Origin of the sequence: Tsukamurella sp. PLM1 (assembly GCF_023168325.1) — a bacterium.
In the GTDB taxonomy this organism is placed as follows: domain Bacteria; phylum Actinomycetota; class Actinomycetes; order Mycobacteriales; family Mycobacteriaceae; genus Tsukamurella.
Genome location: NZ_AP025688.1, coordinates 3,471,979 through 3,527,346, shown reverse-complemented (window position 1 = coordinate 3,527,346; position 55,368 = coordinate 3,471,979). Strand labels below are relative to the sequence as shown.

Sequence of the window (55,368 nt, the reverse complement as noted above, 5' to 3'; positions counted from 1 at the left end):
GGGCGAGGAGCCCGACGGTGCCGCACCGGACCTCGCGGACGGGGGTGCGGACCCGGCCGCGGCGTACGTCGGCGCCGGAGCCGGTGGCGGTTCCGGCGCGGGCGGCGCGATCGGAGGCGGCTCGGGCGGCATCGCCGTCACCGGGGCGGGGCTCGGTGCCGCCGCACTGTCCCAGCCGAATCCGGGGACGCCCGCCGCGCGGACGCCGGTGGTCGAGGGCGGGGCACGCACGATCCCGGCCTCGGAGGTGCTCGCGCGGAGCGGGATGGGCGGCATGATGCCGATGGGTGCGGCGGGAGCCGCCGGCGCCCGCGCCACCGCGGCCGCCGATCACGCGGTGCCCGACTACCTCGTCACCAGTGACAACGGCGAGCAGGTGCTCGGCGACCTACCGCTGGTGGGGCCACAGGTCGTCGGCGATGCGACGCCGGCCGCCGACGAGCGTGGGCCAGATGTGGAACTGCGCCTGTAACAGACGGAACCGCACCGGCTTCCGGTGCGTCTAATGAGTAGGGACCTACTTCGGGGGGAGTACGAATGACGAACACCAGGCTCAGCATGGATCCGCAGCAGGCGCGGGAGATCGCGCGCGGGGTGGAGCGGCTCGTGGAGGACCTGCGCGGCGCCCAGCGGCGGTTCGAAACGCACGCGGCACCGGCGGCCACGGGGCGCGACGAGGTCTCGCTCGCGGTCGAGCGGACCACGCGGGCGATGGGCGAGGCGCAGCGCCGGTCCGGTGAGGTCGCCGTCGCCGACCTGAGCCGCCTCGGTGCGGCCGTGTCGGCGCACGTGAAGGCCGTGCAGCGCAGCGATTCCGAGCTGGCGCACACCGTCCTGCTGGCGGTCTGAGCGTGCCCCGCGATCCCGGGTTCACCGGCGTCGACTGGTACGCGCGCACCACGGAACGCCTCGCGGGCGACCTGCTCGGCGGTGCCGGTGCGCGCCCGCTCACCGCGGCCGCCCAGGAGACCGCCCGGCTGGCGTCCGCGTACGGTGCCGCGGCGGTCCAGCTGGACCGCCTCGTGGCGCGGCTCGACGGTGCGGTGGACACGGGACGCGCGGACGACGCCGCGCGGCGGACGGGGCCGCTGCCCGAGTACGCCCGCTGGCTGGCTCGGCACGCGGCGGACCTGGCGGAGTACGCGGCGAAGCTGTCGGGGCAGGCCGCGGCGTACGAGACGGCGGCGCGTGCGATGCCGTCCGTGGCGGACGCCGCGCGCCTGCGCACCGACCGGGAGACCGCGCAGGCCGCGGCCGCCGCGGGCGGCCCGGATCCGGCGCTCGCCGCCCTCGCCGGCGCCGCAGCCGATTCCGAACGGGCCGAGCAGCAGGCGCACGGCACCGCGGCCGCGGTGATGACGGGCTTCGAACGCGCGGCGGAGCCGCTGCGGGCGCCTTGGGAGTTCGCGCCGCCACCGAAGCTCGAGGCCGGCCGCGGCGCACAGGCCAAGCCGAAGGGCGCGGCGGGCGCGGGCGGTGGGCGCGGCGCCGGCGGCGGTGCCGGCGCACCCGGGGTGCCGCTGTCGGCGTTTCCGGTGAGCGCGGTGCAGCGCGAACAGGGCGGCGGGGCCACCCGGCTCGCCTCGACCGCGGGCGCCTCGGGCGCCGGTGGCCGCGGCTTCCCGATGATGCCGGCGGGCATGCTCGGCGCGGCCGGCGCGGGCGCGGTGCGGGGCACCGCGACCCACACGCCCGGGGCCACGCCGTCCGTGTCCGCGGGCGACGACGTGGGGGCGGAGGCCTTCGTCGTGCATGCCGCCCCCGCGGTCCTCGGCGACCTCGGCGACGCGGTGGTGGAGGAGCTGTGACCATGCACGCGGTCGCGGCCCTGCGGGCCCGGTTCGGCACGGAGGTGCCGGCGGTGCTGTGGACACCGCCGGACCCGCGGCGCACCGTCGAACCCGAGCCGTCGGCCGAGCTGGATGACGACGAGACGACGGCCCTGCGGGTCCTCGGCGCGCCGCAGGTGCGGATCGAGGGCCGGTCGACCGACGCGCTCGGTTCGCGGCTGTGCCTCGCGCGTCGCGGGCACCTGACGGCGCGGATCGTGCGCACCGCGGGGACGGCCACCGTCGACCTGCCGCACTGCGACGGTTCCGCGGACCGCCTCGCCGCGTTGGTCGCACCGATCCTCGGCGCGGCCCGGCCGGCGGATCCGGAGGTGGCGGCGTCGTTCCCGGCGGCGACGGGCCGGGCGGCTCTTGCCGCCGGCGATGCGGGTGCGATCGCGGCCGGGCTGCGCGCCGCCGGGGTCGACGGTGACGCGGCGCGGCTCATCGCGCGGGTGTTCGCACGCTCGCACCGCAGCGTGGAGTTCACGGTGCACGGCGCTGACGCACGGATCGAATCCGTGGTGGCGGTGATCGATTCCCCACACGGACGCGTCGTCGCACACACCACGACCGATCCGGGCGGTGGATGGATCTGCGTCGCCGAAGGTACCGCGCATCGGATCGGCAGGCGCTGCGGCGCGCCTGCGAAGAGCTTCCGGGGCGGCTGGATGCCGTGACCGGGGACGGGCCGCGCCACCGGGGCGCGGGTCGTGACGTGCCGGCAGGTCCGGCGGGGAGGAGTACGACATGGGAACGAAGGCCGAACTCGCGGCGATGAAGACCGGCGCCACGACGCTGGACGACCTCGGCGTGCAGATGAACGCCACGCTCGCGCAGCTACGGGGCGACGTCGAAGCCACGCAGGGCGTCTGGGCGGGGGCGGCGCAGGTGGCGTTCCTCGGCGTGATGGCGCGGTGGGATGAGAGCGCCGCGAAGATCAACACGTCGCTGACCGACATCAGCACGATGCTCTCGCAGAACACCACGAGCTACGGCTCGCAGGAGGAGCAGAACGTGGCCGACCTCAACACCGTCGGCGGCGGTGGCGGCGGCCCGCTCGACATCTGACCGATCGACCGACGGCCAGAACCGACAGTCACGACCGACAGTCAAGGGGAGAACACCATGAGTGACTACATCCGGTACGACTACACCACCATCCGCACGGCGCTCGACGACATCGCCAGGCGGTACACCGTGCTGATCCAGCAGGCGGATTCGATCCGCGCCGAGCAGCGCAAGTTCGAGAACGCCTGGGAGGACGAGGAGTCCGCGACGGCCTACCAGGCGGTGCAGACGCGGTGGAACTCGAGCTTCGAGGACATCAACTCGCTGCTCAACCGGGTCAAGGTGGCCGCGGAGAACGCGGTCGCCTCGATGCAGCAGACCAATCAGCAGGCGGCCGCCGGCTGGCAGGCCTGATCGCAGCGGAATCCATCCGGCGAGGGTCCGGCGGCCACGGCCGCCGGACCCTTCTCGCGTGCGCTCAGGCGACCAGGCGCAGGGTGGCGGCGGCGCCGTCGGTGCGAACGGTGAGCATCCCGGGCAGCGGCTGGCTCAGCACGACGTCGGCCTCCGACACGGGGGAGGTGCCCGGCGCCTCGATCCGCCAGACGGTGCCGGACGGCTCGACCGCGCCCGGTGAGAGGCCGGACGAGGTCCCGTCGAGCACGATCACCGTATAGTCGCCCGGCCCTAGCCCGGCCAGTGCGTCCGGGTAGCGCCACCCCGAGATCCACAGGCACTGCGGGGATCCCACCCATGACGCCAGCGGTTCCCACGTCGCGGGACGGCCCGTGATCAGCAGGACGCGGGCGCCGGTCGCCACCGCCCGCTCCACGAGTTGCCGCGCCGGATCGTCCGCGACCGCCGCCCACACCGTCCGCACGCCGGGCCCGTGCAACCGTGTCCCCACCGGGCCGCCGGCCGCGTCGGCGCCGAGGATCTGTCCGTAGCCCGAGCGTGGAACGTGCAGCGCCGCCAGCGCTCCGGCGTCGCCCGTGACGTCCTGCTCGCCGCGGCACCGCGGCGCACCGGCGGGACCGGACCGCCACGCCCCCAGCCGGATTCCGTGCGCACCATCGGCGCGCAGCACGAGGCCGGCTCGCCCGGTTCCCGTGCCCGGCCCCAGGACCTGGTCCAGCTCGCCGCGCGCGAGAGCGTCGGCGTCGACCGCGACGGAGCCGGGCGGCGGCGCGGTATCCAGGAGCGCGGCGTCCGCGGGCCGCACCGGTGCGGCGGGGATATCCTCCGCCTGTAGCAGGTCGACGGTGCGCCGGGCGGCGAGGGCCGCGACCCGGGCCTGCCCGGCCGGTCCGGATCCGCGGCGTGCGCACGCGGCCGCACAGGCCTCGGGATCGACGGTGACCGCGACGAGCACCTCGGCCGCGGACCACCGCGCGAGCGGTCCGAGCAGCTGCTGGTATCGGATGCGCGGCGCCGCAGGGATACCCGGTACTCGACCGCCCCGCAGCAGCACCTCGAGCGCGGCGACGGGAGTGTCGGCGTGGCGCAGGAGTCCCGCGAGCAGTTCGAGCGGAACCGCCGGATCCTCGCGGCGCAGCAGCGCCACCAACTGCGGAGCCGAAGGCGTGAGACGGACCATCGCGGTCAGCCCACCGGGGCCGCGGCGGACGGCGATCTCGCCGCCGCCCGGATAGGGCGCGGCCTCGATCCTCGTGGCCGCCGCGGTCCGCAGGGCCAGACGGTCCGCGGCGCGCTCGGCGCCCGACGCACCACGGATCCGGGTCAGCGCACCCCCGCCCACCGCGAGCGCGGCGGCGCCCGCCGCCCAGTGCGGCCCGCCCGCGCCGGCGATCCCCAGCGCGGCCGCGCCGGCGGCGGCCTCCGCGAGGAGCACCGCGCCGGTCGCGGGCCACGCCGCGCGGTGCCAGCGGCCGGGCGCGACTAGTCCCGTCGACGATGTGGACCGATCCATGCGTGCTCCCCCTCGAGCTCCGGCCGTCTCCCCCGAAACGTGCTGCCGTGCGCCGAAAGTACCGTAGTCTCGGCGGCACCACGGTGGCTTCGGGGAAGTCGCCGGCACGCACCTTGGGGAGGGCGAGCATGCGGAAACAGCTGACCACGCGCGCGCAGGTGAGCGGGTACCGATTCGTATTGCGGCGCATGGACCACGCGCTGCTGCGCCGGGACCCGCGGATGATCTCGGACCCGATGGCGTCGCAATCGCGCTCGCTCGTCGTGGGCCTCATCCTGGCCCTGGTGATCACGGGCGGCTGCGGGATTCTCGCGCTGATCCGGCCGCAGGGCGCCGTCGGCGATTCGAAGATCGTGCTGGCCAAGGAATCCGGCGCGCTGTACGTGCGGGTCGAGGACGTGCTGCATCCCGTGTCCGGCCTGGCCTCGGCGCGGCTCGTCGTCGGTGAGGCCGCGGCGCCCACGTCGGTCAAGGACAAGCGCCTGAGCGGATTCCGGCGCGGCCCCGAGGTGGGCATCGTCGGGGCGCCGGCCCAGATCCTGGGGCCGGCAGCGGCATGGACCGAGGGGGCGACGCCGTGGCTCGTGTGCGACCGGACCACGCCGGCACCGGCGGACGAGCCGACGGCGCGGGACGCGCTCGAGACGATGGTGGGATCGGTCGCCGCGGGCGCGGCGGACGGCGGCGCGGTGCTGGTGCGGCGCGACGACGACTACTTCCTGCTCTTCGAGGGACTGCGGGCGCCGGTCGACCCGGCGGACCCCGTGGTGCGCAGGATCTCCGGGCTCGACGGTGCGCGTGCCCGCGCGATCAGCGCCCCGCTGCTCGACGTGTTCGAACTCACCGACCCCGTCGCCGTGCCCCAGGTCCCGGGCCGCGGGCAGCGTTCAGCGGCCCTCGCGGGATCGACGGTGGGCGAGGTGGTCCGGGTGTCGGACGCCGACCGCGACCGCCTCTACGTGGTTCTGGCGGACGGCGTGCAGCCGGTGGGCGAATGGGCGGCGGACCTGATCCGCGCGGGCGATCCGGCGGCGACGCCGATCGCGACCGCCCCCGCCGCGGCGGTCGCCGCTGCACCCGTCGTGCGGCGGCTGCCCCTCGCGGAACTGGCGGATCACCGCCCGCAGCTGCGCACGCTCAGCGATGCGCCGGTGCTCTGCGCGGCGGCCTCCGCCGACGGGAAGGGCGGGGGCACCGTCGAATTGCGGACCTTCGAGGGGACGCCCGGGCCCGCCGCACCGGTCGCGCTCGCGGGCGCCGACGGTGCCGGAGACGCCCTGGACGCGGCGTACATCCCGCCGGGGACCGGCGAGTACGTCGTCGCCGCGCAGCCGGGCGGGGAGCGCCGCGACGGACTGTTCTACATCTCGGACTCGGGTGTGCGGTACGGGATTCCGAACGAGGAGACGGCCCGGATCCTGGGCCTGCTGCACCGTCCGAGGCCGGTGCCGTGGTCGGTCCTCTCGGCGATCCCCGCGGGGCCGGACCTGACCCGTGCCGCTGCCGCGGTGACCCGCGACGGTACGCCGATGATGCTGTCGCCCTGAGGATCGTCGCGCCGGGCGGCGCCGGGGCTCAGCGGCGCGCGAGGCAGGCCGCGACAGCGGTCACGGTGAGCAGCGCCAGCCCGCCGAGCGCGATGTTCCGCGGGCGGTGGTCGGGCGCGGGCGGAATCGCGGCGTCCAGTCGGCCCGGCCCGGCGGCACCGTCGGGCAGCTCGGCCGTCACGGCGGCGACCGGATCGACGACCCCGGCCCCGCCCACCGCAGCGGATCTCCGCGCGGTCGCCAGGATCCGCGCGCGCACCTGCGCGGCACTGAGCTGTGGGAAGCGTGCGCGGACCAGTGCCGCCACCCCGGCCACGTACGGCGCGGCGAAGCTCGTCCCGGCGAGCGGGACGAGGCCGTCCCGGGTGACCTGGGCGTTCGCGAGCCCCGCGCCGCGGGGCTCGAGCGTCGTGACATCGGTGCCCGGCGCGGCCACCGTGACCCACGGACCGGCCAGCGAGAAGGAGGCGGCCCGGCCGGCCGGTTCGGTCGCGCCCACAGCGAGGACGTGCTCGGCGAACCGGGCCGGCGAGACCAGTGTCGCGGGCGCCGTGGGGTTCTCGTTCTGGGCGGCGCACGGCGTGCCCGACGTGACGTTGCCCGCGGCCGCCACGACCACCACGTTCCGCTCGGCGGCGTAGCGCACGGCGCGCCCCAGCGCGTCGTCGCCGAGGGCGGACGCGGAGGCGGCGCACGCCACCTCGGAGATGTTGATGACGGTGGCCCCCAGGTCCACCGCGCGGACCACGGCGAACGCCATCGTGATGACGTTGCCGTGGCTGTTGACCCCGCGCTGCTGCGGCTCGAACGCCTGGCTGGCCTGCCGGATCGCGATGATCGACGCGGCCGGCGCGACGCCCGCGAAGGCGTCGCCGGCCGCGGGCCGGGCGGCGATGATACCCGCCACGGCGGTGCCGTGCGCGTCGCAGTCGTCGCGGCCGTCGCCCGTGGACACGTAGTCGCCGCCAGCGATCACCTCGCCCAGGCGCGGATGCGGGGTGACGCCGGTGTCGATGACCGCCACCTTCTGGTCCTCGCCTCGGCTGAACCGCCACGCCTGGGACAGCCGCAGCGCGCGGGCGGCGTGGTCCGGCCGCGCGTAGTCGGTGCCGGGCTGGGTGCGCAGGGTGTTGCACTGGGTCCGCTGCACGGTGGGCGCCAGCGGGCCGACGGGGCCGCGCGGCGCACCGTCGGGAGGCGGGTCCGCCGCCGCGGGGACGACGGGGACGGAGAGCAGGCCGACCACGAGCGCGGCGGCGGCGCGGGTGCCGCGCCGCATCACAGGTTCCGGACGGTCGCGTACACGTCCCAGACCCACCCCAGCAGCGGTCCGGCGGCGGCGATGGTGAGGTACTCGCCGATCTCCGCGACCCGGCGCTGGATCGGGCTGAACGTGATCCGGGGCGCGGCGACCCCGCACGCCAACGCGAGCACCGCGATGGCGGCGAGGGAGGTCAGACCGAGGGCGGGCCACGCCCCGTATCCCCACGCGAGGCTCGTCGCCGTTCCGATCGCGATGACCGCGCCGGCCACGACGGTGGCCCCGGCTTGGAGCGGCTGGGCGTGGGTGCGACCGCGCAGGCAGAAGGCGACGGCCAGCACGGCGGCGAAGGCGAGGTGGTGGCCCGGGATCTCCCGGGCCGCGGCGCCGACCGCCAGCGTCGCCACCGCGCCGGCCGCCGCCGCCCCGATCGTGACACCGGTGCAGACGAGTTGGGCGAATCCCGTGCGCGGCGCAGGGCCCTGCTCCTCGGCGAGGCCGCCCGCCACCGCGCCGACGCCCGCCACGGTGGGCGGCGGATCGTCATCGATGGGGTCTATCCGTTCCCCGGCCGCCGGCACCCGCGGCAGCGGCAGCCGCGCGGCCAGGGCGCCGATCCGCGCCGCGAACACGAGCGCCACGTACGCCGCGATGGCGACGGTGGCTGCCAGGGCCGCGCGGCTGCCGGGCAGCCACAGGGCCGCGAAGGCGGCCGCACCGGCCAGCGTGCAGGCGGTGAGGACCGCGGCGTGCACCACGGCGCCGCGACCCGTGAAACGCAGCACCACAAGGGAACCGACGGCGGCCGCGGCGACGGCGAGCAGGGCGTGTGCCGGGCCGTACCGGCCATCCGGACCGAGCGGTACCGTCAGCGCGCCGGCGGCCGCGAGGAGCCCGGACGCGGCGAGCCCGAGCGCGGTGGACACCGGCCCGGCGTCGCGCATGCGGCGAGCGGTGAGCAGCGATCCCGCTAGTAGAGCGAGCGCGGCAGCGCCGCACCACAGCTGCGCGAGAACGGGATCCGCGCCCGGAACCGATCCGTCGGCACTCCTCGGTGCCAGGCCGAGCCGCAGCGAGACTGCCGCCGTCGCCGTCGTCGCGAGCCCCATCACTACGAGGCCCACGACGAGCGCGGCGCGTTCGTCCCACCGCCGCCCGGCGCGCAGGTCCGCCGCCGTCCGGTCGAAGACGTCGTCGAACACGGGCGGTGGCGGCGGCGCGTCGGCCACGAACAGGACCAGGAGCGCACCGTCGGCGATCCCGGCGTCGGCCGGCGTCTGCGGGCCGGGCAGCGGGTCCCCGCCGACGGGGCGAGCCGCCAGGGCCGCGACCACGCCGATTCCGCCGAGGCGGCGATCCGATCGCCGAAGAGCCGCACCAGTTCCGGGATCAGCACCTCGGTGGGCGTGAGCAGCGGCAGCGAGACATCCACCTGCGCGCCGCCGCACAGCACAGACACCCGGCTCAGCCGCGCGACCTCGGTGTTCAGTTCCTCCGCAACGTCGGTCATCGCGCCCCCTCGCATGCCGTGCGCGGGCCGCGAGTGCTCGGGCCCGACATCAATTGGACGCATCAGCCCGACGATCGGTTCCCACCTGGCGCGAACTTCGCCGAATCGCCACGGGCGGAACGCGCGGAGTGCACACTCGTGCCACGACGGTGCGTGGGGGCGCGCCGCATCTCGGGGGAGGTGAGTCGTGGCCGACACGGCTGATGTGGTGTTCGAGCCGGTCACTGAGGGATTCGCGCGCAAGCAGCGGTTGGCGCCGCCGCGTACTCCCGGCGGTGAGGTGGCTCTGCAAGCGCCGCCGGAGATTCCGCGCGCGGTGCCGGGCGGCCTGCTCGGCAAGCTGCTGCCGGTCGTGATGGTGGTGGCGGTGGTCGGGATGATCGCGCTCATGTTCACCTCGGGCAGCGCGATGATGAACAGCCCGTACATGATGATGTTCCCGATGATGATGCTGATGTCGATGTTCGGCATGTACGGCATGAACAACCGCGGCGGCGGCGCGTCGGCCGCCGAGCTCAACGAGGACCGCAAGGACTACCTGCGCTATCTGGGGCAGGTTCGCGGTCAGGTCGAGAAGACCCGCACCGAGCAGCGCACCGCGCTCGAGTGGATCCACCCGGACCCGGCCGCGCTGCCGGGATGCGTGGGCACCCGGCGGATGTGGGAGCGGCGGCCCACCGATCCGGACTTCCTGCACGTGCGGGTCGGCGTCGGCGGACAGCGCCTCGCGACCCGCCTCGTGCCGCCGGAGACCGGCCCGCTGGAGGACCTCGAGCCGGTCTCGACGGTGGCCCTGCGCGCGTTCGTCCGGCACGGCGCGTCGGTGCCCGGGCTGCCGGTCGCGGTCGCGCTGCGGGGTTTCCCCGCCGTCGGGCTCGACGGTCCGCGGGCCGCCACCTTCGACGCCGCCCGCGCTGTCCTGCTGAGCCTGGCCGCGCTGCACGGGCCGGACCACGTCCGGATCGCGATCGCCACCCCGGACGTCGACGCCGCCGAGTGGAGCTGGCTCAAATGGCTTCCGCACGTCGCGCATCCGACCGACTTCGACGCGCTCGGTCCGGTCCGCACCGTCTACGGGTCGGCCGCCGAGCTCGAGGACGCGATCGCGCCCGAGATCGCCGACCGCGGCGCGTTCGCCCGGTCGACGCCGGTGGATCCCGGCCGCCCGCACCACGTGATCGTCCTCGACCGGGGGATCGCCGTGACGCCGGGCGGGCTTCTGGACGCGGCGGTCGGCATCGAGGGCGTCACGCTGCTCGACCTGGCGCCGGAACCCGCGTCGCTCGCCGCGCGCGGCGGCCTGCAGCTGGTGATCGACGACGCGGGCAGGCTCGGCGCCCGGAGCGCCGCCGGCGTCGAGTACTTCGCGCGCCCCGACGCCGTGACCGCGGGCGCCGCGCAGGTCACCGCGCGGCGGATCGGCAGGTTCCGCCCGGCCTCGATGGCGGAGCTCCTCGACTTCGACGGTGACTCCGGCCCCGCCGATCCCGGCCTGCCAGCGCTGATCGGCCTCGCCGACGCCGCGGCGATCACGCCCGACACCGCGTGGCGGGAACGGACGGCCCGCGAGCGCCTGCGGGTGCCGATCGGGGTGGGGCCGCGTGGCGAGCCCGTGGAACTGGACCTGAAAGAGGCCGCGGAGAACGGCATGGGGCCGCACGGGTTGTGCATCGGCGCTACCGGATCCGGCAAGTCGGAATTCCTGCGCACCCTGGTGCTGTCGATGGTGGCGACGCACCCGCCTGAGGCGCTGAACCTGGTCCTCGTCGACTTCAAGGGCGGCGCCACCTTCCTCGGCCTCGAGTCGCTCAACCACGTCGCCGCGGTCATCACGAACCTCGAGGAGGAGATCGCGATGGTCGACCGCATGCGGGACGCGCTCTCCGGCGAGATGAACCGGCGCCAGGAACTGCTCCGCCGGGCGGGCAACTTCGCGAACGTCGGCGAGTACGAGAAGGCCCGCAGGGCGGGCGCGGCGCTGGATCCGCTGCCCGCGCTCGTGGTGATCGTCGACGAGTTCTCCGAGTTGCTCGCCCAGAAGCCGGATTTCGCCGAGCTCTTCGTCGCGATCGGCCGGCTGGGAAGGTCGTTGCACATCCATTTGCTGCTGGCTTCACAGCGGCTCGAGGAGGGCAAGCTGCGGGGGCTCGACTCGCACCTGTCCTACCGCATCGGCCTGAAGACCTTCTCCGCCAGCGAGTCCCGCGCGGTACTCGGCGTTCCCGACGCGTACCACCTCCCGTCCACGCCGGGCGCCGGATACCTGAAGTTCGACGCCGACCCGCCGCGCCGGTTCCACGCCAGCTACGTCTCGGGGGAGTACGTTCCGCCGGACGTACGGGCGCCGTCGGCCCGGCGCGGCGGCGTCGGCAGCGCGACGGTGCGCGAGTACCGCAACACGCCGGCGCCGATCGAGCGTCGGCGGACCGGGTTGCCCGAGGGGCTGCAGCGGATCCCGGCGCAGCCGGGCGATCCGTCGCCGGAACGGAGCGGCACCAGTGGGGCGCTGGGGGCACCGTCGGTGCTGCAGACGATGGTTGTGCGCCTGGCCGGGCACGGACTTGAGGCGCACGAGGTGTGGCTGCCGCCGCTGGACGAGTCGGCGGCCGTGGGCGAGCTCGCATCCCACCTGCGCCGCACCGACGCGACGCCGCTGCGGGTCGCGATCGGCGTGGTCGACCGGCCCTACGACCAGCGGCGCGATCTGCTGCTGGTGGATCTCAACGGCGCGCAGGGCAACGTCGCGGTGGTCGGCGGCCCGCAGTCCGGCAAGTCGACGGCGCTGCGGACTTTCGTCGTCTCGGCAGCGCTCACGCACACGCCCCGGCAGGTGCAGTTCTACGTGCTGGACTTCGGTGGCGGCTCGCTGGCCGGCCTCGCGGGCGTGCCGCATGTGGGGTCCGTCGCGGGACGGCTGGACCCCGACCGGGTGCGGCGCACCGTCGCCGAGGTGGCGGGACTGATCCGCCGCCGGGAGGCGGCGTTCCGCGAACTGGGCGTGGCCTCGATGGAGCAGTACCGCGCGCATCCGGCGGCGGCCGCGGACCCGTTCGGAGACGTGTTCCTGGTGATCGACGGGTGGCAGGTGCTGCGCACCGAGTTCGAGCCGCTGGAGCCGCAGGTGAACGCGATCGCGGCGCAGGGCCTGTCGTACGGTGTGCACCTCGCGGTGGCCGCGGGCCGCTGGGGCGAGATCCGGCCGGCCGTGAAGGATCAGTTGGGCACCCGGATCGAGCTCCGTCTCGGCGATCCCATGGATTCCGAGATGGGCCGCCGCGTGGCCGGTCTCGTCCCGCTGGGCCGGCCGGGGCGGGGCATCACGGTAGAGCAGTTGCACATGCTCGTCGCGCTGCCGTGCGGCGCGCCGGGGCCGGACCTGCCCGCGGCGCAGGCGGCCGTCGTCGCCGACCTCGCGGCGCGGTACCCCGACGGTGCGCCGCAGGTGCGGATGCTGCCCGACCGGGTCGCACTCGACCGCATCCCGGCCCGCCGCGACGCCCCATCCACGCACGCGGTGTTCGGCGTCGGCGAGGCCGAACTCGCCGCCGCAACACTGCAGTTCGAGTCGCAGCCGTTCTTCCTGATCCTGGGTGACTCCGAGTGCGGTAAGACCGAGACGCTGCGCACGCTGATGGCGTCGCTGGTCGCGTCCGGGACGCCACAGCAGACGAAGATCGTGCTCGTCGACTACCGCCGGACGCTGCTCGGCGCCGTCGAGGGCGGTCACCTGGCCGGCTACGCGACGTCCTCGGACGCGTTGACCCCCATGGTGACCCAGCTCGTCGAGGTGCTCACCGCGCGGCGCCCGGGGCAGGACGTCACGCCGCAGCAGCTCAAGGAGCGTTCCTGGTGGAGCGGCCCGGACATCTACCTCGTGGTGGACGACTACGACCTCGTGGCCGGAGCCACCGGCAACCCGCTGGCGCCGCTGATGGAACTGCTGCCGCAGGCCCGCGACATCGGTCTCAAGGTGGTCGTCGCCCGGCGCAGCGGCGGGCTCGCCCGGGGTTTGTACGAGTCGTTCCTCGCCCGTATCCGCGACCTGGCCGCCGACGGACTGGTGATGAGCGGGTCGCGCGAGGAGGGCACCGTCCTCGGCGCGGTCCGGATGTCGCCGATGCCGCCCGGACGGGGGACCTGGGTGTCCCGCGCTCGTGGCGTCGAGCTGGTGCAGGTGGCGCTCGCCGCGGAGCCGGACGAACCTACCGGTCCCGGATCGCCGTGATCGTCCCGGTCATCGCCGGCCACGGCGGCTGCCGGAGCACGGCGAGGGTAGCGAGCGTCGCGGCCACGAAGCCCGTCGCCACCCCGATGAGCGCGATGCGGTCCGCGTCGACGGCCGGCGACCACACCGCCTGCCCGTCGCGGACGGTGTAGACGCCGATCGCTGAGACGCGGTCCCCGCCGCTGCGGCGGCGCCGGGTCCGGGAGACGGTGATCACCGTGGTGCCGTCGGGCGTGACGTGCGGATCGCCGAACACCACTCCCCGCGGGGCGGCACCGGGCACGGACCTCAACTCTGGGCGCATGCCCCCCATCATGCTCCCACCCGGCGGTGGGCGGGAGGAGTCGGCGGGTCAGGCCCCGGCGAGGCGTTCGACCACTGGGCGCATCGCCGCCACGGTGTGCCCGGCCAGCGCGATCAGGGAGAATCCGTACTCCTCGCGGCGACGGATCAGGGTCTCGCAGATCTCGTCCACCGAACCGTCCAGCAGTGCGGGACAGTCCACGGCGCGCAGGGCGTCCAGGTCGGTGCCGATGAACTGCCGCACGTAGTCAGGGGCGAGGCCGTTCACCGCGAACACCGAGCAGGCCAGTTCCACCCGGTCGCGCAGCGGCGCGGTGAGCGCGGCCAGCCGCTCGTCCGTCGTGTCCGGCGGCGTCGCCAGCGCCACGGTGTCCGCCCGCTCGCGGGCCAGCGCCAGCGCCTTCGGGCCGCCCGCGGCGATGAGCACCGGGGTGTGCCCGGCACCGTCGAGCGCGGTCAGGGCGTCGAGGGTCTCGGCCACCCGGGCCAGGCGCTCGGGGCCGGTGCCGAAGGGCACGCCGAGGGCCGCGGTGTCGCCGGCCACGTCGGGACGCCCGGTCCCGATGCCGAACCGGAACCTGCCCCCGCTGGTGATTCCGAGTGAATGCGCCTGCCACGCCACGTGCCTCGGGTCGTGCAGCGGCGAGGCGAGCACGAACGTGGCCACCTCGATCCGCGACGTGGCGCCGAGCGCGAGCGCCGCGGAGGTCATGCCGTCGGGCATCGGGTAGTTCTCCGGCAGCAGCAGCGCATCGAACCCGTCGTCCTCCACCGAGCGGGCGTAGGCGGCCCAGTCGCCCAGCTGCGGAACGGGCAGCGCGGTCACCGCGAAGCGGAACGGTCTGGTCATGTCAGGAACCTCCTGTGGGCGTGGCGGCCTCGTCGGGGCCGTCGGGTTGGAACAGCCGGAAGTGGGAACGATCCCGCTCCATGAACCGGCGCTCGTACACGCCGTCGATGCGTTTGCCGTCGAGCATCGCCGAGAGGTGCAGCCGGTCGCCGTCGAGCCGAGCGGTCACGGTGAGCGGCGCGTCGTTCTTCTTCTTGCGCAGTTCGAGTACGTCGTCGCCCTTGGGCTCGAGCAGCCACGCGGTGGTCGACCCGGTGGGCGTCTGTGTCACCACACTGTCGAATCCCTTGCTGATCTCCTCGAATCCGGCCTGGTTCGAGCCGCGCAACGTGATGGCGACGTTCGCCCACGGAGCCGGACGGGTCTGCGTGAGCGGCACGGGGGCGCCGTCGACCGTGAACGAGGTCGCGCGCCACACGCCGTCGAGCGGCGAGCGGGGTGTGATTGATGTAGGTCATGAGGGCACCCTGCGCCACTCCGAACAGGATCATGATGCAGGTCGCGGCGTACTTCACGACCAGACCTGTGATTGCGAGCCAGCGCGGACCGGGCGTCGGCAGCGGTGGAACCGGCTCCATACCGCCCCGATTGAGCCCGACCCGCAGCAGGTTCGGCAGGTACGGGACGGTGAGGGCCACAGCGATGACGAACAGTTCGCCGGAGACGATCTTCACGGGCACGTCGTAGAACAGGTTCATCATGAACACCTGCGTGGTCGCCACCAGCGCGAACAACAGGCCCAGCACCTTCGTGCGCCGGAACAGGAGCAGCAGGCCGGCGATCAGCTCCACCAGGCCGGTCGCGACGGAGTACGGGATCGACGCGCCCATGAAGCCCCAGAGCACGTGGAACATGCTGGTGTCGCCCACGAGCTGGAGCTGGTGGGACGGGAGGCTCATGTAGCCCATTTGGCTGGGGATCACCTTCGCCAGGCCGTAGAACACCATCGACAGCGCGAGGCCGTAGCGGGCGAAGACCTCGAGCAGGCCCGCGAGGGAACGGTAGTTCGGACGCTTCCCGTCGAGGAGCGTCCAGACGGCCACGATCACGAGGCCGACCACGATCCAGCCGAGGTGCCAGCACCAGCTCCAGAGGGCGTCGCCGCTGCCGCTCTGGAACAGCTCCACGCCCTCGCCGCGGGTGATGAAACTGCCGATCTGCGCGAGCGTCCACCAGACCCCGCCGTAGTACCAGATGGCGCCCAGCCCCACGTTGCCGAACACCGACAGCAGCACGATGCCGCCGCCGATCACGAACAACAGCCGGAAGGCGAGCTTCTGCGCCGAGCTCCAGCGCGCGGGTTCGCCGGCCTCGGGAGCGGGCGGCGCCGGCGGCCCGGGCGGCGCCGGCTGGACGGCATGCGCCGGTGGGAACGGGGCGGGAGAGGGCGGGGGCACGGGCGTCTGCGATGTGCTCATGCCCGAATCGTATGTGTTACTCACGATCACTCCTAGTGACAGATGTAACTCCCATCACGGGAAGTCGAGCACCGGCGCTCCCGGGTCCGGCTGGGGGTGGGTGAAGCGCAGGTCCTCCGCGGCGCGCTGCATCGGCCGCCGCTCGTAGTCGCCGGTGATCGACCGTCCGCCGACGCGACCGGCGAGAACCAGCCGGTCGGGGTCGGGCTGGGAGTACGAGAGCACGGTCTCCGGGCCGTCCTTGCGCTCGCGGAGGGTGAGCGAGGCACCGTCGACCTCGAGGAACCAGGGCGTGACGCTCGCGTCGGGCTCCTGCGAGACGAAGTTGGTCCAGCCGTCGCCGATCCGCTCCCAGAAGCCGGTGCCGCGGTAGGTGATCGCCACGTTGGTCCACGGCCGGTCGGCGAGCGTCGCCTCGCGGCCGTCCACGCGGAACGAGGTGGCGTGCCAGGTCCCGTCGAGCGAGGTGCGCGCCTGCTTCAGCGAGAGCTGCGAGGCGACGCCCATGAACGTGCCGAGCACGGTCACCGCGAGCACGGCGACCGCGGCGAGGGTGACGCCGGTGCGGCGCAGCCAGGTCCGGTCCGCGCCGGCGGCGCGCCAGATCGCGGGGCGGGCCCCGCCGCACGGCCGAACACGACCCGCACCAGGTTGATCCACTGCGGGGCGAGCATCGCCACCGCGATCACCAGGAACTCGAACGCGAGGAACTTCACGGGCACGTTGTAGAAGGTGTCCATGAGCACGACCTGCGTCATCGAGACGATCGCACCGAGGGCGCCGAGGATCCAGGTGCGGCGCGAGAGCAGCAGCAGGCCCGAGATCAGTTCGACGAGGCCGGTGACCACGCTGTAGCCGTCGGAGGCGCCCATGAAACCCCACAGCATGTTCATCCGGCTGATGTCGCCGGCGGGCTGCAGCGCGTAGGTGGGCAGCTGCATGAACACGAACTGCGAGGGGATCGCCTTGCCGAGGCCGTAGTAGATCATCCCCACCGCCAGCGCGATCCGGCCCGCCTGCCAGAGCAGGCCGCCGAGCGCGCGGTAGTCGCCGCGCCGTCGGTCCAGCAAGGACCACACCACGGTGATCACGAGCGCGGTCACCGCCCAGCCGAAGTGGTACTGCCAGATGGAGACGGTGTCGCCGGTGGCGGTGCTGGTGATCACCTCGTAGGTCGAACCGGTCAGCAGTGCGCCGAGCCGGCCGAACAGGGTCTGCACCGGCGCCAGCACGGGCGCCAGCAGCAGGCTGCCCCACACGGACAGCACCAGCAGGCCTCCGCCGAGGCTGACGAGCAGGCGGAAGCCGATGAGCTGCGCGGTGGTCCACGGTGCGGGGGTCGGCGCGGGGGTGGCGAGATCGTCGGCAGGTCGCTCCACCGGCGCGGTCGTCGAAGTCATGCCCCCGAACGTATTTTCCGACGGTGCGCCGCACATCCGGGATCGCCCCCTGTCGCACCCTGATCCGGGGCCCGGGTGGCGCACCGTCGGGGAGGGCCCGACGTTTTGACCTGCGCCGGGGCACCCGCGTACTCTGGTCCGCTGGTGTGTGGCGCCGCGCCGCCCGGTCCCGAGCGGATCCGGAGGGCGTGGAGCCAGAGTCCCGGGTCTCCGTTGGTCGCCGGGGTCGCTCTCGTCGCGCATGGACCGGCACCGAACCATCGAGCAGAGGATCTCCTGTGCCTACTTACACCCCGAAGGCGGGTGACGTGACCCGGCAGTGGCACGTCATCGACGCATCCGACGTGGTGCTCGGCCGCCTCGCCGTCGCGGCTGCCAACCTGCTGCGCGGCAAGCACAAGCCGACCTACGCCCCCAACGTGGACAGCGGCGACTACGTCATCATCATCAACGCTGAGAAGGTCGCCCTCTCGGGCGCCAAGCTCACCGACAAGCGGCACTACCGTCACTCGGGCTTCCCGGGCGGTCTGAGCTCGCGCTCGGTCGGCGAGGTCCTCGGCTCCAAGAATCCGGAGCGCGTGGTGCAGAAGGCCGTTCTCGGCATGATTCCGAAGAACAAGCTGGGCAACGCCATCGGCGGCAAGCTGAAGGTCTACGCCGGCCCGAACCACCCCCACACCGCGCAGCAGCCGGTTCCCTACGAGATCAAGCAGGTGGCGCAGCAGTGAGCGACACGATCGAGAACTTCGAGGGCGACGCCGAGGTCGTTCCCAACGAGTACACCTCCGAGACCCCTGAGGCCGCTGCCGAGACCCGCGCCCCCCGCGGCCCGGTGGTCGTCGAGCGCCCCGTCCAGACCGTCGGCCGCCGCAAGGAGGCCGTGGTCCGCGTGCGCCTGACCGCCGGCACAGGCAACTTCGTGCTGAACGGCCGCACCATCGAGGACTACTTCCCCAACAAGCTGCACCAGCAGCTGGTGAAGTCGCCGCTGGTCACCGTCGAGCGCCTCGATTCGTTCGACATCGCCGCGAACCTCAGCGGCGGCGGCCCGTCGGGCCAGGCCGGCGCGCTGCGCCTGGCCATCGCCCGCGCGCTGATCGAGGTCTCGCCCGAGGATCGCCCCGCGCTCAAGCGCGCCGGCTTCCTCACGCGTGACCCGCGTGCCGTCGAGCGCAAGAAGTACGGCCTGAAGAAGGCCCGCAAGGCTTCGCAGTACAGCAAGCGCTGATTGCAGCCGAACACGCCAGGGCAGGTATCCGCACTCGTGCGGGTGCCTGCCCTGGCGCGTTTCTCCACCACTTCTCATCAGTGAGGTTTTCTTTCCATGGGGCGTCTGTTCGGGACCGACGGTGTGCGCGGCCTGGCCAACAAGGATCTGACCGCCGATCTGGCGCTGCGACTGTCCGCCGCCGCGGCCGCGGTACTGGGTGCGCATGATCTCGAGGGCCGTGACCGGCCGTTCGCGGTGGTCGGCTGGGATCCGAGGGCATCGTCGGAGATGCTCTCCGCCGCGGTTTCCGCGGGTCTGACCAGCGCCGGGGTCGACGTGCTGCTCGTGGGCGTCATGCCCACGCCCGCGGTCGCGCACCTGGTGGCCGAGTACGACGCCGCGCTGGGCGTGATGATCTCCGCCTCGCACAACCCCATGCCGGACAACGGCATCAAGTTCTTCGCCCGCGGCGGGCACAAGCTGGAGGACGCGCAGGAGGACGCCATCGAGGCGGCCCTCGACGATCCCGCCCCGCCCCGCCCGACGGGCGCCGCGATCGGTCGGGTCAAGCGCGCGTTCGACGCTGTCGACCGGTACGTCGCGCATCTGGAGGCGGCGATCCATCAGCCGCTCACCGGCATCAAGGTCGTCGTCGACGCCGCCAACGGCGCCGCCTCGACGGTGGCCGCGAAGGCGTACCGGGACGCGGGCGCCGAGGTGATCGCGATCCACGACGCCCCCGACGGCCTCAACATCAACCGCGACTGCGGCTCGACGCACCTCGAGGGCCTGCGCGCGGCCGTCCTCGCGCACGAGGCCGACCTGGGGCTGGGCCACGACGGCGACGCCGACCGCTGCCTCGCCATCGACGCGCGCGGCCGCACCGTCGACGGGGACGCGATCATGGCGATCCTCGCCGTCGCGATGGACGAGGCGGGCGAGCTCACCGACCACACCCTGGTCGCCACGGTGATGAGCAACCTGGGGCTGCACCTCGCGATGAAGGCCGCCGGGATCACGCTGCGGACCACCGCGGTGGGCGACCGGTACGTGCTCGAGGAGCTGCGCACCGGCGGCTACGCCCTGGGCGGCGAGCAGTCGGGGCACGTCGTGCTGCCCGGGCTCGGCACGACGGGCGACGGGGTGCTCACCGGTCTCAAGCTCATGGAGCGGATGGCGCAGACGGGGTCGTCGTTGGCCGAGCTCGCGTCGGTGCTCACCGTGCTGCCGCAGGTGCTGGTGAACGTGCGAGTGATCGACAAGGCCGCCGCGATGGCGGACGCCGCGCTGACCGCCGCGCTGGCCGCGGAGGAGGCCGCGCTGGGCGAGGCGGGCCGGATCCTGCTGCGCCCGTCCGGCACGGAGCCGCTGGTGCGCGTGATGGTGGAGGCTCCGACCGAGGAGGTCGCCCGCGGCACGGCGGAGCGGCTCGCGGGTCTCATTTCCTGATCGGCTCTGTCGAAACGTTTTCATCACCGGTAGCGTGTGGGTATGACCGGTTACGAGGGTGTGCTGTTCGACTTCTCGGGGACGCTGTTCCGGCTGGAGCCGGACCCGGCGTGGTTCGCGGGCCTGACCGACGCGCAGGGCCGCGCGCTCGACGATGCGGCGCAGCAGGAACTGCTGCACCGGATGACGGTCCCCGTCGGGGAGCCGGTGCCGATGGACGACGAGGCGCGCCGCGCGTGGCACGCCCGCGACCTGAGCTCGGCGGACCACCGAAGCACGTACCTGCACGTGCTGGAGTACTCCGGAGTCACGGATCGCGGCGAGCGCGAGCGGCTCTACGGCGAGTTCTCGAACCCGCTGAACTGGTCGATCTACCCCGACACCGCCGACGTGCTCCGCGCGGTGCGCGACGCCGGCCTGCGGGTGGGCGTGCTCTCCAACATCGGCTACGACATCCGCCCCGCGTTCGCGCGCGAGGGCATCGACGGCCTCGTCGACGAGTTCGTGCTCTCGTTCGAGGTGGGGCACGCCAAGCCCGCCCCCGAGGTCTTCCGCGCCGCGGCCGCCACCCTGGGGCTGCCCCGGAGCGGATCCTCATGGTCGGCGACAGCGCCGAGGCCGACGGTGCCTCCCGTGCGGTCGGGTGCGGGTTCGCACAGGTCGAGCCGCTCCCCGTCGAGGCCCGCCCGTCCGGGCTGCTCGACGCGGTGCGGGCGGCCGGCGTCCTGTCCTAGCGCGGCGGCACCGGCGCGGGAACCGTTCGCCCGGCCCGTGCGTCCAATGTATGACGGGGACGCACGAGCGATGGGGGTCGCCAGTGGGCACGGAGATCGACACGGCTGCGGTGACGCGGGCGGGGAGCAAGTACCACGCGGTGGCCGATTCGCTCGGCACGGTCGCGGGCAGGATCCGCGGATACACCGCCGAGGCGGGGGACTTCGGCCGGAACTACCGCGCGCAGGGCGACGCCTACGGCGCGGCGCTCGGCTCGCTCGCCAAGGCCGTCGAGGCGTGGCGCGACGGGGCACGCGCGTGCGGGCAGGGCCTGCAGGTGTCGGCGTCCGCGCACGTGAAGACGGACGACGCGGGCGCGGCGGTGGTCACCGGTGGCTGATCCCACGGTCGACGACCTCCTGACGCTGGCGCCGCGCCGCTGCAGTACTTCCGGACGATGCTGGGCGTGGCGAAGGTGATCTCGCGCCGGTCCTGGCCGGACTGGCAGGGCGTGATCTGCGCGCAGTACGACTACGAACGCGGGATCGACCTCGCCGCGCTCCGCGGTGACGCCGCGCTGCTGCGCGCCCAGGCGACCGCCACCCGGCAGGCGGCGACCGACCAGTCGACGGCGCGCGGCGAGGTCGAGAAGGCGTGGCCCGACACCGCGGGCCGGGCGGCGGTGACCACGCTCGGCACCCAGCAGCAGCGCAGCGAGCCGACCGCCGCAGTGCTCGAGGCCACGGCCACCGCGGCGGAGGGTGCGGCCGCTGCCGTGCTTGCGGCGGTCACCTCGAAGATCAAGCAGCTCAGCGAGTTCAGCCAGTCCGGCGTGGACGTGGGCGACTTCTCCGGGCTCGTCGGGTACGCCGCGCCGACGCTGTACTTGATGACCCTGAAGGACCCCTCGCTCGTGCTGAAGTTCGAGAACCAGCTCGCCAAGGACCTGAACCGGTTCACGGCGATCATCAACCAGACCGTCGAGTCGGTGCGGGCGGCGTACGCGAAGGTTCCGGCCGCAGCGAACGCCGCGGATGCGTCCGCGTTCCCCGCGCCGGCGTTCGCGGCGATCACCGGCGCGACGCCCGCCTCGCCAGGCACGCCCACGAAACCGGGCGCGCCGTCGAGCCCCGTGACGGGAGGCGGTGGCACCGGTGGCGGTACCGGCGGTGGCGGTACCGGCGGTGGCGGTACCGCGTCCGGCGGGGGCGGCCGCACCACGAGCCCGACGGCGGGGAGTCCGACCTCCACGGCACCGTCGTCCGGAAGCCCGTCGTCGGGGACGCCGGTGTCCGTACCGGCCTCCACGTCCCCGGCGGCGGGCACCCCCGCGGCGGCGACCGCCACCCCGAGCACGGGCAGCCCCGCGACGACCACGCCGTCGAGCGCGCTGCCGTCGTCGGGCAGCGGAACGGGCACGTCCAGCATGCCGTCCTGGCTGTCCCAGTTGTTGCCCACACTGAAGGAGCAACTGGGGCTGGGCAAGTCCGGGGACGCGCAGGGGACCGGCAAGGACGGCGACGAGACCAAGCCGGGCGAGAAGACCAAGCCGGGCGACAAGGCCGACGAGAAGGACGCCGGAGCGGCACGGAAGGGCACCGGCGTGCCGGGGCAGGGCACGGTCACGGCCGTGCTGAGCCCCGACGGGAAGACGGTGGAAGTCACCGTCACCAAGCCCGACGGCACAGTCCAGCGCGCGACACTCGCGGTCGGCGAGGACGGCAGGCTCACCTGCGTCGACGCCACGCCCGACAAGGCGGGACCGTCCGAGCCGGGCGCGAAGCCCACAGCGGCGGCGAACCCGGGCGGCGCCACGCCGGCCGAGCCGGCCGACGCGAAGCCGACCGACCCGGCGGGCGCCAAGCCGGAGGGCGATGGGAAGCCGGAGGGCGATGGGAAGCCGGAGGGCGCAACGAAACCCGGGGGCGCTGCGAAGCCTGCCGAGCCGCAGGCGCCGAACCCGGGCGGCGGCACTCAGTCGGGCGGGACGGAGCCGTGCCCGCCCGGTGCTGCTCCGGCGGCGACGCCCACCCCGACGCCCACCCCGGCGCAGGCCCCGCCGCAGGCGACCGCACCGGAACAGGGCAGCGGCGCGACATTCGCGCTGACGGTGCCGTAGCAGAGGAGGACAGCATGGATCCGCACCAGTGGGACCTCGAGGCGCACGCCCGCGCCCTGCGCGTCGCCGAACGCGATGACGTGATCGGCGCGCTCATGGCGGCGGCGGGGATCGCGACCGACGAGGCGCCGATCACCCAGCCGATCCCCGTGATCGCCCGGGCCGAGCGCCCGGACACCTGGCTCAGCGCGGGCTGAGCGCCCGGACACCTGGCTCAGCGCGGGCTGAGCGCCCGCGCGGGTCAGCCGCGCGAGTCAGACCGTGCCGCGTCAGGCCAGGCTGCGCAGCTTCTGCAGTAGGCCCGGCTCCTCGGGCTCGGCGTTCGGGTCCCAGACGAACGACGAGTCGCCGAGGTCCGCGCCGAGCTCGGCGAAGGCCCGGAACTCCTCGTCGCCGGCGAGACCGCCGAGGAGAAAGCCGGTGAGCAGGGCGCGCACCGTCTTCTGCGTCTTCTTGTCGGACCCGCCGGCCCCGAGCGCGCCGCGCACCGAGATCCCCTCGGCCAGCCCGCCCGGCTCGGCGCCCGGGACGATCCGCAGCTCGGTGGGGCCCGCGTAGCGCAGGGAGAGCACACCCGCGTTGGACGTCATCGACTGCTCGTCGCCGGCGGCCGCGAGGATCAGCGCGTTCGCGGTGGTCGCGGTGGCGGCCTTCTCGGCCTGCGGCGACGTGGGCGCAGGAACAGCGCGGCGACGGCCTCGACGCGATGGTCGGCGGCGGCCGCGATCAGCGCGCCGCCGGCGCCCCAGCCGTGCCCGACGACGCCGCGCTTCGCCTTGTTCACGGTGATCTCACCGGTGCCGAGGCGCACCTCGGTGATGACGTCCAGCGCGGTGCCGAGGTCGAGGGCCAGCTTGCCGTCGGACGGCAGCACGCCGCGCTCGGTGTCCGGCGCCGCGACTACGATGCCCCAGGACGCGAGGTGCTCGAGGGTCTTGCGGTACCGCTTGGCGGGCGTCAGCCAGTCGTGCGCGAACGCCACCGCGGGCAGGTTCACGCCTTTCTCGGGCGTGTAGATCACGCCCGGCAGGCCGGCCACGCCCAGGTCGCCCTTGAGCACGCGGTGCGGGCCCCGGCCCTGCAACTGCTTCACCAGCTTGTTCGCATCAGTCACGTCGCTCACGTTAGCCGATTCGCGCGGACTGCAGGGGCGCGGATCGGCCGCCCTTGCACACTGCGATGGCTCGGATCTGCCGTACCGTGGCGGCGTGCGGCACTATCACCTCCCCGACGCGGTCCGGGACGCCGAGGCGCCCCTGCTCAGGGCGCTGCCCGACGGTGCGCTGATGCGCCGCGCCGCGTACGGGCTCGCGCGGGTCTGCGCGGCCGAGCTGGCGACCCGCACCGGCGGCACCGCCGGTCGGCGGGTCGCGCTGCTCGTCGGCTCCGGCGACAACGGCGGCGACGCCCTGTTCGCGGGCGCGGAGCTGCGCCGGCGCGGCGTCGCCGTGGAGACGGTGCTGCTGGCCCCGGACCGCGCGCACGCCGCCGGGCTGGCGGCGCTGCGCCGCGCGGGCGGGCGGGTCGTCGAGGCACCGTCGCGCCCGGACCTGGTGATCGACGGCATCGTCGGGATCAGCGCCCGCGGCGCGCTGCGGCCCGCGGCCGCCGAGGTGGTCGCCCGGATCACCGCGCCGATCGTCGCCGCCGACACCCCCTCCGGCGTCGACGTGACGACCGGCGTCGTCCACGGTCCGGCCGTGACGGCGGCGGTCACCGTCGCCTTCGGGGCGCTCAAGCCCGTGCACGCCCTCGCCCCCGCCCGCTGCGGCCGGGTCGAGCTGATCGACATCGGCCTCGACCTCGGGCCGGGCGCCCTGCGGGCCTACGACGACGCCGATCTGGCGGCGCGCTGGCCCGTGCCGGGCCCCGCCGACGACAAGTACAGCCAGGGCGTGCTGGGCGTCGTCGCGGGGAGCGATCGGTACCCCGGCGCCGCGGTGCTGGCCACCGGCGCGGCCGTCCGCGCGTCGTCGGGCATGGTCCGCTTCGCCGGTGCGGCCCGCGCCGCCGTGCTCGCGGCCTGGCCCGAAGTGGTCGCGAGCGACGACGTCGCGACGGCCGGGCGGGTGCAGGCCTGGGCCGCCGGGCCGGGGATGGGGACCGACGGTGCCGCCGCGGACCGTCTGGCCGCCGTCCTCGACCAGGACCTCCCGACGGTGCTCGACGCCGACGCACTGACCCTGCTCGCCGAGCACCCCGGGCTGCTGGCGGGCCGGTCGGCGCCCACGGTGCTCACCCCGCACGCCGGGGAGTTCGCGCGGCTGCTGGGGCCCGTGGGGAACGACCGGGTCGCCGCGGTCCGGGAGGCGGCCCGCGAGCTCGGGGCGACGGTGCTGCTCAAGGGGCACGTCACCGTGATCGCCGGGCCCGACGGCACCGTCGTCGCGGACACCGCGGGGTCGTCCTGGGCGGCCACGCCCGGTTCGGGTGACGTGCTGACCGGCCTCGTCGGCGCGCTGCTCGCGTCGGGCCTGACCCCGCTGGCCGCTGCGGCGTGCGCAGCCCGGGTCCACGGCCTGGCGGCGGCCCGCGCCGCCGACGGCGCCCCGACTCACGCCGCCGCGATCAGCGCCGCCGTGCCGGGCGTCCTGCGGGGCGTGCTGCGCGACTAGGCTGATGAGCGCCATGAACACACAGATCCCGGCGTCCGGACTCGAGCGCCTGACCGCACAGATCGACCTGGGTGCGCTCGCCCACAACACGCGGATCGTCGCCGAGCGCGCGCCGGGCGCCGCGGTGATGGCCGTGCTCAAGGCCGACGCCTACGGCCACGGCGCGCTCCCGGTGGCCGGGGCCGCCCTCGCGGGCGGCGCGACCGAACTGGGCGTCACCACGATCGACGAGGCGCTCGCCCTGCGCGAGGGCGGCGTGACGGTCCCGATCCTGAGCTGGCTGTCGACGTCGGGGTACGAGGCCGCCATCGACGCCGACGTGCGGCTCGGCGTCAGCTCGCCGCGGCAGCTCGCGGACGTCGTGAAGGCCGCGCGCGCCGTCGGGCGGCCCGCCGTGGTGCACGTCAAGGTGGACACGGGCCTGGCCCGCAACGGCGTGGCCCCCGGCGAGTGGGCCGCGACCCGCGCCGGCCTCGTCGACGCCGAGCGGGCCGGGCACGTGCGCCTGCAGGGCGTGTTCACCCACCTCGCGCACGGCGACGTGCCGGACCACCCGTTCCTGGACGTGCAGCGCGACGCGCTCGCCGCCGTCGTGGCCGACGCCCGCGCCCACGGGCTCACCCCGGAGCTGGTGCACGCCGCGAACTCGGCCGCGGCGCTCACGCGGCCCGACCTGCACTTCGATCTGGTGCGGCCCGGGATCGCGCTGTACGGCGGTGTCCCGGTGCCCGGCACCGACTTCGGGCTGCGGCCGGTGATGACCTTCGCCGCGCCGGTCATCCTGATCAAGCCGATCCGGGCGGGCGACGGGGTCAGCTACGGCCACAGCTGGATCGCGCCGCGCGACACGATGGTGGGCCTGATCCCCGCGGGCTACGCCGACGGGGTGTGGCGGCCGCTGAGCAACCGCATCGAGGTCGCGATCGGCGGTCGGCGGTTCCCCCAGGTCGGCCGGGTGTGCATGGATCAGTGCGTGATCGACCTGGGGCCGGACGGCGGCGGGGTCGCGGAGGGCGACACCGCGGTGCTGTTCGGCGACGCGCCCGGCGCCGACCGGGCCGCGGACTGGGCCGACAAGCTCGGCACCATCGACTACGAGGTGCTCACCGGAGTGCGCGGCCGCGCCGCGCGGACGTACACGGGGGCGCCGTGAACGACACCGAACCGGGCCGCTTCCCCGGCCCCGCGCTCCTCGCCGGGCTCGGCACGGGCGTCGCCGTCGCCGCGCTGACGGGGCTCGCCGCCGCCGGCCGGTTGCTGGGGCTGCGGGGCGGGGGACCGGACACCGTCGACCCCGATGACCTGCGGTTCCGTGCCGACCGCGAGTCGATCGTGATGAGCGCGGACGGGGTGCCGCTGCACGTGCGGGAAGTCGGGCCGCGGGACGCGCCGGTGACGGTGCTGTTCGTGCACGGGTTCACGCTGCGGACCGCGTCCTGGGTGCTCGTGCGCAACGCGCTGGCCGCGCGCTGGGGCGACGACGTGCGCATGGTGTTCCCCGACTGTCGCGGGCACGGCGACTCGGGGTCGTGCACGGCCGAGCAGAGCACCGTCGCGATGCTCGGGGACGACATCGCGACGGTCCTGCGCGTCCTGGTCCCGACGGGGCCGGTGGTGCTGGCCGGGCACTCCATGGGCGGCATGGCGATCTGCGCGCTCGCGACCGGGCATCCGGAGCTGTTCGGGTCCCGCGTCGTGGGGGCCGCGCTGCTCGGCACCGCGTCGCACGCGCTGACCGACGTGGGACTGGCTGCCGCGCTGCGGAATCCGGTGCTCGACGTGTTCCGGGCGGCCGTCCGGTTCCTGCCTTCGGTGGTGGGGCGCGGCCGCGAGGTGATCACGCCGTTCGCGGCCCCGTTCGTCACCGCGGGCGCGTACGGGCCGGGGGACCACAGCCTGTCGATGACCACGTTCTCGTCGACGATGAGCCTGTCGGCCCCGCTCGATACCTACGCGGGCTTCATGCCCGCGCTCGAGTCGTACGACGAGCGCGCCGCGCTGCCCGTGCTGCGCCGGATCGCGACGTCGGTGGTGTGCGGCGACCACGACTGGATGACGCCCCTGCGCAAGTCGAAGGCCCTGGCCGAGGCGCTGGACTCGGAGCTGGTGGTGCTGTCCGACACCGGGCACATGCTGGTCCTCGAGGCTGCCCCGCGGGTGGCCACGGCGATCGCGGAACTCGTCGCGCGGGCGGTGCCGGCATGACCGAACGCGTGTTGCCCGAGGTCGAGGACACCGAGGCGCTCGGGCGCGAGCTGGCCGCCGAGCTGACCGCGGGCGACCTGGTGATCCTCGACGGCCCGCTCGGCGCCGGGAAGACCGCGCTGACTCGCGGGATCGCCGCCGGGCTCGGCGTGCTCGGCCGGGTGTCGTCGCCCACGTTCATCATCGCGCGCGAGCACCGTCCGGGGTCCGACGGTGCGCCCGGCCTCGTCCACGTGGACGCCTACCGGCTGGGCGGCCTCGACGAACTGGACGCGCTGGATCTCGACACCGATCTCGAGGACTGTGTGGTGGTCGTCGAGTGGGGTGAGGGCGTCGCCGAGCGGCTGACCGACCGCCATCTGAAGGTCCGGCTGCGGCGGGCCGAGGGGACCGACGTACGCACCGCCACCTGGGAGTGGTCCGACGGGACCTGAACGGCCTCGGGCAGCGCCGACGCGACACCGGTTCAGCCTGAGGCGTCGTCGGTGAGGGCGCGCAGGCGCTGTTCGGCGTCGCGGCTGGCGGTGGTGCAGATGCAGGCGTTGTTGCCCTCGGCGTCGGCGAGCACCCAGAACGACGGGGCGTGCTCGTGCGAGATCACCCGTCCGCCCGCCTCGACAGCGGCGGAGATCCTCTCGGCCGCCTCCCTCGGGTGCACCCAGATGTCCAGGTGGAAGCGCTGTTTCGGCGTCGCGTGCGGTTCGGTGTCCTGGAACCAGATCAGGGCGTCGGCGCCGTGGACGCGGATCTCGGAGCCGTGATCGTCCTCCTCGACCTGCGCGCCGAGCACCGCCGCCCAGAACGGCGCGATCGCCGCCGCGTCGGCCGTGTCGAGGCCGAGCTCGATCACGGACAGCTCGTTCGGGCTCGCCGCGATCGACCGCTCGTGGGCGAGCTCGGAGAACCGCCGCGCCAGGCGTACGTCCCGCTCGGTGGTGCCGCCGGCGTCATGGCTGTCGAGCAGTACGTCGACGGTGCCGTAGCGCAGCGTCAGGTCGGGGTGGTGGTTCGCGGCCTCGGCCTCGGCGGCGAACGCCGTGACCAGCTCGAGGCCGGTCGCGAAATCATGGGTGTGGAACCGGGTGCGCAGGCCGCGGACCAGCGGCGCCCAGTCGGGCAGGGTCTGATCGCTCATTCATACACCCATCGTGCCCCTGGAGGCCCGGGTGAATCCACGGCTCAGCGTCGATACGAAGCCGAATCCGGCTTCCCGTGCCCGCAGAGCCGCGCGTTCACCCGACGGTGCTGATGGCCTCGATCGCCTCGACCACCACGTCGGGGCGGTCGAGGGAGACGAAGGTGCGGGCACCGTCGACCTCGACGAACCGGGTGCCGCCCGGCCGGTCGTCCCCGAAGGCGGCGGCGAGGCGGCACCCGAGCCGCGGCGTGAAGCAGCGGTCGGCCATGCCCCAGGTGAGCGTGACCGGCCCGGGGAACGCGCGTACCGTCGGCGTGACCCGCGCGAGGTCCGCCGTGTCGATCCCGGCGAACAGCGCGGTCACGTCGGCGCGGATCTTCTCCGCCACCTGCACCGGGCGCACCCAGGACGCGGTGAGCTCGGGGTCGAGGTGGTTCGCCAGCAGGCCGAAGCCGAGCGGGGAGTGGCGCAGGGCGCGCACGCGCATCGTCGACATCAGCGGCTTGAGCAGCGCGGGGCGCTTGAGCAGCGCGAACAGCGTCGCGAACGGCTGGGGCGGGAAGGTGTCGAAGGCGTCGCAGTTGGTCAGCACGACGCGGCCGATCAGCTCGGGCCGGGAGCCCAGTAGGTACTGGCAGATCGCGCCGCCGGTGTCGTTGCCGACCAGCGTGCAGCCGGTGATGCCCTGGTCCTCGATGAACTCGGCGATCAGCCGGGCGACGCCCCGCGGACCGTCGGCGACGGCGTCCGGGCAGGCGATGCGGTGCGAGCCGAGCGGCCAGGTGACCGCCCAGCAGCGATGGCCGGCGGCGCCGAGTGCGCCGGCCACGCGGTCCCACAGCTGTAGGTCGACGAGGGCGCCGTGCACGAACAGCACGGGCGGGTGATCGGAGGTCTCCGGGCCGTAGACGTGGAAGTCGACGGTGCCGGACGGAAGCGACGCGATGCTCATGCGGGGACTCCTGTGGGGACGGGGTCCGCGCCCGCCGCTGCGTCACGGGTCTCGCGGAGGTACAGGTACAGGGGGAGCGAGAGCGACAGTCCCACCAGGCACGTCGCGGGGACGACGAGCCACCACCGGTGTACACCGCTCCGCCGCGCGTCGGTGGCGGACCACACGAGGAACACCACGATCGAGAGCAGCACGTCGGCGGTGAAGCCCGACGCCGCCCCGTTCGGGAACAGGCTGCGCAGGAACAGCGGGACGTCGAGCCCCTCGGCGGCGAAGAACCCGCCGAAGAACACCCACGGCACCACCGTGCCGATGACCATCATGACCAGGTAGAACCACCGCATGGCGCGCCCTTCGCGTGTCGGGACTAGAGTTCGGAGCGAACTTACGGACACTTGGTATGAAAGTTACGTGCAGGCTGTATGGAAGTCAATGGTGAGGGCCGGACCGGTCGCCGGACCCAGGCGGAGCGCACCGCCGCGACGCGCGCCGCGCTGATCGGCGCCGCGCGCACGCTGTTCGGCGAGCGCGGCTACGCCGACGTCGGAACCCAGGCGATCGTCGAGGCGGCGGGCGTCACCCGCGGCGCGCTCTATCACCAGTTCGGCGACAAGAAGGGCCTGTTCGAGGCGGTCTTCGACGCGGTCGAGGAGGAGAGCATCGGGGGTGCGGCGCGGGCCGTGGCGGAGGCCGGCGAGCTGGACCCGGTCGACACGATGCTGGTCGCGGTCGACGCGTTCCTCGAGGCGATCGCCGCGCCCGGCATCACCCGGATCACCATGATCGACGCGCCGTCGGTGCTCGGCTGGGAGGCGTGGCGGGCGCGCGGCGAGAAGTACGGGCTGGCGGTGATCGAGGCGTTGATCACGCGGGCGGTGGAGCGTGGCGAGCTCGAGGCGCAGCCGGTCCGCCCGCTCGCCCACGCGATCCTCGGCATGCTCGACGAATCCGCCCTGTACATCGGGCGGGCCGACGACCGCGACGCCGCCATCGCGGAGGTGCGCGCGGTGATCGCCCGTTTCATCCGCGGACTCATGCCCGGGTAACCTGCACATATGCATGTGCTCGCCCTGGACACCGCCACGCCGGCGCTCACGGTGGGCATCGTCGACTCCGAGAGCGGCGCCGTGCTCGCCGAGCGCAGCCGCACCCACGCGCGCGGCCACGCCGAGGTGCTCACCCCCTTCCTGCTCGAATGCCTCGCCGAGGCCGGGCTGGAGCGCGCCGACCTCGGCGCGGTGGTCGTCGGCTGCGGGCCGGGTCCGTTCACCGGCCTCCGCGTGGGCATGGCCACCGCCGCGGCGTTCGGCGACGCCCTCGGCATCGAGGTGCACGGCGTCTGCAGCCTCGACGCGATCGCGCACGGCACCTCCGGCGACGTCGTGGTGGTCACCGACGCTCGCCGCAAGGAGGTCTACTGGGCCCGGTACTCGGACGGGGCACGCACCGCCGGTCCCGGCGTCATCAAGCCGGCCGACCTGGACGCCGGCGACGCCCGGGTGGTCGAGGGATCGCCCACGCCCGCGAGCCTCGTCGCCGTCGCCCGGCCCCTGCTGGGCACGCCGGCGCAGCCGCTGGTCCCGCTGTACCTGCGCCGCCCCGACGCCGTGGAGATGGCCGCGCGTGGTTGAGATCGGTCCGCTGCGCGCCGACGAGGCCGAGCGCTGCGCCGAGCTCGAGCAGGTGCTGTTCCCGGGTGACAGTCCCTGGCCCGCATCGTCGTTCACGCCCGAGCGGCACACCCGCTTCTTCGCCGCCCGCGACACGGCCGCGGACGGCGGGCTCGTCGGGTACGCGGGAATCGGTCTGCTGGGCAACAGCTTCTTCCCCGAGGCGGAGGTGCTCACGATCGGCGTGGATCCCGAGTTCCAGGGCCGGGGAGTGGGATACGCCCTGCTGCGCACCCTGCTGGAGGTGGCGGACGCGCGCGGCGGCCCCGTCTTCCTCGAGGTCCGCACCGACAACGACACCGCCCGGACCCTGTACGAGCGCAACGGATTCGCCACCGTCGGGCTGCGGAGGAACTACTACCGGCCGTCCGGGGCCGACGCGTACACCATGAAGCGCGAGAGCAGAGGGAGTGAGCCGCAGTGATCGTCATGGGTGTCGAGAGCTCGTGCGACGAGACGGGCGTCGGCATCGTCGACTGGGATCCGCAGTCGCGCACCGCCGTTCTGCTCGCGGACGAGGTGGCGTCGTCGCAGGACGAGCACGCCCGGTACGGGGAGTGGTGCCCGAGGTCGCGTCGCGCGCGCACCTCGAGGCAATCGTGCCGACGATGCGCCGCGCCCTCGCCGCCGCCGGCGTGGACCGCCCGGACGCGCTCGCCGTGACCATCGGCCCCGGCCTCGCCGGTGCCCTGCTGGTTGGCGTCGCCGCGGCGAAAGCCTATGCGGCGGCGTGGGACGTGCCGTTCTACGGACTGAACCACCTGGGCGGGCACGTCGCCGTCGACACCCTCGAGCACGGCCCCATGCCGCCCTGCGTCGCGCTGCTCGTGTCGGGTGGGCACACGCACCTGCTGCACGTGACCGACCTGGGTGCGCCGATCACCGAGCTCGGGACCACGGTCGACGATGCCGCGGGCGAGGCGTTCGACAAGGTCGCCCGCCTGCTCGGTCTCGGCTACCCGGGTGGGCCGGTGATCGACGACCTTGCGCAGCAGGGTGATCCGCAGGCCATCCGCTTCCCGCGCGCGATGACCCGGCAGCAGGACGCGCGGCACGACTTCTCGTTCAGCGGCCTCAAGACCGCCGTTGCGCGCCACGTGGAGGCGGAGCGGGCCGCGGGCCGCGAGCCGAACGTGCCGGACATCGCCGCGAGTTTCCAGGAGGCCGTCGCGGACGTGCTGACGTTCAAGGCGATCCGCGCGGCGCAGGACGTGGGCGTCGAGACGATGGTGCTCGGCGGCGGGGCGACCGCGAATTCGCGGATCCGCAGCCTCGCTCAGGAGCGCTGCGACGCTGCGGGTATCGAGCTCCGCGTGCCGAAGCCGCGCCTGTGCACCGACAACGGCGTGATGATCGCGACGCTCGGTGCGCACGTGATCGACGCGGATCCGACCCCCACCGCGCTCGGTGCGGCCACGGATCCCGGCCTGTCCGTGCGGATCAGCAAGGTGTGACCCGGGCGGCCCGCGGCGCGGCGGGTGCGGTCAGCCCTCGCCACAGAGGTAGTCGCGCATCTCGCAGTCCGCGGACTCGGCGCGCAGGACCGAACGATGGGTGGGGCGGGCATCCCGGTACCGCTGCTCGCCGAGGTCCGTGATGGCGGTGAACACCGACCGCCGGTCGCTCTCGCACATCGTTCGCGTGGCCAGTCCGTCCTTCTCCAGCCTCGCCACCAGTCGCGACAGCGCCGACTGCGACAGGTGCACGTGATCGGCAAGGTCCGACATGCGGACCTTGGCGTCGTCCTCGCTCCGGGCGCGGGCGAGCTGCTCGAGCACCTCGAACTCCGATGACGTGATCCCGTGCGCCGCGAGCGCGCGATCAAGGGCGCAGCTCATGCGCGAGTAGTCCCGCATCAGCCGGTGCCACTGGTCGGCCAGTGCGTCGTCGGCCGGCGTGCAGCTTCCCGACGGTGCCGTGGCCAGGTCTTTCGCGCCCATGTCCGCAGTCTACACCGGACGGGTGCAAAATATTCCTGAGAAATAAATGTAGACACATTGAATGCATGCGCATAAAGTTCCGGACGTGACCACGACACACGAACCCCCGACAGCACCGTCGAACCCGGCCCCCGGGAGGGCGGAACTCCACGTCACCACCCCGTCCGGATGGACGTCCCGGACCTGGCTCCTGCTGCTCGTCCTCTGCGGCGCGCTGTTCCTCGACGCCCTCGACATCTCGATGGTCGGCGTGGCGCTGCCCTCCATCAAATCCGCGCTGGGCATGGATCCGTCCGCGCTGCAGTGGATCGTCTCCGGCTACGTGCTCGGCTACGGCGGCCTGCTGCTCCTCGGCGGCCGCGCGGCCGACCTGATCGGCCGTCGCCCGGTCTTCCTCGGCGCCGTCCTCGTCTTCGGCGTGGCCTCCGTCGCCACCGCCTTCGTCGACCTGCCCGCCGCGCTCATCGCGCTGCGCTTCGTCAAGGGCGTGGCGGCCGCGTTCACCGTGCCCGCCGGCCTGTCCATCATCACCACGACCTTCGCCGAGGGGCCCGCCCGCAACAAGGCCTTCTCCATCTACACGGTGGCCGGCGCCTCCGGCTTCTCGATGGGGCTCGTGTTCGGCGGCCTGCTCACCGAGGTCTCCTACCGGCTGACCCTGCTCTTCCCGGGCCCGATCGCGCTCGCCCTGGTGTTCCTGGGGTGGAAGGTCATCCCGCACACGGCACCGTCGGAGCGCTTCGCGCTGGCGCGGTTCGACGTGGCCGGGGCCCTCACCTCGACCGGCGCGCTCCTGATCCTCGTCTACACGGTGGTCCAGGCGCCCCACCTCGGCTGGGCCTCGCCCACGGTGCTCGTCCTGTTCGCGGTGTCCGCGCTGCTCGCGGTGGCCTTCGTCGTCATCGAGGCCAAGCACCGGCACCCGCTGGTCCGGCTGGGCATCCTGCGCTCCGTCCGGCTGGTGCACGCCAACCTCGCCGGCTTCGTCATGTTCGGCGGCTACGCGGCCTTCCAGTTCCTGGTCACGCTCTACGTCCAGGACTCCCTGGGCTGGAGCCCGGTCGCGATGTCGCTCGCGTTCCTGCCCGCGGGCCTGCTGGTGGTGGCCTCGGCCACCAAGATCGACGCCGTGCTCGACCGCGTGAACAGCACCGTCCTCGTCGCCATCGGCCTCGCGGCCTTCCTCGGCGCGTACGTCTGGTTCCTCCGCGCGGAGGCCGGCGCCAGCTACTGGCTGTTCCTGTTCCCGACGATCCTGCTGCTCGGCGTGGGCTTCGCCCTCACCTTCCCGGCCGTCAACTCGCAGGCCACCGAGGGCGTGGACGACGACGAACAGGGCCTCGCCTCCGGCCTCCTCAACACCTTCATCCAGGTGGGCGGCGCTGTGATGATGGCTGTCGTCACCGCGATCACCACGAGCGCGGGATCGCATTCCGAGCCCGGGCAGCTGCTGCCCGGCATGACCACCGCCATCGCGGTCGTCGTGGGGCTCACCCTCGTCGGCCTCGCCGGCACGGTGTCGGTCCTGGCCTTGTCGCGCCCGTCCAAGTCCGACGGTGCCGCACCGTCGCGCCCGGAACCGTCCTCGGCGAACGCGGGTGCGGGAAGTACCGCCCACGACTGAGTAGTCCTACGCTGCCGTGCCGAATCCCGGCGCGGCAGCGTAGGGGTATGCCTCAGAACACTCCCTCGTACAACGCGCCGAACGCGTTCACGCCGGACGCCCGGATCGCCCGGATCGCGGGCGAACTCGACATCACCGTCAAGCGCCTGCAGTGGATGCAGGCCCAGCTCGGCGAGATCGCCCGCCCGGTGGCCCCCGTGCTCCTGACCTCCGCCGCGCCCCGCCGGGTCGCGGCTCCCGCGGGGCCGCCGCCGGCGCCGGTCCCGCTCCGCCCCGCGGCGCCGGTCCCGCTCCGCCCCGCGGCGCCGATCCCGTTCCGGCCGGCGCCCGGCCGGCCCCCGCTCGCGCCCCGCCCGGCGAAGCCTCCCGCGTTCACCGTGGCCCGCGTGCTGGCCGGGGCGGGCGTGCTCGTCACCCTGATCGGCGTGGCGTTCCTGCTGGTCCTCGCCGCGCAGGCGGGGCTGCTCGGCCCCGCGGTGCGCGTCGGCCTGGGCGCCGCCCTCGCGACCGGGCTGTTCGGCGCCGGCGTGTGGCTGCGCGGACGGCCCGGCGGGCGCACCGGGGCCGCGGCGCTCGTGGCGACCGGCGTCGCGGCCGCCTACCTCGACACCGTCGCGGTGACGGGGATCTACCACTGGGTGCACCCGACGATCGGGCTCGCCCTCGCCGGGCTGATCGCGCTCGGCGGGCTGGCGCTGGCCGCCCGGTGGCGCTCGCAGTGGCTCGGAGTGGCGCTGTTCGCGCCGACGTACGTGCTGGCCCCGCCGCTCGCCGACGACGGCTACCTGCTCGGCGGATTCACCCTGATCCTGGCGATCGCGTCGCTCGGGATCTCCCGGCCGTCGGCGTGGCCGTGGCTGCACGTGGTGCGCGCGTCCGGCACATCCGTCACCCTCGCGGTGCTGGCGCTGGCCGCGGGGCCCGCCGACGCCCTGCCGATCCTGGGTGGCACCGTCCTCGGCGCCACCATCGGTCTGCTCGCCGCCGCCGACGGCGCGGCCCGCGCCGGCCGGTCCTGGCCGCTCGTCTCCGCCGGCATCGTCACCGTGACGCCGGTGCTGCTCGCCGCGATCGGCGCGCCCGACTGGGCCGCGGCCGGCGCGGCGCTCGCCCTCGTGGCGTCGACGGTGGCCCTCGGCCTGCTGCCCGGCACGAACGCCTCGGTCCGCGCGGTGTGGTTCGGCGTCGCGGCGTTCGCCGCGCTGATCGGGACCGCCGTCGCCGCGCCCGCGGTGTGGTTCGCGGCGATCGTGCTCGTGCTCGGCGCGGCCGCTCTGCTGGCGTCGGGCCGCGCACCGTCGGGCTGCTGGGCGGGGCCGGGCTCGGGGCTGTGGGCCTGCTGGTCGCGCTCGCCCGGTTCGCGCCGACGGTGATCGAGATCGATCGCGCGGGGCGCTACGGCGCGGGGACCGCGCCGGCCGTGGCGGCGTCGGCGCTCGCGCTGGTCTTCGCCGTGGTCGCGGTGTGGCGGCTGCTGCCCCTGCTGCCGGACGAGCTGCGACCGGTGTTCGGCGTCGCCGGCGGGATCGCCGCGCTGGGTGCCGTCACGGCGCTGCTCGCCAACGCCGGGTACGCCGTGGCCGGCGCCGAGGGGATGCGCTGGGCCACGGCGCAGCCACCGTGTTGTGGATCGCGACGGGGGCCGTCCTCCTGCTGCAGCGGCGCGTCGCGGGCGGGGCGGTGGCCACTGTCGCGGGCCTGGCGATGATCGGCGCCGCCGTCGCCAAGCTCTTCCTGTTCGACCTGGCCGCGCTCGACGGGGTGGTGCGCGTCGCGGCGTTCCTGGTGGTCGGCGTGATCCTGCTCGGGGTCGGCGCGGTCTACGCCGCCCGGTCGGACCGCCCCGGCCGCCGGCCCGCCGCCTGACGGGAGCGCACCAGCTGCCATGCGGCGTCGGCCAGGCCGATCGTCGCGTAGGCGCCCGTCGCGGCCACCATCAGCCGGCCGGCCCGGCGCACCCCGGGGTCCTCGGTCGCGGACAGCCGGACCGCCCCGTTCACCGTGTCCACGACGTCGACGAGCAGCCCCAGCCGGCGCCACCGGGCCCGGGTCGCGCCGTCGCCGGTGAGATAGCCGACGCCGATCGCGAGGGCCCGCACCCCGAACACCCCGATCAGGTAGTCGGTGTGCGGCGAGGCCAGCTGGGGCGTTCCGGCGGCGCGCAGGTTCGCTCGCGGCGCGAGGACGGCGGCGACGCCCCAGGCGACGCGGCCTGCGGCGAGCGCGGTGAACGCGGGGGCGAGAGGGTCCGTGGCAGCGGTGTTCGTCGTCATGGGACGAGTGTGCGCGGGTCGGGGCGGACCGTCGATTACCTCGAAGGTAAGCGAGGCGGTTCGGCGCGCCCCGTCGCGGCCGCGGCCGATGCCCGGATCGAGTGTTTCGACCCACACCTTGAGTGCTAGCACTCACGTGGGTAGAGTGCTAAGTGGTTCGTGCGGCCACCCGGCCGCACAAGGTGACGCCGGCACCCGCGACGACGGCTGTGACTTTTCGGGCCAGAGAACAACATGACACCGATACCCCTACATGGAGGCGAACTGTGGCAAGCGTGAACATCAAGCCGCTTGACGACAAGATCCTGGTCAAGGCCACCGAGGCCGAGACCACCACCGCGTCGGGTCTGGTCATCCCGGACACCGCCAAGGAGAAGCCGCAGACCGGCACCGTCGTCGCCGTGGGCGAGGGCCGCGTGACCGAGCAGGGCAACCGCGTCCCCACCGGCATCAACGAGGGCGACACCGTGCTGTTCAGCAAGTACGGCGGCACCGAGTTCAACTACAACGGCGAGGAGTACCTGGTGCTCAGCTCGCGCGATGTCCTCGCGGTCATCGGCAAGTAACCCGCGCGATCGTGCGACTTCGGACCGCCCCGCTCAGGCGGGGCGGTCCGGCCGTATCTAAGGAGCCCACATGGCTAAGCAGATTGCATTCGACGAGAACGCGCGCCGCGCGCTGGAGGCCGGCGTCGACGAGCTCGCCGACGCGGTCAAGGTGACCCTCGGACCGCGTGGCCGGCACGTCGTGCTGGCGAAGGCGTTCGGCGGTCCGCTCGTGACCAACGACGGCGTGACCATCGCCAAGGAGATCGAGCTGGAGGACCCGGTCGCGAACCTGGGCGCCCAGCTGGTGAAGTCCGTCGCCACCAAGACCAACGACATCGCCGGCGACGGCACCACGACCGCCACGGTGCTCGCGCAGGCGCTCGTCAAGGAGGGCCTGCGCAACGTCGCGGCCGGTGCCAACCCGATCGAGTTCGGCAAGGGCATCGGCGCCGCCGCCGACGCCGCGTCCGAGATCCTCGTGTCGCAGGCCACCCCCGTGGACGGCGAGAAGGCGATCGCCCAGGTCGCGACCGTCAGCTCGCGCGACGAGGAGCTGGGCGAGATGATCGGCGCCGCGATGAGCAAGGTCGGCGCCGACGGCGTCGTCACCGTCGAGGAGAGCTCGGGCGTGGACACCGACGTGGTGGTCACCGAGGGCGTCCAGTTCGACAAGGGCTACATCTCGCCGAACTTCGTGACGGATCTCGAAGAGCGCAAGGTCGTGTTCGACGACGCGCTCGTCCTGCTCTACCGCGACAAGATCACCTCGCTGCCGGACTTCCTGCCGCTGCTCGAGAAGATCCTCGAGACCGGTAAGCCGGTGCTCATCGTGGCCGAGGACGTCGAGGGCGAGCCGCTCTCGACGCTGGTCCTGAACACGCTGCGCAAGACGATCCGGGCCGTCGCCGTGAAGGCGCCGTTCTTCGGCGACCGCCGCAAGGCGTTCCTCGAGGACCTCGCCGTCGTCACGGGCGGCACCGTCGTCAACACCGACCTGGGCCTGAGCCTCGCGACGGCCGGGATCGACGTGCTGGGCAGCGCCCGCCGCGTCGAGGTGACCAAGGACTCGACCACCATCGTCGACGGTGCCGGGTCCGCGGACGACGTGGCCCAGCGGACCGCGCAGATCAAGGCCGAGATCGAGCACAGCGATTCGGATTGGGACCGTGAGAAGCTCTCCGAGCGCCTCGCGAAGCTGGCCGGCGGCGTGGCCGTGATCCGCGTCGGCGCCCACACCGAGACCGAGCTCAAGGAGCGCAAGCACCGCGTCGAGGACGCGGTGTCCGCCGCGCGCGCCGCGGTCGAGGAGGGCATCGTCTCCGGCGGTGGCACCGCCCTGGTCAAGGTCAGCGCGCAGCTGGCCGACCTGGAGGACTCCTCGGAGGGCGACGCCAAGCTGGGCGTGCGGGCGTTCCGCCGCGCGCTGACGGCGCCGCTGTTCTGGATCGCCACCAACGCGGGCGAGGACGGCTCCGTCGTCGTCAGCAAGGTGACGGAGTCGGGTGACGGCTTCAACGCCGCCACCCTGCAGTTCGGCGACCTCATCGCCGACGGTGTCATCGATCCGGTGAAGGTCACCCGCAGTGCCGTGGTGAACGCCGCGTCCGTGGCGCGGATGATCCTCACCACCGAGGCCACCGTCGTCGACAAGCCGGCCGAGGAGCCGGAGGACGCGCACGCGGGCCACGCGCACTAGTCCCGCGTCACGAGCAGCGCCCGACCGTCCGGTCGGGGGCGCTTGTTCGTGGCGGGGCGTCAGCCGGCGATCCGGCTCGGCTTCACCCGGGTCTTCGCGGCGAGGGCCGCGCGCTCCGACTCCGACAGTCCGCCCCAGATGCCGTACGGCTCGGCGACGGCGATCGCGTGGCTGCGGCACTGGGCGAGAACGGGACAGGTGCGGCACAGTTCCTTGGCGCGCCGCTCGCGCTGGGCACGGGCTCGGCCGCGCTCGCCGTCCGGATGGAAGAACACCGAACTGTCGACGCCCCGGCACACCCCGTGCATCTGCCAGTCCCAGAAGTCGGCGTTGGGGCCGGGGAGTTCGTTGGGTTGAGGCATCGCATTCTCCATACACTCGGCGTTCGTCGCGGGCGTGGAAACGTCGTTGTTCCTCTCGCGCCTTCACCGTAGGCAATTCGCCAGACGAAGGTCAACCCATCGCCAATGATTACCGGGGGGCCTGAATCAGCCGGAGAATTAACATTGTGTTCATTGATCCGCACATATAGACAACGTCGTTGCGACTGCGAAGCCGGCGAACGTTTGCCGCAAATGCGCAGTTCAGGTGATGTGTTGCGGCGCCCGGACGGGGCTGTGGCCCCGGTGGGAGGTTGGCGAAGTCGCGGAGATTCCTTTACGTACGAGTAACGTAACCCGCGGGCGCCACCGTCCCGTGCTCGTTATAGGGCTGCAAATCCTGGAAGGTTAAATCTTTGGAAACTGGACACGCGGGGCGCCGCCGGGACCGATCGGACGCGGACCTGCTGGCGGCGGCGTTCGGCGCGGACGGGGGCCCGGTGGGGCCCGCGGCGTCGCCCGCGGGCCGGACGTGGCTGCGCGCCGTCGCACTCGCGGGGCGCGGCCGGTTCGCGGCCGCGCGGTCGCTCACGTCCGCCATCGCCGACGGGCCGTTCGCCTCCGGCGCCCGCTGCCTCGAGGCCTCCATGCTGCGCCAGTCCGGCAGGCATCGCGCTGCCTCCGGTCCCGACGGGGCCGCGCTTGCGCTGGCGATGTCAGAACAACCGAAATCTTCTTTGACTGTGGCTTCGTGCGTCGACGCGGCGGTGGGGCTCGCGGCGGACGCCCTGGGCACCGGCCGCTACGCCCTCGCCCGGCGCCTCCTGGAGCGGGCCGACGAATTCCTCGCCGCGCCGGCCGACCGGGCATCCGTGCTGGTCGGCGGCGGACCGTCGGGCTCGGAACCGTGGTGGACGGTGCCCGGCCCGTCTGCGCCGGGACTGGGTGTCGGCCGAGCTGGCGGTGTACTCGGGAGACCTCGCGGGGGCGCGGACGCGGTGGCGGGGCTGCTTGCCGCGGATCCCGGCCTCGGACGCCCGCGCCACCACGCGAAGACGCTGCTCATCGCGGGATCGGCCGCGATGGTCGTGGGCGATTCCGACCGGAGCCGCGCGCTGGTGGCGGAGGCGTACTGCGTCGCCGCGGAGAGCGGGCTGAATCCACTACAGTGGGCCGGTGCGAAACTGATGGAAGTGTTGTCGGCAGACGGGCAGGGGGAGGCATTCGTGCGCGACGCCGTTGCTGTGGAAGCGAAGTGGATTCGTGATGGCGCGGAACTGGCACGGTAACGGCAGGATGCAGGCTGGCGATGAATCTGACAGGTGAGGAGCTCGACCGGGCCGTGCGCGAGGCAGCGCGCGGCGACAGGTCCGCGCTCGCAGACGTACTCGACACCATTCGGCCTCTGGTCGTGCGGTACTGCCGTGCCCGGGTGGGGGTGGCGAGCGTCACTCGCTGTCGGCGGAAGACATCGCGCAGGAGGTCTGCATGGCTGTGATGACGGCCCTGCCTCGGTACGAGGACCAGGGGCGACCGTTCATGGCCTTCGTGTACGGCATCGCCGCGCACAAGGTCGCGGACGGGTTCCGCAGCGCCTCGCGTAACAAATCGGACCCCGTCGGCGAGATCCCAGAGAGAGCGTCACTGGACGGCGGACCAGAAGGCAACGCGCTCGCCTCGGAGGCGAGCCGCCAGATGGCCCGGCTGCTCAGCACGCTCCCCGAGAAGCAGCGCGAGATCCTGATCCTCCGCGTGGTCGTCGGCCTGTCGGCCGAGGAGACCGCGGAGGCGGTGGGCGGCACCGCCGGTGCCGTCCGCGTCGCTCAGCATCGAGCGCTGGCCAAGCTGAAGAACCAGATCGTGAAAGAAGGTGAGAACTGACATGGCCGACGACCGCACCCGCGAACCGGGGGACGATCACGGGCGCTTCGATCCCAACGATCCGGAGCGCACGGCCGCTCACCGTCTGGGGCCGCCGATGCGTCCGATGCGTCCCGGTGGCCCGCGCGATTTCAGCGGCGCCGATACCGGTTTCGTCGACCGCGTCACCGACGACGGCTCTCCGGTCGACGTGGCAGCGGTGCGCCGCGACGACGACCTGATCGAGGCCCTCGCGGCCGGCGGCGCGGTGACCACTGCGGATCACGCCGAGTTCGCGCTCGCATCGCTCCTCGCCGACTGGCGCGACGAGATCGTCACCACACCGGTTCCCGCGGGCCCGTCCGTCGACGAGTTGCTCGCCGCCGCGGACCGGGGCCGGCGCGGCCGCGGGGAAGCCCCCGCGCACGACCGCACCGCTCGCGGCTCGGGACGGATCGCACGGCGACGGCGCACCGTCGGACGAGGGCGGCGTGATCGCGATCGGCACCGCGCCCTCGCGGCGGAACCGCCGCTTCGGGCTCATCGCCGGTACGGCTGCGGCCGCGGTGGCGATCCTGGGTGGCGGCACGGTGCTCGTCAACTCGGCCCAGCCCGACGGTGCGCTGTGGGGCGTCAAGGAGGTCGTGTTCTCCGACGCCGCCTCGCAGACCCTGGCCACCTCGGAGGCGAAGGCGCAGATCCGCGAGGCCGGTGCGCAGATCGACTCGAGCAACATCGAGGCGGCCCGGACGGCTCTGGCCAGCGCGCGCCTGGAAGCCGCGAAGGTCAAGGACGCGAAGGACCGTGCCGCGCTCGAGGAGAAGATCCGTGCAGCGGAGGCTCGTGCGGGCATGCCCGTGGGCTCCACCGACCTGGGCACCTCGGCGACCAAGCCGCCGCCGCAGACCAGCGCGTCGTCGACGAAGCCGACCACGCCGCCTCCGCCGCCGGGGACGACGGTGCCGCTTCCCCCGCCGCCGGTGGACATCATGGAATCCCCGGAGCGCCCGACGTCGACGACCCCGCGGCCCACGCCGACGACGCCCACCACGAAGCCGACGACAACGACGACCACGGCGCCGCCGACGAGCACGACGCGGACGACCACGAGGACGACCACGACGAGCGCCGCCACCACGACGACGGCGGTGACCACCACCACGACGCCGGCTTCGACGGAGCCCGGATCGTCGTGAACCCGGTATGACGTGAACCCGGAGACGCGAAGGCCCCCACCGAGGTGGGGGCCTTCGTGCGTGCGGGTGCTACTCCTCGTTGGCGAGGTTCATGGCCGCGTCGGCGTAACCGCGGCAGTAGTCCCAGGTGACGTACGCGTCGGGCGCCGGATCGTACGCCGGTTCGTGCGGCCGGACGGTGCCGTCCACCAGTAGCTGCAGCAGGTTCGCGCGCAGCATGTCCCAATCGTGGTAGTGATCCTCCTGGCAGTCGTCGCAACAGATCACCAGGCCGCGGATACCGCGGTGCGCCAGGAGCGCTTCGTAGACGGACAGATCCGCCAGGTCCTCCTCGACCGCCAACCGCTCGGAGGGATCCAGGGGCTGCCCGGGATCGAGCGAGTCGAGCGCGGCCGTGGGGTCGCTCGGATCGTCGGCGAACGGGTCCGGCGGGAGCCCGGGGGAAGATTGTTGCGCACGCCCCCACGGTACGCAGAAATGCCCTGTTCGTGCCAGTCACACGCGCTGTACGAGCGGATCTCTCCGCCGCGTACCATGGATACATGACGCGTTCCGCCTCTCCCGCGCCCGCTTCCGGCCAGGCCTTCATCGGGGGCGACGATCCGTCCAAGGTCGCGATGCTCGGTCTCACCTTCGACGACGTCCTCCTCGTTCCCGCCGCTTCCGATGTGATTCCGTCGGGGGTGGACATCTCCACGAAGCTCACCCGGGAGATCTCGCTCAAGGTCCCGCTGATCAGCTCGGCGATGGACACGGTGACCGAGGCGCGGATGGCCATCGCGATGGCCCGCAACGGCGGCATGGGCGTGCTGCACCGCAACCTGTCGATCGACGCGCAGGCGCAGCAGGTCGAGACCGTGAAGCGGTCCGAGGCGGGCATGGTGACCGACCCGGTCACCTGCAGCCCGTCCAACACGCTGCGCGAGGTCGACGAGATGTGCGCCCGGTTCCGGATCTCGGGCCTGCCCGTCACCGACGACAACGGCACGTTGGTCGGCATCATCACCAACCGCGACATGCGCTTCGAGGTCGACTTCGACCGCCCCGTCGCCGAGGTGATGACCAAGGCGCCGCTGATCACCGCGCAGGAGGGCGTCACCGCCGAGGCGGCGCTGGGCCTGCTCCGCCGGCACAAGATCGAGAAGCTGCCCATCGTGGACGGCAGTGGCCGGCTCACCGGGCTGATCACGGTCAAGGACTTCGTCAAGACCGAGCAGCACCCGAACGCGACCAAGGATTCCGACGGTCGGCTGCTGGTCGGCGCCGCCGTCGGCGCGGGCGACGAGGCGTGGGAGCGCGCGATGGCGCTGCGCGACGCCGGCGTCGACGTGCTGGTGGTGGATTCGGCCCACGGCCACTCCAGCGGCGTGCTGAACATGATCGAGAAGCTCAAGCACGAGATCGGCGACGACGTGCAGCTCATCGGCGGCAACGTCGCCACCCGCGGCGGCGCCGCGGCGCTGGTCGCGGCCGGTGTGGACGGCGTGAAGGTGGGCGTCGGGCCCGGCTCGATCTGCACCACCCGCGTGGTCGCCGGTGTCGGCGCCCCGCAGATCACGGCGATCCTCGAGGCGACGGCCGCGTGCGCGCCTGCGGGCGTGCCGGTCATCGCCGACGGCGGCCTGCAGTTCTCGGGCGACGTGGCGAAGGCCCTCGCGGCGGGTGCATCGACCGCGATGCTCGGTTCGCTGCTGGCCGGCACGGCCGAATCGCCCGGCGAGCTCATCCTCGTCGGCGGGAAGCAGTTCAAGAGCTACCGCGGCATGGGCAGCCTCGGCGCGATGCAGGGCCGAGGCCAGGGCAAGTCGTACTCCAAGGACCGCTACTTCCAGGACGACGTGCTGTCCGAGGACAAGCTGGTCCCCGAGGGCATCGAGGGGCGCGTGCCGTTCCGCGGCCCGCTCGGTTCGGTGATCCACCAGCTCACGGGTGGCCTGCGGGCGGCGATGGGCTACACCGGCAGCCAGACCATCGAGGACCTCAATCGTGCCCAGTTCGTCCAGATCACCGCGGCGGGTCTGAAAGAATCGCACCCGCACGACATCACGATGACGGTCGAGGCGCCGAACTACGCGAGCCGCTAGCCGGCCGCGCCTTCCTCCTTCACCGGCCGCGGCGGCCCGTCTACGTCCCGAAAGGACTGAGCGCTGTGCGCGACATGGTTGAGATCGGCATGGGCCGGACGGCCCGACGCACCTACGAGTTGCAGGACGTCAACATCGTCCCGTCGCGGCGCACGCGCTCGTCGAAGGAGGTGTCCACCGGCTGGCAGCTGGATGCGTACCGCTTCGACACCCCGATCCTGTCGCATCCGACGGACGCCATCGGCTCGCCGGAGTTCGCGATCGAGCTCGGCAAGCTGGGCGGCCTCGGGGTCCTCAACGCGGAGGGCCTGTTCTCGCGGCACCGCGACGCGGAGGCCAAGCTCGAGGAGGTCGTAGCGCTCGCGGCGTCGGACATCACGGGAGTCTCGGCGATCCGCCGCCTGCAGGAGCTGCACGCCTCGCCGCTGGATCCGGAACTGCTGGCCGCGTCCGTCGGCCGGGTGCGGGACGCGGGGGTGACGGTGGCCGTGCGCGCCTCGCCGCAGCGGGCCCGCGAACTCACTCCGGTACTGGTGCAGGCCGGCATCGACCTGCTGGTCATCCACGGCACGATCATCTCCGCCGAGCACGTCTCGAACGAGGATTCCGCGGGGGAGCCGCTGAACCTCAAGACCTTCATCGGCGATCTCGATGTGCCGGTGGTCGCGGGCGGCGTGAGCGATCACCGCACCGCGCTGCACCTGATGCGCACGGGCGCCGCGGGCGTCATCGTGGGCTACGGCTCGGCCGAGGGCGCCACGACGACCCGCGAGGTGCTCGGCATCGGCGTGCCGATGGCGACCGCGATCGCGGACGCCGCGGCGGCCCGTCGGGACTACCTTGACGAGACGGGCGGCCGGTACGTGCACGTGATCGCCGACGGCGACATCTACAGCTCGGGCGACGTCGCCCGCGCCATCGCCTGCGGCGCCGATGCGACGATGCTGGGCGCGCCGCTCGCGATCGCGGCGGAGGCCCCGGGCAAGGGCTGGTACTGGCCGTCGGCCGCGGCGCACCCGTCGATGCCCCGCGGCGCAGTTGCCCCCGCGCAGCTGGGCGGACTCGATGCGTCCGAGGGCGTGTCTCCGTCGCTGCAGTCGATCCTCACCGGTCCGTCGACCGAGCCGAACGGCCAGCTCAACCTGGTCGGCGGCCTGCGGCGGTCGATGGCCAAGGCGGGCTACAGCGAGCTCAAGGAGTTCCAGAAGGTGGGCCTCAACGTCGCGTACTGAGGGCGAAGGCCTGTTATTGAGTGGCGTTTAGTAGTACCGTTACCCGTCAGTAGGGCCGTTTCAGCCGCGGCCCGCACTCGGACGGGTAGGGGTGCCAGATGGCCAAGGCAGTCAAGCAGAAGTCGGGCGATCACTTCGACGTGCTCGTGATCGGTTCCGGATTCGGCGGCAGCGTCACGGCGTTGCGCCTGACGGAGAAGGGGTACCGCGTCGGCGTGCTCGAGGCCGGGCGGCGGTTCGAGGACTCCGACTTCGCCGACAGCACCTGGAATCTCAAGAAATTCGTTTGGGCGCCCGCGATGGGGCTCTACGGCATCCAGCGGATCCACCTGCTCAGCGACGCCGTGGTCCTTGCCGGTGCCGGCGTGGGTGGCGGCTCGCTGAACTACGCGAACACGCTGTACAAGCCGCCGGCGCCGTTCTTCAACGACCCGCAGTGGAAGCACATCACCGACTGGGACGACGAGCTCAGCCCGTTCTACGACCAGGCCCGCCGCATGCTGGGCGTGGTGAAGAACCCGCACGAGACGCCGTCGGACCGGGTGATCAAGCAGATCGCCGAGGAGATGGGCGTCGCCGACACCTACACCGAGACTCCGGTGGGCGTGTACTTCAATCAGCCGGGCCGCACCGATGCGGATCCGTTCTTCGGCGGCGCCGGCCCCGCCCGCACGGGCTGCACCGAGTGCGGGCAGTGCATGTCGGGCTGCCGGGTCGGCGCGAAGAACACGCTGATGAAGAACTACATCCACCTGGCCGAGGCCGGTGGGGCGCGGTTCATCCCGATGACGACGGTGACCGGCGTGCGCGAGGGCAGCAAGGGCGTGTGGGAGGTGCAGACCCGGCGGACCGGTGCGAAGGTGCGCAAGAACCGCACCGTCTACACGGCCGACAACGTGGTCTTCGCGGCCGGCACCTGGGGTACCCAGACGCTGCTGCACTCGCTCAAGGACACCGGCGCGCTGCCGAAGCTCTCCGACCGCCTCGGTGTGCTCACCCGCACCAACTCCGAGTCGATCCTCGGCTCGGCGCGCACCGTCGCCGACCCGGCGGAGGATCTGTCGAAGGGCGTCGCGATCACCAGCTCCTTCTATCCGACCCCGGACACGCACATCGAGCCCGTCCGGTACGGGCCTGGGCGCAACGCGATGGGCATGCTGCAGTCCCTTCTCGTCGACGGCGGCCCGGGGCGCACCCGCCTCAAGGGGTTCGCCCGGGATCTCTCGAAGAAGCCGAGCGATCTGAAACTACTGCTCACGCAGAAGGACTGGGGCCAGCGCGTGCTGATCCTGCTCGTGATGCAGAGCCTGGACAACTCGATCACCACGTACACCAAGAAGATCCCGGGCTCGAAGAAACGGCGCATGGTCTCCAAGCAGGGTCACGGCGCGCCGAACCCGACGTGGATCCCGAAGGGCAACGAGGCCGCGCGGATCGGCGCGGAGAAGCTGAACGGCGTGGCCGGCGGCACCTGGGGCGACATCTTCAACGTCCCGATGACGGCCCACTTCCTCGGCGGCGCAGCGATTTCCGAGACGCCGGAGACGGGGGTCATCGACCCGTACCACCGCATCCACGGCTACCCGTCGCTGTTCGTGGTCGACGGCGCCGCCATTTCCGCGAACCTCGGCGTCAACCCGTCGCTGTCGATCGCGGCGCAGGCCGAGCGCGCCGCATCGCTGTGGCCGAACAAGGGCGAGGCGGACCCGCGCCCCGCGCAGGGCACCGGCTACCAGCGCATCGCTCCCACCGCGCCGAAGTCCCCGGCCGTGCCCGCCGGCGCACCGGGCCAGCTGCTGCTGCCCCTGCCCAAGGTGCGGCCGGCCCAGGAGGCGCAGGACTCGCAGGCCTGACAGCCCGCCGCTACGCTCGGTCCGCATGACGCGCGACGAGGTACTGGCCGAGCTGGCGACGCTGGAGGATCCGAAGGCGCGGGCGGTCAACGAGCGGCACGGCGACCCGCACGGGGTGAACCTCACGAAGCTGCGGGCGCTGGCGAAGTCGCTGGGCACCGACCGTGAGCTGGCCGGCGAGCTGTGGGACTCCGGCGATGTCGCGGCGCAGCTGGTGGCGCTGCTCATCGCGAAGCCGAAGCAGTTCACCGCCGACGAGCTGGACGCGATGCTGCGGTCCACCCGCAGCGACAAGGCGCACGACTGGCTGCTGAACTACCTGGTCAAGAAGTCGCCGCACGCCGCGGCCCTGCGGGAGCGGTGGTGGGGCGACGCCGACCCGCGGGTCCGGGCGGCGGGCTGGGCGCTCACGACGCACGCGGTCGCGACGGCCGACCTGGATCGGGACGCGCTCCTGGACGAGATCGAACGCGAGATGCGCGACGCCGAGCCCAAGCTGCAGTGGGCCATGAACGAGACCCTCGCGACCATCGGCATCGAGGACGAATCCCGCCGTGCCCGGGCGATCGAGATCGGCGAGGACCTGCAGGTGCTCGCCGATTACCCGGTGTCGAAGGGCTGCACCTCGCCCTTCGCGCCGGCCTGGATCGCCGAGATCGTCCGCCGCCGCGAGGACTAGGCCGGCGCGATCAGGGGCGGAACCCGGAGAAACCCTGATGACTGCGGCCGTCCCCGCGTCGTAGCGTGACCGCATGTCGGCAGGATTCCCCCTCGTCACCGTCCTCATCCGGCCCGACGACGAGCCGCGCGTCACCGCGTCCATCGGTGACCGCCTCGACGCGAGCGCGGCGCTGTTCGAGTTCGCGAGCTCCCCGGAGGACCCGTCGCTGCTGCGGCAGTGGGCGATCGAGCACCCGGGCACCCCGCCCGCCGACCGACGGTGCCGCGTGCTCTGGGCGCGGTTCGACGAGGCGGACCTGCAGCGCGTCGCGGAGGCGGCGATCAACGTCCTGTCCCCGCACGCGCGGGGCGAGAACGAGGCGATCCTCGCCGGCCGCGAGGTCCGTGTGACGCCCGACGAGTTCCCCTGGTACGCCCACGTCCCGCTGTGGGAGCTGGTGGACGTGCCCTGATGACCGGCCCTGATGTCGGAGCGCGGCGCCGACCGCGACTAGACTGAGCCGGGTGACGGACTCCTCACCCAGCGCCGCTTCTCCCGCCGCACCCGCCCCTGTTCTGGTCGTCGACTTCGGCGCGCAGTACGCACAGCTGATCGCGCGCCGCGTCCGCGAGGCGCGGATCTACTCGGAGGTGGTGCCGCACACCATCACCGCCGAGGAGGTGCGCGCCAAGAACCCCGCGGCCATCGTGCTGTCGGGCGGCCCCGCGTCGGTGTACGCGGAGGACGCCCCGAACCTCGATCCTGCGGTCTTCGACCTCGGAGTCCCGGTCTTCGGCATCTGCTACGGCTTCCAGATGATGGCCCGGGCCCTCGGTGGCACCGTCGCCAACACGGGCGGGCGCGAGTTCGGGCGCACCACCCTCACTCCCCAGGGCGACGGTGTCCTCCACGTGGGGCTCCCGGCCGAGCAGCCGGTGTGGATGAGCCACAACGACGCCGTGCAGGTGGCCCCGTCGGGCTTCGCGACGGTGGCGTCGACGCCGGGCGCGCCCGTGGCCGCGTTCGAGAACGTCGAGAAGAAGATGGCCGGGGTGCAGTACCACCCGGAGGTGCTGCACAGCCCGCACGGCCAGGAGGTGCTCACGCGCTTCCTGTACGAGATCGCCGGGCTGAAGCCCACCTGGACCGCGGCGAACATCGCCGAGCAGCTCATCGAGGACGTCCGCGCGCAGGTCGGCGACGGCCTCGCGCTGTGTGCGCTGTCCGGCGGCGTCGACTCCGCAGTCGCCGCGGCGCTGGTGCAGAAAGCCATCGGCGACCGTCTCACCTGCGTTTTCGTCGATCACGGCCTGCTGCGGCAGGGCGAGCGCGAACAGGTGCAGCAGGACTTCGTCGAGGCGACGGGCGCGCGCCTGATCACCGTCGATGCCGAGGACACCTTCCTCGGGCACCTCAAGGGCGTCTCCGACCCCGAGGAGAAGCGCAAGATCATCGGCCGCGAGTTCATCCGGTCGTTCGAGGACGTGGTCTCCGAGGCGCTGGGTGCGCGGGCGGCCGAGGGACACACCATCGACTTCCTCGTACAGGGCACGCTGTACCCCGATGTCGTGGAGTCCGGCGGTGGTGCGGGCACCGCGAACATCAAGAGTCACCACAACGTGGGTGGCCTACCGGAGGACCTCGAGTTCACGCTCGTCGAGCCGCTGCGCCTGTTGTTCAAGGACGAGGTCCGCGCGGTGGGCCGCGAGCTGGGCCTGCCGGAGGAGATCGTCGGGCGCCAGCCGTTCCCGGGGCCGGGCCTGGCGATCCGCATCGTCGGCGAGGTCACCAAGGACCGCCTCGACCTGCTGCGCAAGGCGGACGCGATCGCCCGCGAGGAGCTCACCGCCGCGGGCCTCGACGGCACCATCTGGCAGTGCCCGGTCGTGCTGCTCGCCGACGTCCGCAGCGTGGGCGTGCAGGGCGACGGCCGCACCTACGGCCACCCGATCGTGCTGCGCCCGGTCAGCTCCGAGGACGCGATGACCGCGGACTGGACGCGGGTGCCCTACGAGACGCTCGAGATCATCTCCACCCGCATCACGAACGAGGTCGAAGAGGTCAACCGCGTGGTGCTCGACGTGACGAGCAAGCCGCCGGGGACCATCGAGTGGGAGTAGGGCGGGGTGCTCGGGGCGGAGCCCCCGGGGGAATGACGTAGCGGTCACGATCTGACCGGTGCCGCCGGTACCGTCGATGCCATGACGATTCTGGTGACGGGTGCAACGGGCAACATCGGACGGAAAGTGGTCGACGAGCTGGTGGCGAGGGGTGTCACGGACATCCGGGCGCTCACCAACGACCCCGTGAAGGCGGCGCTGCCGAGCGGCGTCGAGGCCTTCCGCGGCTTCATCGGCAAGCCGGAGACGCTCGACGGCGCCTTCGAGGGCGTGAGCGCGATGTACCTCGCGCCGTACGAGCCGACGGCGGAGGAGGTGCTGCGCCGGGCGAAGGAGGCGGGCGTCGAGTACGTGGTCGCCACGTCGGGCAGCGCGCACTGGCAGGCGCTCACCGACACGATCCTCGCGAGCGGGCTCGACGTGACCGTCCTCGGCCCGGGCGAGTTCCTGGAGAACTTCGCCGGCTGGGCGGGGCAGGTCGCCACGGGCGTGGTCCGCGAGCCCTATCCGGACGCGGGGAGCGCTCCGGTCGGAATGCAGGACATCGCGGCCGTCGCCGCGGCACTGCTCACCGCTGCCGATCGCGGTCCGCACGTGGGCGTCGTGTACGAGCTGTCCGGCCCGGAGTACCTGACTCGGGTCGAGATGGCCGCGCAGATCGGCGAGGGCATCGGCCGGCCGGTGCGGTTCGAGCAGATCTCTCGGGAGGCGGCGGAGGGGGTGCTGCAGCAGCAGATGGGCGAGATGGCGTCGTGGTACCTGGACCTGCTGGAGTCGTCGGTCCAGTGGAAGCAGCAGCCGAACGACACGGTGGAGCGGCTCACCGGCCGCCCCGCCACCTCGTTGCGGCAGTGGGCGGCCGCGAACAAGGAGTTGTTCGGCGCCTGAGAGCTGGGAACGCCCGGGGCGCGTGGGTGAGGGAACGCGCCCCGGGCGAGCTCTGGGTGGATCAGTGCGGCCGAGGACCGGCACCGTCGTCCCGGCTGGGCCGCGCGATCAGCACCAGGCCGGCGACGACCACCGCGCCGATCGCGAGGACCCCCACCAGGGTGCGCGCGCTGATCAGGTCCGGCCCGCCGACGATGCCCCAGACGGCCACCGCGATCGCCGCCAGTCCCGCGACCAGCAGTGCGGGGCTGAACCGGTGCTCCCGCGCATTCGGCGTGGTGTCGTTCGTCGAATCAGTCACGCTGCACCTCCAGGTCGCCGACGTTGCCGGTCGCGTTGATGGTCAGAGTCGGGGCGCCGGGCTTGGCGTCCTTGCCCGCGACGAATCCGCTCGGGCAGTCGCTCTGGCCGACGTTGATCGAGCACGTGACCCGGATGTTCATCGACTCCGGAACCCGGATCTTGGTGTCGCCGAAACCGACGTGGGTCGCCACGGTTCGGTCGCGGTCCAGGACCATGTCGCGAAGGTCCAGCTTGAGCGAGCCGGCCTGCACGGTGTACTCCGGGAGCAGCGAAGCGGCGTCGGGCACCGTGATGTTCCGGTCGCCGCGCGGGGCGTCCCCGAGGCCGGTCACCACGTTCTGCGCCGTCGTGCCGACGACGACGAACCCGGCGAGCGGGATGGCGGCCAGCAGCAGCCCGTAGCCGGACCTGCGGAACGCGCCGTACACCAGACCCGTGCCGACCACGGCGAGCGCGATCGACGCCGCGACGACGGGGGAGATCGACGCCACGCCGATCAGGTTCACCGCCGCCATCCCGGCCGCTGCGAGGAGCGCCGCCCCCAGGGTGATGGCGGTGACCCGCGACCGCGGCTTCGGCAGCGGCGCCGGCGTGGTCGCCGCGGCGGGTTCGGGCAGGTCCCACGCGAAGGGCGCGGCCCCAGGGGTCCCAGCGCGGTGGATGGATCTCCTCGGTCGGGTGGGTCTGCGTCGGGGTTTCGGCGCGGGCGGCTTCGGGGCGCGGGACGGGGCTCGGTGCCTTCTGCAGCGTCACGGGGTCCGACGGTGCCTCGCCCTCCGTCCCGGCGGGCGTCTCCGGCGCCGCCGTGGGCGTCCCCGGGGCCTGCGTGGCGGCCGGGTGCCACACGGGCTGCCACGGGAACTGCGCGGCGGGCGGCTGCCACGCGCCGACCGACGGGGGCGCGGCGAGCCGGGTGGACACGGCAGTCCCGGGCGGCGGCTCGGGCGTGCGCTGGTGCAGCGCGTACCAGCCGGCCAGCAGCAGCGCCAGGCTGATGATCCCCGCGCCCGGCCACGACGAGTTCATGCCGCTGCCGAACATCACGGCGATCACCGCGGCGATGATCAGCACGAACGCGGGCGGGCCTCCCGCTCGACGCGGGTTCCGTAGGGCTGATCGGATTCCTTGGGGAGCACGAAGATCCCTGCGATGTAGGCCACGAGTCCGAGACCGCCGAGCACCGTCGCGCCGATGAATGCGGCTCGGACCAGTGCGACGTCCACCTGGTACCGCCGTGCGAAACCCGTGCAGACGCCGGCGATCGGCGCCTCGCGGGCCCGCAGCGGCCGGGTGTCCCACATCTGCCGGGCCGTGCTGGAGAGGGTTGTCGTATCCATGCCATCGATACTGCTGCGCCGGCGGCGTCGGGACCATCGGGATCTACCCTGAATTCACGGGCCGGGGGCTCAGGGACCGCCGGCCGGAATCAGGGTAGATCCCGATGCGTGGCGCGGTGGGTTCGTGTCACCATCGAGCCACGATGAGCAGACGAGCAGAGCGCCGCCGGGCCCGGTACGAGGAACGACGGCGGGCCTGGGTGCAGTGGCAGCAGGCGTGGGACCCCCAGGCCCACGTCGCCTTCCCGCACGCCCAGGCCCCGGCGCGTCCGCCGCAGCCGGCGCCCCCGGCGGGCCCGGCACCGTCGAACCCGGTGACCGTGCCCACCTACCCGCGGATGCACCGCCGCAACGGGGGCGCGGTGATCGGCGGCGTGTGCGGCGGGATCGCCGATCAGCTGGGCGTCGACGTGGTCAAGGTCCGCATCGCGTTCACCGTGCTCGCGCTCATGGGCGCGGGCGTGGTGATGTACGCGCTGCTGTGGTTCATGGTGCGCCCCGGCACGGATACGGAACGCCCGGATCCGGCGGAGCGCCGGCAGGGCCTCGCGCTGGCGGTGCTCGGCGTGGTCGGCGCCGCGACGCTGGCCACGGTGGCCAGCAACTCGAACGTGGGATTCGTCGTCCCGATCATCGTGGTCGGGGTGGGCGCCGCGCTGGTGTGGCGGGAGGCGGATTCGGCCACGCGCACCCCGGCGCACGCGCCGCCCGGGAGCGCGCGGCTGATCACGTGGCTGCGCGCCCTCGGCGGCGTCACCCTCGTGGTGGTGGGCCTGGCGGTGGTGTTCCTGGGCCGGGTGGACGTGGCGGCCCTGCCCACCGCGCTCGCCGCGGTGGTGCTCACGCTGGTGGGCGTCGCGCTGCTCACGGTGCCGATCTGGGTGCGCATGTGGCGCGATCTCGGCGCCGAGCGCGCCGCCCGCGTCCGCACGATCGAGCGCGAGGAGATCGCCTCGCACCTGCACGATTCCGTGCTCCAGACCCTGGCCCTGATCCAGAAGCAGTCGTCCGACGGTGCCGCCGTCAAGCGGCTGGCCCGCAGTCAGGAGCGCGAGCTGCGCGAGTGGCTGTTCGGGGGGACGGACGCGCCGGCGGAGTCCCTGGCCGCGGCGCTCAAGGCCGCCGCGGCGGAGGTCGAGGACGTGCACGGCACGGCGGTGAACGTGATCACGGTGGGCGACGTGGAGGGAGCGGAACTCGGCGTGGACGACCGGTTCACGGCCCTGCTGGGGGCGGCGAAGGAGGCGATGGTCAACGCGGCCAAGCACTCCGGGTGCGAGAGCATCGACGCGTACGCGGAGGTCGACGGCGAGTCCGCGTCGGTGTTCGTGCGCGACCGCGGCGTCGGATTCGACCCGGACGCGGTACCGTCGGATCGGCAGGGGTTGGCGAAGTCGATCCGGGCCCGGGTGGAGCGTCGCGACGGCACGGTCGTGGTGCGCTCGCATCCGGGGCGGGGCACGGAAGTGCGGCTGTCGGTGCCCCGGCCCGAGGGCGGCGCGCCGCACGGTGCGCCGGAGTCCATAGCGGAGGAGAGCGCGTGAGCTACCGGGTGTTCCTGGTCGACGATCACGGGGTGTTCCGGTCCGGCGTGCGCGCCGAGCTGGCCCGGGAGGACGCCATCGAGGTGGTGGGGGAGGCCGGCGCGGTCGCCGAGGCGATCTCCGGGATTCTCTCGACGGGGCCCGACGTGGTGCTCCTCGACGTGCACATGCCCGACGGCGGGGGCGTCGCGGTGTTGCGGGGCGTGTCCGACGGTGCCCCGCGGGCCAAGTTGGAGAAGGCGCCGGTGTTCTTGGCGCTCAGCGTCTCCGACGCCGCCGAGGACGTGATCGCGACGATCCGCGCGGGCGCCCGGGGTACGTGACGAAGACGATCTCGGGGAGGAACTGGCCGCAGCAGTGCGTCGCGTGGCCGAGGGCGACGCGGTGTTCTCGCCGCGGCTGGCGGGATTCGTGCTGGACTCGTTCACCGGTCGGTCGCCGGTGCCGGAGCCCGCGCTCGATCCGGAGCTGGACTCGCTGACCCCGCGCGAACTCGAGGTGCTGCGCCTGCTGGCCCGCGGTTACACCTACCG

55 protein-coding genes and 7 pseudogenes (2 of these 62 cut by a window edge) are annotated in these 55,368 nt (G+C 73.3%); 42 read left to right on the top strand and 20 right to left on the bottom strand.

Annotated elements, in window-relative coordinates; all coding sequences use genetic code 11:
- From MTP03_RS18100 to MTP03_RS18075, 6 genes are all read left to right on the top strand, one after another.
- On the top strand, positions 1-472 hold the 3' end of the coding sequence (locus tag MTP03_RS18100; RefSeq protein WP_248489400.1) for a hypothetical protein. It extends 908 nt beyond the left edge of the window; only the last 472 of its 1,380 coding nucleotides appear in the window; its start codon lies off the left edge, out of view; it ends in the stop codon at positions 470-472.
- Between the two features lie 65 nt (positions 473-537).
- Entirely contained in the window at positions 538-849 is a 312-nt protein-coding gene (locus MTP03_RS18095; protein ID WP_248489399.1) for a PE domain-containing protein, read from the top strand.
- Positions 850-851: 2 nt separating this feature from the next.
- Positions 852-1,808, top strand: coding sequence for a PPE domain-containing protein (locus tag MTP03_RS18090; RefSeq protein WP_248489398.1), 957 nt, complete (start codon positions 852-854; stop codon positions 1,806-1,808).
- Positions 1,805-2,509, top strand: a complete 705-nt coding sequence (locus tag MTP03_RS18085) for an ESX secretion-associated protein EspG (RefSeq protein WP_371820800.1) — start codon at positions 1,805-1,807, stop codon at positions 2,507-2,509. The genes MTP03_RS18090 and MTP03_RS18085 overlap by 4 nt, the downstream gene beginning before the upstream one ends.
- 70 nt (positions 2,510-2,579) lie before the next feature.
- On the top strand, positions 2,580-2,900 hold the full coding sequence (locus tag MTP03_RS18080; RefSeq protein WP_248489397.1) for a WXG100 family type VII secretion target: 321 nt from the start codon (positions 2,580-2,582) through the stop codon (positions 2,898-2,900).
- A 57-nt stretch (positions 2,901-2,957) separates the two neighbouring features.
- Entirely contained in the window at positions 2,958-3,254 is a 297-nt protein-coding gene (locus MTP03_RS18075; RefSeq protein ID WP_248489396.1) for a WXG100 family type VII secretion target, read from the top strand.
- Between the two features lie 64 nt (positions 3,255-3,318).
- On the opposite strand, the gene MTP03_RS18070 is transcribed toward MTP03_RS18075, so the two are convergent.
- A complete protein-coding gene (locus MTP03_RS18070) occupies positions 3,319-4,770 on the bottom strand; it encodes a type VII secretion protein EccE (protein ID WP_248489395.1) in 1,452 nt (483 codons plus the stop codon).
- A gap of 128 nt (positions 4,771-4,898) precedes the next feature.
- On the opposite strand from MTP03_RS18070, the gene eccB reads away from it, so the two are divergent.
- Positions 4,899-6,317: a type VII secretion protein EccB gene (gene eccB / locus MTP03_RS18065; RefSeq protein ID WP_248489394.1), complete on the top strand. Its 1,419-nt coding sequence runs from the start codon at positions 4,899-4,901 to the stop codon at positions 6,315-6,317.
- Between the two features lie 28 nt (positions 6,318-6,345).
- Here eccB and mycP read toward each other — a convergent pair whose 3' ends face one another.
- The 3 genes and pseudogenes from mycP to MTP03_RS24000 all read right to left on the bottom strand — a co-directional run.
- The gene (gene mycP, locus MTP03_RS18060) at positions 6,346-7,596 is read right to left on the bottom strand and encodes a type VII secretion-associated serine protease mycosin (protein ID WP_248489393.1); all 1,251 of its coding nucleotides are present in this window, start codon (positions 7,594-7,596) and stop codon (positions 6,346-6,348) included.
- On the bottom strand, positions 7,596-8,912 hold the full coding sequence (eccD, locus tag MTP03_RS18055) for a type VII secretion integral membrane protein EccD (protein ID WP_248489392.1): 1,317 nt from the start codon (positions 8,910-8,912) through the stop codon (positions 7,596-7,598). Before eccD ends, mycP begins: the two co-directional genes overlap by 1 nt.
- A 14-nt stretch (positions 8,913-8,926) precedes the next feature.
- Positions 8,927-9,088, bottom strand: a pseudogene (locus tag MTP03_RS24000) (EsaB/YukD family protein); the annotation flags it as partial.
- A 187-nt stretch (positions 9,089-9,275) separates the two neighbouring features.
- On the opposite strand from MTP03_RS24000, the gene eccCa reads away from it, so the two are divergent.
- A complete protein-coding gene (eccCa, locus tag MTP03_RS18050; protein WP_248489391.1) occupies positions 9,276-13,313 on the top strand; it encodes a type VII secretion protein EccCa in 4,038 nt (1,345 codons plus the stop codon).
- Here the strand turns inward: eccCa and MTP03_RS18045 are convergent.
- Genes MTP03_RS18045 through MTP03_RS18025 form a run of 5 tightly spaced genes read right to left on the bottom strand, consistent with a single transcriptional unit; the run spans position 13,291 to position 17,284 of the window.
- The gene (locus MTP03_RS18045) at positions 13,291-13,617 is read right to left on the bottom strand and encodes a hypothetical protein (RefSeq protein ID WP_248489390.1); all 327 of its coding nucleotides are present in this window, start codon (positions 13,615-13,617) and stop codon (positions 13,291-13,293) included. The genes eccCa and MTP03_RS18045 overlap by 23 nt on opposite strands.
- 48 nt (positions 13,618-13,665) lie before the next feature.
- Entirely contained in the window at positions 13,666-14,466 is an 801-nt protein-coding gene (locus MTP03_RS18040) for an LLM class flavin-dependent oxidoreductase (RefSeq protein ID WP_248489389.1), read from the bottom strand.
- A complete protein-coding gene (locus tag MTP03_RS18035; protein WP_248489388.1) occupies positions 14,463-15,884 on the bottom strand; it encodes a hypothetical protein in 1,422 nt (473 codons plus the stop codon). Before MTP03_RS18035 ends, MTP03_RS18040 begins: the two co-directional genes overlap by 4 nt.
- Positions 15,885-15,938: 54 nt before the next feature.
- Positions 15,939-16,421 (bottom strand): hypothetical protein, encoded by a 483-nt coding sequence (locus MTP03_RS18030; RefSeq protein ID WP_248489387.1) that lies wholly within the window; start codon positions 16,419-16,421, stop codon positions 15,939-15,941.
- Positions 16,409-17,284: a hypothetical protein gene (locus MTP03_RS18025; RefSeq protein ID WP_248489386.1), complete on the bottom strand. Its 876-nt coding sequence runs from the start codon at positions 17,282-17,284 to the stop codon at positions 16,409-16,411. The genes MTP03_RS18030 and MTP03_RS18025 overlap by 13 nt, the downstream gene beginning before the upstream one ends.
- 278 nt (positions 17,285-17,562) lie before the next feature.
- Here MTP03_RS18025 and rplM point away from each other — a divergent pair, with 278 nt between their 5' ends.
- From rplM to MTP03_RS17990, 7 genes and pseudogenes are all read left to right on the top strand, one after another.
- The gene (gene rplM, locus MTP03_RS18020; RefSeq protein ID WP_248489385.1) at positions 17,563-18,012 is read left to right on the top strand and encodes a 50S ribosomal protein L13; all 450 of its coding nucleotides are present in this window, start codon (positions 17,563-17,565) and stop codon (positions 18,010-18,012) included.
- Positions 18,009-18,512, top strand: a complete 504-nt coding sequence (rpsI, locus tag MTP03_RS18015; RefSeq protein ID WP_248489384.1) for a 30S ribosomal protein S9 — start codon at positions 18,009-18,011, stop codon at positions 18,510-18,512. The genes rplM and rpsI overlap by 4 nt, the downstream gene beginning before the upstream one ends.
- Positions 18,513-18,608: 96 nt before the next feature.
- A complete protein-coding gene (gene glmM / locus MTP03_RS18010; RefSeq protein ID WP_248489383.1) occupies positions 18,609-19,943 on the top strand; it encodes a phosphoglucosamine mutase in 1,335 nt (444 codons plus the stop codon).
- Positions 19,944-19,985: 42 nt separating this feature from the next.
- A pseudogene (locus MTP03_RS18005) lies at positions 19,986-20,677 on the top strand (HAD family hydrolase).
- Between the two features lie 83 nt (positions 20,678-20,760).
- Positions 20,761-21,057: a hypothetical protein gene (locus tag MTP03_RS18000; RefSeq protein WP_248489382.1), complete on the top strand. Its 297-nt coding sequence runs from the start codon at positions 20,761-20,763 to the stop codon at positions 21,055-21,057.
- 66 nt (positions 21,058-21,123) lie between these two features.
- Positions 21,124-22,776, top strand: coding sequence for a hypothetical protein (locus tag MTP03_RS17995; protein WP_248489381.1), 1,653 nt, complete (start codon positions 21,124-21,126; stop codon positions 22,774-22,776).
- Between the two features lie 14 nt (positions 22,777-22,790).
- Complete coding sequence (locus MTP03_RS17990; RefSeq protein ID WP_248489380.1) at positions 22,791-22,973, top strand: hypothetical protein; 183 nt, start codon at positions 22,791-22,793, stop codon at positions 22,971-22,973.
- Between the two features lie 72 nt (positions 22,974-23,045).
- On the opposite strand, the pseudogene MTP03_RS17985 reads toward MTP03_RS17990, so the two are convergent.
- Positions 23,046-23,890 (bottom strand): annotated as a pseudogene (locus MTP03_RS17985) (dienelactone hydrolase family protein).
- A gap of 94 nt (positions 23,891-23,984) precedes the next feature.
- On the opposite strand from MTP03_RS17985, the gene MTP03_RS17980 reads away from it, so the two are divergent.
- The 4 genes from MTP03_RS17980 to tsaE are packed head-to-tail and all read left to right on the top strand — an operon-like array spanning position 23,985 to position 28,030.
- Positions 23,985-25,391 (top strand): NAD(P)H-hydrate dehydratase, encoded by a 1,407-nt coding sequence (locus MTP03_RS17980; RefSeq protein ID WP_248489379.1) that lies wholly within the window; start codon positions 23,985-23,987, stop codon positions 25,389-25,391.
- A 13-nt stretch (positions 25,392-25,404) separates the two neighbouring features.
- The gene (gene alr / locus MTP03_RS17975) at positions 25,405-26,544 is read left to right on the top strand and encodes an alanine racemase (RefSeq protein WP_248489378.1); all 1,140 of its coding nucleotides are present in this window, start codon (positions 25,405-25,407) and stop codon (positions 26,542-26,544) included.
- Positions 26,541-27,596, top strand: coding sequence for an alpha/beta fold hydrolase (locus MTP03_RS17970; RefSeq protein WP_248489377.1), 1,056 nt, complete (start codon positions 26,541-26,543; stop codon positions 27,594-27,596). The genes alr and MTP03_RS17970 overlap by 4 nt, the downstream gene beginning before the upstream one ends.
- Positions 27,593-28,030, top strand: a complete 438-nt coding sequence (gene tsaE / locus MTP03_RS17965) for a tRNA (adenosine(37)-N6)-threonylcarbamoyltransferase complex ATPase subunit type 1 TsaE (RefSeq protein ID WP_248489376.1) — start codon at positions 27,593-27,595, stop codon at positions 28,028-28,030. Before MTP03_RS17970 ends, tsaE begins: the two co-directional genes overlap by 4 nt.
- Before the next feature lie 32 nt (positions 28,031-28,062).
- Here the strand turns inward: tsaE and MTP03_RS17960 are convergent, their stop codons facing one another.
- From MTP03_RS17960 to MTP03_RS17950, 3 genes are all read right to left on the bottom strand, one after another.
- Complete coding sequence (locus MTP03_RS17960) at positions 28,063-28,731, bottom strand: VOC family protein (protein ID WP_248489375.1); 669 nt, start codon at positions 28,729-28,731, stop codon at positions 28,063-28,065.
- Between the two features lie 97 nt (positions 28,732-28,828).
- Positions 28,829-29,686, bottom strand: a complete 858-nt coding sequence (locus tag MTP03_RS17955) for an alpha/beta fold hydrolase (RefSeq protein WP_248489374.1) — start codon at positions 29,684-29,686, stop codon at positions 28,829-28,831.
- Positions 29,683-30,030, bottom strand: a complete 348-nt coding sequence (locus MTP03_RS17950; RefSeq protein WP_248489373.1) for a DUF2834 domain-containing protein — start codon at positions 30,028-30,030, stop codon at positions 29,683-29,685. The genes MTP03_RS17955 and MTP03_RS17950 overlap by 4 nt, the downstream gene beginning before the upstream one ends.
- Positions 30,031-30,108: 78 nt before the next feature.
- Here MTP03_RS17950 and MTP03_RS17945 point away from each other — a divergent pair, with 78 nt between their 5' ends.
- The 4 genes and pseudogenes from MTP03_RS17945 to tsaD all read left to right on the top strand — a co-directional run bounded on the left by MTP03_RS17945 (position 30,109) and on the right by tsaD (position 32,810).
- Positions 30,109-30,732 (top strand): TetR/AcrR family transcriptional regulator, encoded by a 624-nt coding sequence (locus MTP03_RS17945; protein ID WP_248489372.1) that lies wholly within the window; start codon positions 30,109-30,111, stop codon positions 30,730-30,732.
- A 9-nt stretch (positions 30,733-30,741) separates the two neighbouring features.
- Complete coding sequence (tsaB, locus tag MTP03_RS17940) at positions 30,742-31,317, top strand: tRNA (adenosine(37)-N6)-threonylcarbamoyltransferase complex dimerization subunit type 1 TsaB (protein WP_248489371.1); 576 nt, start codon at positions 30,742-30,744, stop codon at positions 31,315-31,317.
- On the top strand, positions 31,310-31,780 hold the full coding sequence (gene rimI / locus MTP03_RS17935) for a ribosomal protein S18-alanine N-acetyltransferase (protein ID WP_248489370.1): 471 nt from the start codon (positions 31,310-31,312) through the stop codon (positions 31,778-31,780). The genes tsaB and rimI overlap by 8 nt, the downstream gene beginning before the upstream one ends.
- Positions 31,777-32,810 (top strand): annotated as a pseudogene (gene tsaD / locus MTP03_RS17930) (tRNA (adenosine(37)-N6)-threonylcarbamoyltransferase complex transferase subunit TsaD). The gene rimI and the pseudogene tsaD overlap by 4 nt, the downstream one beginning before the upstream one ends.
- Positions 32,811-32,840: 30 nt before the next feature.
- Here the strand turns inward: tsaD and MTP03_RS17925 are convergent.
- Positions 32,841-33,296 (bottom strand): MarR family winged helix-turn-helix transcriptional regulator, encoded by a 456-nt coding sequence (locus tag MTP03_RS17925; RefSeq protein ID WP_371820799.1) that lies wholly within the window; start codon positions 33,294-33,296, stop codon positions 32,841-32,843.
- Positions 33,297-33,357: 61 nt separating this feature from the next.
- On the opposite strand from MTP03_RS17925, the gene MTP03_RS17920 reads away from it, so the two are divergent.
- The 4 genes from MTP03_RS17920 to MTP03_RS17910 are packed head-to-tail and all read left to right on the top strand — an operon-like array spanning position 33,358 to position 36,786.
- A complete protein-coding gene (locus tag MTP03_RS17920) occupies positions 33,358-34,920 on the top strand; it encodes an MFS transporter (RefSeq protein ID WP_248489369.1) in 1,563 nt (520 codons plus the stop codon).
- Between the two features lie 47 nt (positions 34,921-34,967).
- Positions 34,968-36,293, top strand: a complete 1,326-nt coding sequence (locus MTP03_RS17915; protein ID WP_248489368.1) for a DUF2339 domain-containing protein — start codon at positions 34,968-34,970, stop codon at positions 36,291-36,293.
- A complete protein-coding gene (locus MTP03_RS23160) occupies positions 36,251-36,628 on the top strand; it encodes a hypothetical protein (RefSeq protein ID WP_305852768.1) in 378 nt (125 codons plus the stop codon). Before MTP03_RS17915 ends, MTP03_RS23160 begins: the two co-directional genes overlap by 43 nt.
- Complete coding sequence (locus MTP03_RS17910; RefSeq protein WP_305852767.1) at positions 36,541-36,786, top strand: DUF2339 domain-containing protein; 246 nt, start codon at positions 36,541-36,543, stop codon at positions 36,784-36,786. The genes MTP03_RS23160 and MTP03_RS17910 overlap by 88 nt, the downstream gene beginning before the upstream one ends.
- Here MTP03_RS17910 and MTP03_RS17905 read toward each other — a convergent pair.
- Complete coding sequence (locus MTP03_RS17905) at positions 36,741-37,193, bottom strand: hypothetical protein (protein ID WP_248489367.1); 453 nt, start codon at positions 37,191-37,193, stop codon at positions 36,741-36,743. The genes MTP03_RS17910 and MTP03_RS17905 overlap by 46 nt on opposite strands.
- A 266-nt stretch (positions 37,194-37,459) precedes the next feature.
- On the opposite strand from MTP03_RS17905, the gene groES reads away from it, so the two are divergent.
- Positions 37,460-37,759, top strand: coding sequence for a co-chaperone GroES (groES, locus tag MTP03_RS17900; protein ID WP_068573370.1), 300 nt, complete (start codon positions 37,460-37,462; stop codon positions 37,757-37,759).
- 70 nt (positions 37,760-37,829) lie between these two features.
- On the top strand, positions 37,830-39,437 hold the full coding sequence (gene groL / locus MTP03_RS17895; protein ID WP_248489366.1) for a chaperonin GroEL: 1,608 nt from the start codon (positions 37,830-37,832) through the stop codon (positions 39,435-39,437).
- Positions 39,438-39,496: 59 nt separating this feature from the next.
- Here groL and MTP03_RS17890 read toward each other — a convergent pair whose 3' ends face one another.
- Complete coding sequence (locus MTP03_RS17890) at positions 39,497-39,799, bottom strand: WhiB family transcriptional regulator (protein WP_248489365.1); 303 nt, start codon at positions 39,797-39,799, stop codon at positions 39,497-39,499.
- Positions 39,800-40,173: 374 nt separating this feature from the next.
- Here MTP03_RS17890 and MTP03_RS17885 point away from each other — a divergent pair, with 374 nt between their 5' ends.
- From MTP03_RS17885 to MTP03_RS17875, 4 genes and pseudogenes are all read left to right on the top strand, one after another.
- Positions 40,174-41,046, top strand: coding sequence for a hypothetical protein (locus MTP03_RS17885; RefSeq protein ID WP_248489364.1), 873 nt, complete (start codon positions 40,174-40,176; stop codon positions 41,044-41,046).
- Between the two features lie 20 nt (positions 41,047-41,066).
- A pseudogene (locus MTP03_RS17880) lies at positions 41,067-41,638 on the top strand (sigma-70 family RNA polymerase sigma factor).
- A gap of 1 nt (position 41,639) precedes the next feature.
- Positions 41,640-41,903, top strand: a pseudogene (locus MTP03_RS23995) (anti-sigma-D factor RsdA); the annotation flags it as partial.
- 205 nt (positions 41,904-42,108) lie between these two features.
- Positions 42,109-42,813, top strand: coding sequence for a hypothetical protein (locus MTP03_RS17875; protein WP_248489363.1), 705 nt, complete (start codon positions 42,109-42,111; stop codon positions 42,811-42,813).
- A gap of 69 nt (positions 42,814-42,882) precedes the next feature.
- Here the strand turns inward: MTP03_RS17875 and MTP03_RS17870 are convergent, their stop codons facing one another.
- Positions 42,883-43,308: a DUF5319 domain-containing protein gene (locus MTP03_RS17870; RefSeq protein WP_248492283.1), complete on the bottom strand. Its 426-nt coding sequence runs from the start codon at positions 43,306-43,308 to the stop codon at positions 42,883-42,885.
- A gap of 47 nt (positions 43,309-43,355) precedes the next feature.
- On the opposite strand from MTP03_RS17870, the gene guaB reads away from it, so the two are divergent.
- The 7 genes from guaB to MTP03_RS17835 all read left to right on the top strand — a co-directional run bounded on the left by guaB (position 43,356) and on the right by MTP03_RS17835 (position 51,651).
- Positions 43,356-44,897, top strand: a complete 1,542-nt coding sequence (gene guaB, locus MTP03_RS17865; protein WP_305852766.1) for an IMP dehydrogenase — start codon at positions 43,356-43,358, stop codon at positions 44,895-44,897.
- A 65-nt stretch (positions 44,898-44,962) separates the two neighbouring features.
- Positions 44,963-46,129: a GuaB3 family IMP dehydrogenase-related protein gene (locus MTP03_RS17860; protein WP_248489362.1), complete on the top strand. Its 1,167-nt coding sequence runs from the start codon at positions 44,963-44,965 to the stop codon at positions 46,127-46,129.
- Positions 46,130-46,227: 98 nt separating this feature from the next.
- Positions 46,228-47,982, top strand: a complete 1,755-nt coding sequence (locus MTP03_RS17855) for an FAD-dependent oxidoreductase (RefSeq protein ID WP_248489361.1) — start codon at positions 46,228-46,230, stop codon at positions 47,980-47,982.
- Positions 47,983-48,007: 25 nt separating this feature from the next.
- On the top strand, positions 48,008-48,661 hold the full coding sequence (locus tag MTP03_RS17850) for a DNA alkylation repair protein (RefSeq protein WP_248489360.1): 654 nt from the start codon (positions 48,008-48,010) through the stop codon (positions 48,659-48,661).
- 73 nt (positions 48,662-48,734) lie between these two features.
- Positions 48,735-49,115 carry a hypothetical protein gene (locus MTP03_RS17845; RefSeq protein ID WP_248489359.1) on the top strand — a complete coding sequence of 127 codons (381 nt, stop codon included), beginning with the start codon at positions 48,735-48,737 and terminating at the stop codon, positions 49,113-49,115.
- A 52-nt stretch (positions 49,116-49,167) separates the two neighbouring features.
- Positions 49,168-50,763 carry a glutamine-hydrolyzing GMP synthase gene (gene guaA / locus MTP03_RS17840; RefSeq protein WP_248489358.1) on the top strand — a complete coding sequence of 532 codons (1,596 nt, stop codon included), beginning with the start codon at positions 49,168-49,170 and terminating at the stop codon, positions 50,761-50,763.
- An 81-nt stretch (positions 50,764-50,844) separates the two neighbouring features.
- Complete coding sequence (locus MTP03_RS17835) at positions 50,845-51,651, top strand: NAD(P)H-binding protein (protein ID WP_248489357.1); 807 nt, start codon at positions 50,845-50,847, stop codon at positions 51,649-51,651.
- A 61-nt stretch (positions 51,652-51,712) separates the two neighbouring features.
- Here the strand turns inward: MTP03_RS17835 and MTP03_RS17830 are convergent, their stop codons facing one another.
- The 3 genes from MTP03_RS17830 to MTP03_RS17820 all read right to left on the bottom strand — a co-directional run bounded on the left by MTP03_RS17830 (position 51,713) and on the right by MTP03_RS17820 (position 53,291).
- Entirely contained in the window at positions 51,713-51,952 is a 240-nt protein-coding gene (locus MTP03_RS17830; protein ID WP_248489356.1) for a hypothetical protein, read from the bottom strand.
- Positions 51,945-52,460: a LiaF domain-containing protein gene (locus MTP03_RS17825; RefSeq protein WP_248489355.1), complete on the bottom strand. Its 516-nt coding sequence runs from the start codon at positions 52,458-52,460 to the stop codon at positions 51,945-51,947. The genes MTP03_RS17830 and MTP03_RS17825 overlap by 8 nt, the downstream gene beginning before the upstream one ends.
- A gap of 558 nt (positions 52,461-53,018) precedes the next feature.
- Positions 53,019-53,291 (bottom strand): PspC domain-containing protein, encoded by a 273-nt coding sequence (locus tag MTP03_RS17820; protein WP_248489354.1) that lies wholly within the window; start codon positions 53,289-53,291, stop codon positions 53,019-53,021.
- A 338-nt stretch (positions 53,292-53,629) separates the two neighbouring features.
- Here MTP03_RS17820 and MTP03_RS17815 point away from each other — a divergent pair, with 338 nt between their 5' ends.
- Together MTP03_RS17815 and MTP03_RS17810 are read left to right on the top strand one after the other, a co-directional pair.
- A complete protein-coding gene (locus tag MTP03_RS17815; protein ID WP_248492280.1) occupies positions 53,630-54,835 on the top strand; it encodes an ATP-binding protein in 1,206 nt (401 codons plus the stop codon).
- Positions 54,832-55,368 (top strand): annotated as a pseudogene (locus MTP03_RS17810) (LuxR C-terminal-related transcriptional regulator) (it continues 133 nt past the right edge of the window). The gene MTP03_RS17815 and the pseudogene MTP03_RS17810 overlap by 4 nt, the downstream one beginning before the upstream one ends.

Coding starts and splice junctions, on each gene's coding strand:
- MTP03_RS18095 (WP_248489399.1), top strand. CDS start 538: ATGACGAACACCAGGCTCAGCATGGATCCGCAGCAGGCGCGGGAGATC.
- MTP03_RS18080 (WP_248489397.1), top strand. CDS start 2,580: ATGGGAACGAAGGCCGAACTCGCGGCGATGAAGACCGGCGCCACGACG.
- MTP03_RS18075 (WP_248489396.1), top strand. CDS start 2,958: ATGAGTGACTACATCCGGTACGACTACACCACCATCCGCACGGCGCTC.
- MTP03_RS18070 (WP_248489395.1), bottom strand. CDS start 4,770: ATGGATCGGTCCACATCGTCGACGGGACTAGTCGCGCCCGGCCGCTGG.
- eccB (WP_248489394.1), top strand. CDS start 4,899: ATGCGGAAACAGCTGACCACGCGCGCGCAGGTGAGCGGGTACCGATTC.
- mycP (WP_248489393.1), bottom strand. CDS start 7,596: ATGCGGCGCGGCACCCGCGCCGCCGCCGCGCTCGTGGTCGGCCTGCTC.
- MTP03_RS18045 (WP_248489390.1), bottom strand. CDS start 13,617: ATGCGCCCAGAGTTGAGGTCCGTGCCCGGTGCCGCCCCGCGGGGAGTG.
- MTP03_RS18040 (WP_248489389.1), bottom strand. CDS start 14,466: ATGACCAGACCGTTCCGCTTCGCGGTGACCGCGCTGCCCGTTCCGCAG.
- MTP03_RS18035 (WP_248489388.1), bottom strand. CDS start 15,884: ATGAGCACATCGCAGACGCCCGTGCCCCCGCCCTCTCCCGCCCCGTTC.
- MTP03_RS18025 (WP_248489386.1), bottom strand. CDS start 17,284: ATGACTTCGACGACCGCGCCGGTGGAGCGACCTGCCGACGATCTCGCC.
- glmM (WP_248489383.1), top strand. CDS start 18,609: ATGGGGCGTCTGTTCGGGACCGACGGTGTGCGCGGCCTGGCCAACAAG.
- MTP03_RS17990 (WP_248489380.1), top strand. CDS start 22,791: ATGGATCCGCACCAGTGGGACCTCGAGGCGCACGCCCGCGCCCTGCGC.
- alr (WP_248489378.1), top strand. CDS start 25,405: ATGAACACACAGATCCCGGCGTCCGGACTCGAGCGCCTGACCGCACAG.
- tsaE (WP_248489376.1), top strand. CDS start 27,593: ATGACCGAACGCGTGTTGCCCGAGGTCGAGGACACCGAGGCGCTCGGG.
- MTP03_RS17960 (WP_248489375.1), bottom strand. CDS start 28,731: ATGAGCGATCAGACCCTGCCCGACTGGGCGCCGCTGGTCCGCGGCCTG.
- MTP03_RS17955 (WP_248489374.1), bottom strand. CDS start 29,686: ATGAGCATCGCGTCGCTTCCGTCCGGCACCGTCGACTTCCACGTCTAC.
- MTP03_RS17950 (WP_248489373.1), bottom strand. CDS start 30,030: ATGCGGTGGTTCTACCTGGTCATGATGGTCATCGGCACGGTGGTGCCG.
- MTP03_RS17945 (WP_248489372.1), top strand. CDS start 30,109: ATGGAAGTCAATGGTGAGGGCCGGACCGGTCGCCGGACCCAGGCGGAG.
- tsaB (WP_248489371.1), top strand. CDS start 30,742: ATGCATGTGCTCGCCCTGGACACCGCCACGCCGGCGCTCACGGTGGGC.
- MTP03_RS17925 (WP_371820799.1), bottom strand. CDS start 33,296: ATGGGCGCGAAAGACCTGGCCACGGCACCGTCGGGAAGCTGCACGCCG.
- MTP03_RS17920 (WP_248489369.1), top strand. CDS start 33,358: ATGCATGCGCATAAAGTTCCGGACGTGACCACGACACACGAACCCCCG.
- MTP03_RS17915 (WP_248489368.1), top strand. CDS start 34,968: ATGCCTCAGAACACTCCCTCGTACAACGCGCCGAACGCGTTCACGCCG.
- MTP03_RS17905 (WP_248489367.1), bottom strand. CDS start 37,193: ATGACGACGAACACCGCTGCCACGGACCCTCTCGCCCCCGCGTTCACC.
- groL (WP_248489366.1), top strand. CDS start 37,830: ATGGCTAAGCAGATTGCATTCGACGAGAACGCGCGCCGCGCGCTGGAG.
- MTP03_RS17890 (WP_248489365.1), bottom strand. CDS start 39,799: ATGCCTCAACCCAACGAACTCCCCGGCCCCAACGCCGACTTCTGGGAC.
- guaB (WP_305852766.1), top strand. CDS start 43,356: ATGACGCGTTCCGCCTCTCCCGCGCCCGCTTCCGGCCAGGCCTTCATC.
- MTP03_RS17855 (WP_248489361.1), top strand. CDS start 46,228: ATGGCCAAGGCAGTCAAGCAGAAGTCGGGCGATCACTTCGACGTGCTC.
- MTP03_RS17850 (WP_248489360.1), top strand. CDS start 48,008: ATGACGCGCGACGAGGTACTGGCCGAGCTGGCGACGCTGGAGGATCCG.
- MTP03_RS17845 (WP_248489359.1), top strand. CDS start 48,735: ATGTCGGCAGGATTCCCCCTCGTCACCGTCCTCATCCGGCCCGACGAC.
- MTP03_RS17835 (WP_248489357.1), top strand. CDS start 50,845: ATGACGATTCTGGTGACGGGTGCAACGGGCAACATCGGACGGAAAGTG.
- MTP03_RS17820 (WP_248489354.1), bottom strand. CDS start 53,291: ATGGATACGACAACCCTCTCCAGCACGGCCCGGCAGATGTGGGACACC.
- MTP03_RS17815 (WP_248492280.1), top strand. CDS start 53,630: ATGCACCGCCGCAACGGGGGCGCGGTGATCGGCGGCGTGTGCGGCGGG.